Origin of the sequence: Haloplanus sp. GCM10025708, from assembly GCF_042663985.1 — an archaeon.
GTDB lineage: Archaea > Halobacteriota > Halobacteria > Halobacteriales > Haloferacaceae > Salinirarus > Salinirarus marinus.
In genome coordinates this window covers 1,172,577-1,228,188 of sequence record NZ_JBHSZA010000011.1, presented here as the reverse complement: position 1 = coordinate 1,228,188, position 55,612 = coordinate 1,172,577, and the positions used below count along the sequence as shown (strand labels likewise).

Sequence of the window (55,612 nt, the reverse complement as noted above, 5' to 3'; positions counted from 1 at the left end):
ACGAACGCCGACAGGTCGAACATCTGGAGACGGTCCGGGAGGAGCGCGACGACGAAGCGGTGGACGCGGCCCTCGCCGCCGTTCGAGACACCGCTCGCGGCGACGGTAACCTCCTCCCGCCAATCGTCGACGCGGTGAAAGCCTACGCTACTATCGGCGAAATCTCGAACGTCCTCCGCGACGAGTTCGGCGAGTACAAACCCGGCAGCTCGATGTAGCTACCGCGCGCGCAACGGGGTGTTCGCCCGCTCCATCGACCGGACGAGTTCCTCGGTGACGGCGCTCTTTCGATGCTCCACCATCAGGTGCACCTGCAGGTCACGCCGCTCGGCGAACGACGTGGTGCAGAGCGGACACCGGCGCCCCTCCGTATTAGACATGATTATTCATTATATACGACGCACGTCTGACCTGATATAGATTTCGGAACCAGCTACATCGGTGACACGTCCGCGAGGCGGCGGCATTTATGTCCGCTCCGTACGTCGAATCGGCCATGCACTTCGACCACGCGGGCATCGCCACCGACGACGCGAACGAACTCGCGTCGCTGTTCGGCGACCTGTTCGGCCTGCCCGTCGCCCACGAGGAGGAGTTCGAGGGGATGACCGTCGTCTTCCTCGACGTCGGCGACGGCTACTTCGAGTTGCTCGACCCCGGCGACGGTGGCGCGATCGCGCGCTACCTCGACCGGAACGGCCCCGGCGTTCACCACCTCGCGCTCGCCACCGACGACATCGACGGCGCGCTCGACAGGGCCCGTGCGCACGGCGTCGAACTCGTCGACGAGGAGCCTCGCCCCGGCGCGTGGGACCACGAGGTGGCGTTCCTGCATCCCGAGTCCACCGGCGGCGTCCTCGTCGAGTTCGTCTCGCACTCGTGATCGGGTCGCCGTCACGCGACTGGCTCTCTCACCGGGCCGACGCCTCGCCGGACGCGACGGCGCTGATCGAGGCCGGTTCGGGCGAGACCTGGACCGCCGCCGAACTCGACGCCGCGGTGGCCCGAACCGCCGGCCAACTCGCCGCCCTCGGCGTCGGCGCGGGCGACCACCTCGGCGTCGCCGCGCCGCCCCGCGTCTCGACGGTCCGCCTCGTGTTCGCCGCGATGCGTCTCGGTGCCGTCCTCGTCCCGATCGGTCCGCGACTCACCGGCCGGGAGATCCGACGCAGCGCCGAGACGGCCGACGTGACGACGCTCGTCTGTACGGCCGAGACGGAAACCGCGGCGCTCGACGGCCTGCGCGGCACGTCCGTCCCCGTCGCCGCCGTCGACGACCCCGCCGACGCGGCCGTCACGTCGCTGTCGGCGACGGAGCCGACGCCGTTCGACGCCTACGAGTGGGCCGAATCGGACCGGCTGGCTCTCCTGTTCACCTCGGGGACGACGGGGTCGCCGAAGGCCGTCGACCTGCGGCTTGGCAACTTCCTCGCGAGCGCGACGGCGTCGGCGTTCCGCCTCGGCCTCCGGCGCGACGACCGGTGGCTGGTGACGCTCTCGCTGCACCACGCCGGCGGCCTCGTCCAGATCCAGCGGCTGGCGCTCTACGGAACCGCGGTGGTCCTCCGGGAGTCGTTCGACGCCGCGGGCGTCGTCGCCGACGTCGAGCGCCACGACGTGACCGGCGTCTCGCTGGTGCCGACGATGCTCGACCGACTGCTCGACGCCGCCGACGGGACGCCCGCGTTCGACGACTCCCTGCGCGCTGTGTTGCTCGGGGGCGCGCCCGCGACGGAGGGGCTGATCGAGCGGTGTCGCGCCCGCGACGTTCCGGTTTTCCCCACCTACGGGATGACGGAGGCGGCGTCGCAGATCGCCACGGCGACGCCCGCGGAGGCGTTCGCGCATCCGGGGACCGTCGGCCGACCGCTCTACGGGACGGACCTCACGGTCCGCGACGAGGACGGGACTCGACTGCCCCGCGGCGAGGCGGGCGAACTCGTCGCTTCGGGGCCAACCGTCGCCGCGGGCTACTACGGCGACCCCGAAGCGACCGACGAGGCGTTCGGCCCGGCGGGCCTCCGTACCGGCGACGCCGGCTACCGGGACGACGACGGCCGCGTGTGGGTGTTGAACCGCCTCGACGACCGCATCGTCACCGGCGGGGAGAACGTCGATCCGGGCGAGGTAGCGGCCGTCCTGTGCGAGCATCCGACCGTCGACGACGCCGCCGTGGTCGGCGTCCCGGACGAGGAGTGGGGCGAACGCGTCTCGGCGCTCGTCGTCGCCGAGGGCGTGACCGCCGTCGACCTCCGCGAGCACTGTCGGTCGTCGCTCGCGGACTACAAGGTGCCCCGAGAGTTCGCGTTCGCCGAGGCCCTCCCGCGGACGGCGTCGGGAACGGTCGAACGGCCGGCCGTGCGCGCGCGCTTCGAGGATTAGTCGCTCGAACTGACGGGGACGCTCCCGTTTTCCGCCGATGACAGGCGGCGTTCGAGGGCGAGAAGGCCCAGTGCGATGGCGACGCAGACGGCGACGAGCAGCGGCCAGAGCAGGTGTTGGAGGCCGTAATCGAAGAAGACGCCGCCGACGGCGGCCCCGACGCCCATGCCGAGCCGTTTCGCGATTTCGAGCAGCGAGAGCTGTGAGCCGCGTTCGGCGGCGCGGCCGAGGTCGCTCGCGAGCGACGTCGCGAGCGGCGCGTGAAGGATCTCGGCGGCCGTCCGAACGACGAGAAAGACGCCGACGAGAGCGACGCCGACGAGTCGCGGAACGCCCGGGACGGCCATGATCGCGAGGAAACTCGCGGCCCAGAGCCCGGCGGAGGCGACGAGCCCGCGGGTACGTCGCCAGCGGGTGACGGCGGCGACGAGCGGCATCTGAAAGAGGACGATGACGGCCGGGTTCAGGACGTAGAGCGTGCCGAGCTGGGCCGACGAGAGCGAGAGCGTCTCGGCGGCGACGACGGGCACGGTGGCCTGCATCTGGGCATACATGACCGCGAACCCGACGTTCAGGAGCGCGAGCGCGAGGATGCGCGGGCGAGTGACCGCCCGCCGCCAGGCGTCCACGGAGTCGGCGAGCGACGCCGTGGCCCGCCCGTCGTGGACGCGCGGGAGGACCGCGAGGAGGACGGCGGCGACGACGCCGGAAGTGAGACCGTCGGCGACGAAGATGGCAGTGGAGGCGAACGAGTAGAGGACGCCGCCGACGACGAATCCCGTCCCGAAGCCGGCGTTGCTGGCGACTTTCAGCAGGGCGTAGCCGCGTTCGCGTTCCGCGGCGTCGGTCAGGTCGGCCGTCATGGCCTGACTCGCGGGCGCGTAGAGGCCCACGGTGAGACCGGCGGCCGTCGCCACCGCGACGAACTGGGCGGCGGTAGCGACGAGGGCGTACGCCGACAGCGTCAGCGTCGAGAGCGCCATGCTCCAGACCATGATCGGTCGCCGTCCGTACCGGTCGGCGAGATAGCCGCCGAGCGCCGTCCCCGCCGCCGTCGCGACGTTGTTGGCGAGGAGGCCCAGGCCAACCAGCGAGAGGGGAATGCCGACCTGCAGGTGGAAGTGAACGCTGGCGAACGGGTAGACCAGCCCGGATCCGAAGACGTTGACGAGGCGGCCGATGGCGATTGCGTACACGGGCCGTCTGAAGCCACGGAACGCGTCGAGTGAGCGACCGAACACGACCGTCCGTCGGTCACGGAGCCACCTGAACGGTTCGTTCCGCGACGGCGAGTCCCCGTCCGCTCGAAGCGCCACGCGCGGCCGCAGTAGTCGTGGGAGTTTTGCACAATGTATACAAACTATTTTGAAGGGCGGCCGCGTACGCTCTCGCGGAATGCCGGATTCGATGGCCGAATACCTCCAGGCCGATATGGAGTGTGAAGGGTTGCTGGAGTGTCTCCACGGCCTCAAGGGACTCGACAGGGAGTGTTACAAGGTGCTCGTGGACGCCGACGAACCGCTGACGGTCGACGAAGTCGCGGCGGAGGTCGATCGCGAACGGTCGACGGCGTACCGCGCTATCCAGCGGTTGCTCCAGACGGGGTTCGTCCGGAAAGACCAGGTCAACTACGAACAGGGCGGCTACTACCACGTCTATCGGCCCACCGAGCCGGACGAAGTCGCCGACGACATGCAGCGGCTGCTCAACGAGTGGTACGCGAAGATGGGCCAGTTGATCCAGGAGTTCCGGAACAAATACGACGAGGCCGACGCCGTCGCGTCGACGGACGACTGAGCCCCTCGACCGACCAACAGTATAAGCCCCCGCCGTGAATGCGTTCGGTATGCGGCTCGAGGACTACTGGGGAGTCGGCCCGAAGACGGCCGCGCAGTTGCGCGAGACGATCGGCGAGGAGGCCGCCATCGAGGCCATCGACTCGGCGAACGTGCGGCGGCTCGCGGATGCGGGCGTCGCGAGCGGTCGCGTGATCCGTATCCTGCGGCGCGCGAACGCCGGCGCGGCCATCGATCTGCTGGCGACGACCGACGCCCGCGACGTCTACGACGACATCCTCTCTCTCGCGAGCGACTACGCCCTCACGCGACACGCGGCCGACAGGATCCGCGTGTTGACGCCGCTGTCGAACCGTGACGCCATCGAGGACCGACTCGACGAGGTGGTCGCGGCTCGCGACCTCTGGGACGGCCTCGACGCGGACGAACGCACGGCCCTCGTGGCGGCGTTCGACGCCTACGACGAGGCGAACGAGACGGAGCGATCGGCGGTCGAGACGGCGCTGACGCTCCGCGAGATGGGGCTCACGGGCGGGCCGTTCGACGTCCTCGCGGACGTCGACGCCGAGGACCTTCGCGAGGCGAGCGAGGCGCTCCAGTACGTGACCGACGACGGCGTCGCCGACGGGGCCGACGAGGAACTGGACCGGCTCCGGGCGGACCTCGCCGACGCCCGCGAACTCGAACACGACGCGTTCGGGGTGTTGGATCGGGTCCGCGAGGGCGGGGTGTACGACCTCGAAGATTTCAAACGCGCGTTCGTCGACCACGTCGTCACCGAGACGTCGCTGTCGGCGGCGACGGTTCGAGCCGCCACGCCCGACCGCGCACAGGACGCTGCCGACTACGTCAGCACGACGCTCCGGGCTCTGGTCGCCGACCTCGAATCCGCGGTCGAGCGCCGGGAGGCGACGGTCCGCGCGGAGCTCCGCGGGGCCGTCGACGACGCGCGCGAGGATGTCGACGCCGCCGTCGCCGCCGTCGACGATGCCGCGTTCACGCTCTCGCTGGCGCGTTTCGCCGCCGAATACGGCCTCACCCGCCCCTCGCTGGATACGGACGGCCTCGCTGTCGCGAACGCCCGCAACCTCTTCGTCGAGGGCGAGGTGCAGCCGGTCACCTACGCCGTCGGCGACCACGACCTGCCGTCCCCCGACGAACCACCGTCGGGCGACCGCGTGGCGATCCTGACCGGGGCGAACAGCGGCGGGAAGACGACGCTTCTGGAGACGCTGTGTTCGGTCGTCCTCCTGGCGTCGATGGGGCTCCCCGTCCCGGCCGAGCGCGCGGAGGTCGGCCGGTTCGAGGCGCTCGTCTTCCACCGACGCCACGCCAGTTTCAACGCCGGGGTACTGGAGTCGACGCTCAAGAACATCGTCCCGCCGCTGGCCGACGATCGGCGGACGCTCGTCCTCGTCGACGAGTTCGAGGCCATCACCGAACCGGGGCGGGCGGCCGACCTCCTCGACGGCCTCGTGGATCTGACCGTCGACCGGGACGCGCTCGGCGTCTACGTGACCCACCTCGCGGAAGATCTCGCCCCTCGTTCGGACGAGGTTCGCGTCGACGGCATCTTCGCCCGGGGGCTCACGCCCGACCTGGAACTGGAGGTGGACTACCAGCCGCGCTTCGGGACGCTCGGTAAATCCACGCCGGAGTTCATCGTCTCTCGGCTCGTCGCCGACGCTACCGACCGCACCGAACGGCGGGGGTTCGAATCCCTCGCGGCCGCCGTCGGCGAAGAGGCCGTCCAGCGGACGCTCTCGGACGCGCGCTGGGACGCCTGACCACCGCGGAGCTAACTGTGTTGGGAGGTGTTTTTTCCGACGGGTGGCTGACGAATTATCCGTGTCTCCCGCCGGCACGCCCCTACTCGGTGAGGTAAACGCCACGGACGCCCACGAGACCCGTGTTAACTTCACTCAAGATAATAATATAACCTTCCGGTCGTTAGAGGCGATTGCTCATGAAGAAGCAGGAACTCATCCACCTGCACGGCCTGCTCGCAGAGGTACACGAACAGTGTGAAATGTGGGAGGGAGAGGAACTCGATCTCACAGCGTACGACGAACTCGGAGTCCGACCGACGTCGATCCACAAATCGAAGACGGATCACAAAGCAGCCGTCTTCAAACTGGCGACGGGTATCACGTCCGGTCTCGAAGCCCCCGAACAGGAACGCGTCGCGCCCCACGCCGACTGATCGACACGCTGTACTCCTCCCGACCTCGCCGACACGTAGCGACTGCTGTTCTCGCGGTCAGGAGTCGTCGACCAGTTCCTCGAATTCGGGTAGCAGTTCGTCGTCTTCGCCGTCTTCGTCGTCTTCGTCGGTCGACTCGTCGGCGTTCGAGTCCGATTCTGCCTCCGTCTCGACGATCTCCTCGACTTCGAGGACCTTCAGCGGGACGTTCTCGAGTCGCTGGCCGATCTCCTTGCGGGCGATTCGGGAGGCGTGTTCCTCCTGTTCGACGTTGAAGACGGTCATCTCGAGCTCGAGGGCGACCAGCGCTTCGTCCGCCGCGATGAACGCGGGCGGCAACTCCTCGCCCGATGGCGACGTCCGTGACCCCATGTCGATCTCGACGTAGTTGAGATCCGGGTTGAGCATCTCGCCGGTTTTGGCGATGGCGATGCGAATCGCCTCGTCGGGGGTCTCTACGTCGTACACCGGAACTGCGGCTTCGACGACAACTCTACAATCCATACCACACAGTACTTGTGAATCCAGCGTCATGAATTTTCGCCCCCGGCGTCTCCGTGGCTGAACGGCGGCGGGCGGGCGTCAGAATCGTCCTCGACTCAGCGGGGTGGCGACGCGGCGAACCAGGAGGTCACTCGCCGCCCGAGCGGAGGTAGTGAAAGACGTACGTCTGGGCGTAGCCCGCGTACGTGCCGCCGAATCGTTCACGAATGGCCCGCGAGGTTTCGGCGTAGCCACCCCGGTCGCAGTCGGGGTAGTGGTCGGCGATAGCCGACCGAATCCACGTATCGAGCGGGACGGCCTCCAGAAATCCGAGCGAGAACAGGAGGACGCAGTCGGCCACTTTCTCGCCGACGCCGACGAACCGGGTGAGGGAGTCGCGGGCCGCCTCGTACTCCATGTCGCGCGCGTCGGCCGGGTCCGCCTCGCCGTTCGCGACCATCCCCGCCGTCCGCTGGACGTACGGCGCGCGGTAGCCGAGGCTGAGGTCACGTAGTTCGTCCTCGCTCGCGGCGGCCAGTCGCTCCGGCGTCGGGAAGGCGTGATAGCGCTCCCCGTCGACGGAGAGCGTCTCGCCGAACTCGCGGGCGAGGGCCATCTGCATCCCGTGGATGCGCGCGACGCGCATCTGCGCGGAGCAGATAAACGAGACCAGACAGGAAAACGGCGAGTCGCGCACGAGGCGCATCCCGGGATAGGCGTCGAACGCCCGTTCGACGAGGGGGTCGTCCGGCGTCGCCGCCCGAATCGCGTCGAGGTCGTCGTCGAGGCGGAGCAGGTGGGTGAGGAGGGGGACGGCGTCGGTCGTGGACTCCCACTCCAGCCGATTTTCGGTCTGTCGAACTCGGACGACGGCCCGTTCGTCGGAGACGCCGTCGAGCGGCGGGACGACCGTCTCGTACCACGCGTCGCCGCCGTGGGCGTCGAGTCGGTCGTACATCTCTCCGTCCGTTCGGTCCCAGAGGTAGCTCTGTCCGCTTTCGAGCGTCGACTGCAGGTCGAACGGTCCGTCGACGTCCGCGAGTGGAACGGTACCCGTCTCCATCGACGGGAAGTGGACGCGGGCGGGTTTGCGCCTTTCGATTACTCCTCGTAGGCCGCGGCGATGGCGGGGAGGTCGACCCCCGCGGCTTCCCGGTAGTCGGCGGCGACGGCGAACGCCGCCACCCCGAGCGTCTCCCACACGAGCAGCGCCGGGAGGACGCTCCGCGCGGGATCGGACGGGAGGCGGTCGATCGGGGCCGACGAGAGCGCGGGCGACCACCGGGTCCACCGCAGGACGAATCCCGGATCGACCGTCAGCGTCTGTCGGAGGAGCGCGCCGGCGACGACGACGCCGACGACGCCGACGAGCGCGAGGACGGCCGGCCGTGGGCGAACGCGGCATCGCTCGTACAGCGCCGGTCGGACGACGGGGAGCGCCGCCGCCGTCGCCGCGACGCCGACGTACTGGACGGCGAGCCCCGCGACCGAGAGGTAGAGCGCGTACGCGAGGCCGTCGGCGAGGACGACGCCGCCGGCGGCCACACCCACCAGCCCCAGCGAGAGGTCGGGTGCGCCGAACCGGTTCCGTCGCGCGAGCGACGGGAGCAACTCGTCGAGGCCGGCGAGCAAACGAGGGGGCCCACGTCAACGCGAGAAGCGCCGAGGCCGTCGCGAGGACGGTTCCCGGACCGAGCAGGCGCGCGACGTCGACGCCGAGGGCGGAGGCCGCGGCGTCCGCGAAGGGCGCGCGTGCGTAGAGGAGTTGCCACCACGGAACGACGCCGAAGGCGACGAACGCGGCGGCGGCCGAGAGGACGCCCGCGCCGCCGACGCCGACGAACAGGGCGCGGGGGCCGCTTCGTCGCGGGTCGCGCGCCGCCCCGGCGGCGGTGACGACGACGTCGAAACCGACGAAGCCGAACAGGGAAACGGTCGTCGCCGCCGACAGCGACGCGACGGGCGCGTCCCGGAGCGACGGCGTCGGTAGGAGGGGGACGAAGTTCGAGAGATTGACCGCGGTGGCGGCGACGACGACGAACGCGAGGAGGGCCGCGGCGAGGAGGCCGGTGAGGCCCAGTTGCGCGCGCCCGACGGCGGCGGGGCCGAGCGCGTGGACGCCGACGACTCCGGCGATGACGAAGAGCCCACCGCCTGTGGCGGACAGGGGAGAGACGACGGCAGCGAGTACTCCGCCGAGAGCGGACGCGAGAAGCGCCAGCAGGGCGACGTAGGCGCCGACGGCGGGCCAGACGAGGAGGAAGCCGACCGGTCGGGAGTGCCACGTCCGCGAGAGAAAGAGATACGCACCGCCGTCCGTCTCGGCCAGCGGACTCGACAGGAAGACGGCGTAGGCGGCGGCGAGGGCGCAGGCGGCGGCCGTGGCGGCGACGTAGGCGAGGGGCGTCGCGGGGCCCGCGAGATTCTCGACGTGGTCGGGGACGTAGAGGACGCCCGCGCCGAGGAGCGACCCGAGCGCGACGGCGACGAGGTGGCGGTCGGTGAGCGGCCCCGGATCGCGTCTCATGCCACCGAATACCGTGGGGGCGCGTAAACCCGTGTCGGGCGAGAGACCGACCGCGACGCCGTCTCAACAACACTTATTCCGTTCGTCCGATTTGATGCCGTTATGAGTGACATCGTAGTTACGCTCCCGGACGGGTCGGAACTCACCGTCGAGGAGGGCTCTACCGTCGAGGACGTCGCCTACGAAATCGGACCGGGTCTGGGTGCCGACACCGTGGCCGGCGTCGTCGACGGTGACCTCGTGGACAAGCGGACCGAACTCCACGACGACGTCGAACTCGTCATCGTCACCGAGGGGAGTGACGAGTATCTCGACGTGCTTCGCCACTCGGCGGCCCACGTCTTCGCACAGGCCCTCCAGCGGCTCTACCCCGAGGCGAAACTCGCCATCGGACCCTGGACCGACGACGGCTTCTACTACGACGTCGCGGGCGTCGACCTCGACAGCGACGACCTCGACGCCATCGAGGAGGAGGCCGAAGACATCATCGAGTCCGACATCCCCATCGAGCGGAAACTCGTCCCCCGCGAGGAGGCCTTCGAGAAGTACGCGGACAACCCGTTCAAGCGGGAGATTCTCGAAGAGGAAGCGGCGGGCGAGGACCCCGTCTCCTTCTACGAACAGGCGGAGTTCGAGGACCTCTGTAAGGGGCCACACGTCGACTCGACGGGCGAGATCGGCGCGTTCGAACTGCTGAACATCTCCTCTGCCTACTGGCGCGGCGACGAGGACAACGAGATGCTCACCCGCGTCTACGGCACGGCCTTCGAGAGCGAGGCGGACCTGGAACGATTCCTCGAACGCCGCCGCGAGGCCGAAGAGCGCGACCACCGCAAACTCGGCCAGGAACTCGACATCTTCTCTATCCCCGACGTCACGGGGCCGGGACTGCCGCTCTATCATCCCAACGGCAAGCGCGTCCTCGACGAACTCGCGGCGTACGCCCGCCAGCTCAATCTCGATGCGGGCTACGAACCCGTCGAGACGCCACACCTGTTCCGGACGGAGCTGTGGAAGAAGTCGGGTCACTACGAGAACTACGTCGACGACATGTTCCTGCTGGACGTCAACGACGAGGAGTACGGCCTGAAGCCGATGAACTGTCCGGGCCACGCGACCATCTTCGACGGCAAGTCGTGGAGCTACCGCGACCTGCCGGTCCGGTATTTCGAGGACGGCAAGGTGTACCGCAAGGAGCAGCGCGGCGAACTCTCCGGGCTCTCGCGGGTGTGGGCGTTCACCATCGACGACGGCCACGTCTTCGTCCGCCCGGACCAGATCGAAGCCGAGGTCAATCTGGTGATGGACAACATCTTCACCGTCTTCGAGACGTTCGGCCTCGACTACGAGGTGGCGCTGGCGACCCGCCCCGAAAAGAGCGTCGGCAGCGACGAAATCTGGGAGCAGGCCCAGTCCCAGCTTCGAGCCGTCCTCGACTCGCAGGACATCGAGTACGAACTGGAGTCGGGAGACGGCGCGTTCTACGGCCCGAAAATCGACTTCGCCTTCGAGGACGCCCTCGGGCGCAAGTGGGACGGCCCGACGGTCCAGCTCGATTTCAACATGCCCGAGCGGTTCGAGTTGACCTACACGGGCGAGGACAACGAGGACCACCGTCCGGTGATGATCCACCGCGCGCTCTACGGTAGTTACGAGCGGTTCCTGATGGTCCTCATCGAACATTTCAACGGGAAGTTCCCGCCGTGGCTCGCGCCGGAACAGGTGCGCGTTCTGCCCATCAGCGACGACCAGCTCGACTACGCCGAGGAGATCGCGGCCGAACTCGACGAGTTCCGCGTCGACGTCGAGACCCGGTCGTGGACGCTCGGACGCAAGATCCGGGAGGCACAGACCGATCGCGTTCCGTACATGCTCGTCGTCGGCGACGACGAGGAGCGCGCGGGCACCGTCGCCGTCCGCGACCGGAAGGAACGCGAGACGAAAGACGTCGATCCCGAAACGTTCCGGGCGCACCTCGAGCGCGAAGTGGCCCAGAAGCGACTCGAACCCACGTTCGTCGGCTGAGTCGCGGGTCGTCGCGTTCTCGGTAGTATCGCCGGTCGCCTCGGTCGGCGTCGTCCCTGTCGAGGGGTCGCTGCGGTCGACCGAGACGGTCCGAGCGGCCAACGGCCCCGTTCCCGGACCGCGAGGGGCGTCGCTGCCACGGCGCACCGGAACGGTAGTTTCGTTTGGACAACATTATTTGCCGGTGCAGCACGTACGTTCGCCACGTATGGCTCACACACCGACGCGGACCGGTCGGCCTCTCGCCCGGCGTCTACCGCTCGCGCTGCGTCCACACCGGCGGGTCGGCGAGTCGCTCCGTCCCCGATGACCCGCGTCGACCCCGAACTCGTCGAGTACCACCTTCGCCGTCTCGACGCCGCGTCGTGCCGAGCGCTCGTCGCGGATCTGTGGTCCGCGCGGGGTTTCGAGACGACGCGGAAAGGCGACTGCGTCGTCGCCGACCGCCACGGCGAGTCCCGGGTGATTCGCGTCCTCGCTCCCCGCTCCGGGACGCCGAACCGACCGGTCGACGTGGTCGTCGCGTTCGGGAGACGGGTACCGGACGTTCCGGACGGCGTGCGCGTCCTCGACGCGGCCGATCTCTGTGAGATGCTGTTGTACGCCGTCGACCGACCCGTCGCCGTCGATCTCTGTACGCGTCATCTCGGTGCGCCGCCGGACGGGCTCACGTCCCCGTTGTCGACCCGGCTCCGAAGCCGGGCCGCCACCGCCGCGTCGGCGACCCGGTCGACGTCGCTGGGCCTCGTGCTCGTCGCCTGTTTCATCGTCCTCGCGGGCGCGATGTACGCCCCGCAGTCCGCCGCTGGCGACGCCGACTCCGTCATCGACGCCAACACCGAGGCAGCATCGACGCCGACTCCGACGCCGTCGACAGCTATCGAACGCCCGGATCGACGACGGAGTCGTCGACCCCGGTCGCCCGGTTGTCCCCGCACTCGGGCCAGTACGCCGACTCGGAGATCGGCGTCAGTCTGTCGGGCGTCACGAACCTCAGCGCGCTGGCGGACGCCCACAGTCGCGTGCTCGAAAACCGCTCGTACACCGTCTGGCTGGACTACTCTCACCCCCGGGAGTGGGAGCCGAACGGGACGCGAGTCCAGCGTGACACCGACGTCGCCGTCGACGGCGAGCGATACCACAGCGTGACGTCGCTCGAAGGGACGGTGACGACGACGCCGTTACAGGAGACCTACTACGACGGGAGCGACTGGTACGTCGCCGACGTGAGCGACAACGAGACCCGATACCGGCAGATTCACTCGGTCGAGGGGACGCCCGCTCTCTACGCGGCCCCCGACGCTGCGAGATACGCTGGTCACCGACTATCTCTCGACGCCGGAGACGACGGTGACCGAACAGGTCGAACGTCGCGGACACCGGGTCTTTCGCGTCGTCGGCCGGGGCCAACCCACCGGCTTCGACGTCTACCGCGTCGAGAACTACACCGTCGTCGCGCACGTCGATTCGCGGGGCTTCGTCCGCAACCTGACCGCGCGCTATCTGCGTCGGACGGACGACGGTCCCATCCGGGTCGTCGTCGAGGTGACGTACGGACGCGTCGGAACGACGACGGTGACGTCGCCGCCGTGGTACGAACGCGAGTTCGGCAACGAGACGGACGGTGGCGAGCGGGGTGCGAGGGCCGACTGACGGCGTTCGTCTCCGTGTGGTGTCGGTTGCGAGGGTCGAATCCGATTCGAGACGCGCTCCGCTCGCGGATTTCTCACGGGCCGGGAGGGAGTTGAACCCCCGACCGACGGATTAAGAGTCCGTCGCTCTACCTGACTGAGCTACCGGCCCTCGGCCAATCGTATCCGTGGTGTACTCAAAGGCGTTTCCCTTTCAGGTGCGGAATGGTGGATGTTAAGTGCCCGCCTCCGATACACCCGACACTATGAGCAACGCGGCGACGATGTCTTCGATGTCCAAATACGCGATCCTCGGCTGTGGGAGCGTCGGTCACGCCGTCGCCGAGGAACTTGCCGAGGAGGGGAAAGACGTCCTCATCCTCGACAAGGACGAGAGCCGCGTCGAGGCCCTCCGTGACCAGGATCTCGACGCTCGCACGACGGACATCAGAAACGAGGAAGTCGCTGACGCGGTCGCCGACCGGGGCGTCGTCCTCATTCTCGCGTCGGACGTCGAAGCGAACAAGGCCGCCGTCCGGACGATCCGCGACCGCGGCGGCGACCAGTTCATCATCGTCCGCGCGTCCGACCCCGTCTCCGAGGACGAACTCACCGAGGCGGGCGCGGACGTCGTCATCAACCCTTCGAAGGTCATCGCCGAATCCGCGCTCCGGGCGCTGGAGACGGGCGAACTCGAACACAAGGCCCAGCAGTTGGCCGACGTCCTCGCCGACACCGACGGCAGCCTGGCCATCCTCACTCACGACAATCCCGATCCGGACTCCATCGCCAGCGCCGTCGCCCTCCAGGCCATCGCGGAAGAGCACGACGTCGACGCCGACATCCTCTATCACGGCGACATCGGCCATCAGGAGAACCGCGCGTTCGTGAACCTCCTCGGCATCGAACTCGTCTCGCGGGACGAGGCACCCCCGCTCTCGGAGTACGGGGCCGTCGCCCTGGTCGACCACATGAAGTCCGGCGAACTCGACGTCGACGTCGACGTCGACATCTTCATCGACCACTACGAACCCGAAGTCGAGTACGGCGCTCGCTTCATCGACGTGCGCCCGAACGTCTCGTCTACGTCGACGATCCTCACGAAGTACATCCAGGAGTTCGATCTGAGCCCGAGCGAAGCGGTGGCGACGGCGCTCCTCTACGGCATTCGCGCGGAGACGATGGACTTCAAACGCGACACCACGCCCGCGGACCTCACCGCCGCCGCCTACCTCTATCCGTTCGCCAACCACGACACCCTCGAACAGGTCGAATCGCCGTCGATGTCGCCCGAAACGCTCGACGTCCTCGCCGAGGCCATCCAGAACCGGCAGGTCCAGGGGAGCCATCTGGTCTCGAACGCCGGCTTCATCCGCGACCGGGACGCCCTCTCGCAGGCCGCCCAGCACCTCCTGAATCTGGAGGGCATCACGACGACGGCGGTGTTCGGCATCGCCGACAACACCATCTACCTCGCCGCCCGGTCGAAGGACATCCGCATCAACATCGGGAACGTCCTGCAGGACGCCTTCGAGGACATCGGCGAGGTCGGCGGCCACTCCACGCAGGGGAGCGTCGAGATCCCGCTCGGACTGTTCACGGGTATCGAGACGAGCGAAGACAACCGCGACACGCTCCTCTCGCTGACCGAGGAGGCGGTACGGAAGAAGCTGTTCGACGCTATGGGCGTCGAGAGCAGTAGCGAGAGCAGTAACGGGAGCTGGCGACGACTTCTTCCTCCTCTTCGTCTTCGAGGCGTTCGACCACGTCGTTGATGAGGATGACGTCGCCCACCGCTCGCACCCACCGGTACGGAATCATCACGCCCTTCCCGGGCTCGATGTTGCCGTCGAACAGCTCCCCGCTGAGTTCGCCGAGCGCGAGTCCGGTGACCGACTCGCGATCGAGGTCGAGGCGCACGTCCTCCACCTCGCCGACGAACACTCCGTTGTTCGAGTACACTTCACGACCGACCAGTGACGTGATCTCCTGTGGCGTACCGTCCATACCTGTTCTCTTGCAGTCCCGGGTCTTAATAGTTCGCGGCCCGAGTCAGGGCGCGACGAGTTCGATGGGGTGTGTCGTCGGCCGCGAGAGCAGCGAGTCGAGCTGCTCCAGACAGGAGGTGCCGCTGGCGACGACGGTCCGGTCGCGCGTCTCGTCCGTCGTGAACTGCCCCGCCAGGTCCTCGCCGACCTCCACGCTCAGTTCGTAGTAGTCGGACTTGTAGCCGAAGGAGCCGGCCATCCCGCAACACTCCACGTCGGAGGTGACCACGTCGTAATCGAGGTCCTCCAGCACGGCGACGGTGTGGCCTTCGAGGCCGAGCGTCCGCTGCTGGCAGTGGCTGTGGTAGGCGACGCCCGGGTCGTCGGCCGGGGCGCGGCGCAGTCGCTCGCTGTCGCCCCCGTTCTGCAGGAGGCCGTAGACGTACTCCATGACCTCGTAGCTGTTGTCGCGGAGGCGTTCGAACGACCGTTCGGGGAGGAACTTCTCGTACTCCCGTTCGAACATGGCGAGGTCGCTCGGCTCGACGACCACGACGTCGCGGCCGGCGTCGACGTGTTCCGCGAGCGCCCCGTAGACGTCGTGGGCGTGGGACTCGGCCGTCGCGATCATCCCCTGTGAGAGCGGTGCGCGCCCGCTGCTCGCCACCTCCGGGACGTGGACGCGGACGCCGAGAGCCTCCAGCGTGCGGACGGCCGCCTTCCCGCGTTCGACCTGGACGTGGTTCGTGTACACGTCCGGGTAGAGCACCACCTCCCGGGTCGGGTCGTCGATGGCCGTCTCCCGTCGCTCGAACCACGAACGGAGCGTCTCGCGCTGAAACGTCGGCAGCTCGCGGCGCTTGTCGATGCCGAGGAGGCGGTCCATCGCCCACCGCGACGGGGCGGCGTCGGCGAGCCAGTTCGACACCGGTGCCGTCGCGCTCCCGAGTTTGGCGACGGTCGAGAAGTTGCCGAAAAAGCGCTTCTGGAGGGGACGCCGCCGGGTTCCGCGTCGGGCGTCAGGCCCTCGACGAGCCAGTCGAACTCTTCGTCGGTCCCGCGGTTCACCCGGTCGCGCACGACCGTGTTGATCCACGGAATGTCGATTTTCACCGGACAGGCGTTGACACACCGCGAACAGCCGGTACAGAGGTCGTTGAACTCGCCGGCGACGTCCAGCCCTTCGATGCCGGCCTCCCAGCCGGTGCCGATGCCGCCGGAGTAGGTCTCGCCGCCGAAGGCGTGGCCACCGACCTGCTGGAAGTTGGCACAGGAGTTCGAACACGCCGAACACCGGATGCAGTAGAGCGTCTCGCGAAGTTGGTCGTCCTCGCGCATGGCCATTCGGCCGTTGTCGACGAGGACGAGGTGGAACTCGCGGTCGGATCCGCGCTCCGAGAGCGGCGTCTCGTCGTCGTCGAAGTCGACCGTCGGCGACTCGACCGGCGGGGTCAGCAGCGAGACGTAGGAGGTGATGTCCTGTCCCGTCCCCGACCGGGCGATGAGTTCGACGAACGGCTGGAGGTCCTCGACGGACGGGACGACTTTCTCCACCCCGGCGACGGCGACGTGCGTGTCGGGAACGACGGCCGACTTCCGGGCGTTGCCTTCGCTGGTGACGAGCGCCATCGTCCCGGTGTCGGCGGTGATGAAGTTCGCGCCCGTCATGCCGACGTCGGCGTCCCGAATCTGCTCGCCGAGTCGCTCCCGCGCGAACTGCGTGAGTTCCGCCGCCGTCTCGAGCGGTTCGTCGGGATCGAACGTCTCGTTGAACAGTTCGGCGATGTCCTCGCGGGAGCGGTGGATCGCGGGCGCGATGAGGTGGGAGGGCGCTTCGTCGGCCAACTGGATCACCCACTCGCCGAGGTCCGTCTCGACGACGTCGACGCCGTCCCGCTCCAGTGCGTCGTTGACCTCGAGTTCCTCGGTGGTCATCGACTTGCTCTTGACGACGCGGTCGCCGTCGTTGTCGGCGACGACGTCGCGAACGTAGCGGTTGGCGTCCGCGGCGTCGTCGGCGACGTAGAGCGTCCCGCCGTTCTCCTCGACGGCGTCGCGCAGCTGGTCTATGAGCTCGGGCAGGCGGGCGATGGCGTCCTCTTTGATCTCGCGCGCCCGGTCTTTCAGTTCCTCGTAGTTCTCCAGCTCCGAGACGGAGTCGTACCGGCCGGCGTTGAACCCCTTGGTGTTTTGCTCGACGGCGTCGCCCTCCGCGAGCATCAGCCGGCGAATCTCGGCGGCTTTGTCGCTCTTACTCATCGAGAATCACCACGTGAACCTCCTTCGGGCCGTGTGCGCCAAACACCAGGTCGCCCATGTCGGCCGTCGCGCTCGGCCCCGTCGCGATGATCGAACTGCTCCGGTGCTCCCGTATCTCCGACCCGAAGCGATCGAACGCCTCCGGCATCCCCGGGACCACGTCGTCGGCCCGGACGACGGGGACGTGCAGTTCGGGGTAGAGACTCACCGGTTCCGCCCCGCCGGGCGTCGACGCCAACACGACGCTCCCGTACTCGGCGACGCCGAACGAGGCGGGCGTCACGCTGGTTCGTGCCGGCTCGAGCGCCGCCGCCGTCGGATCGACCGTCACTGCGTCGGGGAGCGACGCGCCGTCGAACGGGAGGAGACGCCGACGGCGGGCTCCTCGATCAGCGACGCGACGGTCGCTTCGAAGCCGTCGGACGTCGTGTGCGTCCACTCGACGTCCAACTGTCCGAGGAGTCTTCGAACGTCGCAACTGTCTCGGTGACCATGAGTACACCTTGCCCCACTCCCGGTATGTCTCTTTGGCTTTCTAGGCGAACGGCTGATCGGCTTCGTCGGCCCCAGGGACCGTCCCGTCGGCGCGGTATTTCCCGAGAATCGACTTCGTGACGACGTACAGTTCGACGGCGACGAAGGCCGCCCAGAGGACGTAGCCACCCGTGCCGCTCCCGAGGACGCCGACGGTCGTCTCGAAAGCGGGGACGCCCGCCGCGACGAGCGTGTCTCCGACGAGCAACACGCTGAAGAAGCCGTAGAACCCCGACGCCCACCACATCGCGACGACGCGCGCCCAGCCGGGCTGGAGGTGTTCGGGCAGGCGCGTCGTGTTCATCACGAGCGTCAGGGCGGCGTAGGGCCACATGATGACGCCCGAGAGCGCCGCGCCGACGACGAGGAAGAAGAAGGGACCGCGGTTCTCGAACGGCGCGGTAAAGAGGAGGATGATGAGGACGCCCCACGCGGTAAACGCCGTCAGCAGTCGCCAGAAGAGCTGCGAGAGGTCCCACCCGGCGTCGCGCCCGTAGGCCTCGTACACCGCGTCGGCGCTGTTGCGGACGAACGACTCGACGATGGCGTACTCGGTGGTAAAGAGGGCGACGAACAACACGAGAAAGACGAGGAGCGCACCGACGCCGCCGAGGGCGGGCGCGACGTCCGTGAGCCACATGGCGAGGGCGTCCGCGGACGCGTTCGGGGCGTGTCTGGCGGCGACGCTCATCATGATCGTCGCCACGAACAGGAGACCGAAGACGAACGTCAGGAAATGTTCGACCTGGATGACGCGCCACCAGCCGCGCCAGCGGCGGAGGTTGAGTCGCGTCGGCCGGAACGTAAAGCCCTCCCGCCGGACGGGTTCGGGCTCGTCGCCGACGAGGGGGTTGCGAACGCGGCCCTGGTAGTTGCCCATCGCGTACCCCTTCTCCCGCGCCCAGAGGCTCTGGGAGAGGTTGAGGTAGCCGCCCGCGCCGGCGAACGCGAGGCCGCCGAGGAAGACGGCGACGTCCATCTCCGGCGGGAGCGTGCCGACGTTCAGCGCACCCGCCGGCAACCCGCCGAGTTCGGGGAGCGACCCGCTGACGAGCGCCAGCGTGACGGCACCCGCGATGGCGACGAACAGCAGTCCGACCTGGATCGCTTCGACGGCGTTGTACATGACCGACGAGAGCTGATACGACGACCAGATGATCACCATCAGCGCGACGGCCAGCAGTTTCCACGACGCGAGTTCGAGGCCGACGAACTGGACGGCGGTGCCGTCGAGGCCGAACGCCGTCGCGGCGACTTTCGCCGCGCCCGCCGCCCATCCGGGCCAGCCGAGACTCGCCAGGCCGCCCACGAGAAAAACCCACGGCCAGAACCGCCGGACCCTGAGGAACGCCCGGAAGATGCTCTCACCGGTCGCCAGCGTCCAGCGCTGGAGTTCCGTGTTGATGACGAACTGCGTCAGGACGCCGATCCAGAACGCCCAGTAGAGTCCCCACCCGTGCCGGGCGACGAGCCCCGGCCAGAACAGCGTCTCGCCGCTGCCGAGCGACGCGCCGAGCATGATGGCGCTCGGGCCGACGACGTGTTTCACGCGCGGGACGCGCGGGACGCTCGCCAGCCGAAACGCGCCGCCGGTCCCGCGATCGGGATACGACGCCGACTCCGGCGCTTCGTCCAGGTCGTCGTACGGGAGCGGACAGTACCACGTGCTCCGGTACTGGCGACCCTCGGCCTCCGACGCGTAGACCTCGTCCCGCGCGGGAGACTCGTCTGCCTCCCCGCTTCGGCGTCCGTGCCGTCCGCGTCGTCCGGTCTACGCGACGCCATGGCCTCGTCTCGCGGGCAGGGAGACCGGTGGACGCGGTGTCGACTCTCCGATCATCGGCTGGAAGCGTCTCGCCGCGCCCGGGGCAAAAAGCCACCTACTTCGGCGTCAGTCGCCGCCGAGGAAGTGCCAGATGTGGCCGCGTTCCTCCGGCGGATCGACGCCCGGCAGTTCCTTCAGCGCGGGCTGGATCGCGTTCCACCACCCCTCGGCGGATTCGTATCCCGCCGGGTGGTCGTGGTAGACGTCGCGAAGGAAATCCGCCTTCTTGGCTTCGGGGTGTTCGGTGAGGTAGTCGTACGCCGCCGAGAGGGCTTCGCGCCGGGCTTCGAGCGTCGGCCCCGTTCCGGGGAGACTGGCGTCGTCGATGGCGTTCGACACGGCGAGCGGTCGCTCCTCGCCCGTGGCGTCGTCGGCCGTTCGCGGTATCGGGATCCACCACACCCGACTGCGCGCACCGACCTTGCGCGTCTCGAGTGTCCCGCGGTCGACGAGTTCGCCGAGTTTGTTGTGTGCCGTCCGGCGCGAGCAGTCGAGGGCCTCCATGACGTCGCTCGCGGTCAGCGGGCGCGCCCGGTCGTCGCGGTCCTCGAACACTGATAGCACCGCTTCCGGCGGGATGCGGTCGGCGTACTGTCCGCTCTCGTTCCGTTCGCGATCGCTCCCCGAGTGGCCCATGGTATCGCCTCACTACGTGCGGGCATAAGCCTTTGCACACGTATGTGACCCCACTACACTCGTGTGAACGTCCAATCAACACGTATGAACCCACCAATACATTCGTGTAATCTGGATCTTCGGAGCTGCCGATCTCGATCGGGCCTCATTCGGGAAATTCATCTACACAGCTTGAAACCCTCGAATAATCGTGTACATACGAATACATACGGGGCGAAGGTCGTTGTAGAGGCCGGTCGAAGTCTATCACGAAAAGCGACTAACGATAGATATTTATCATCGGAGTCCCGGACGTGAACCCATGCCACGAACGGTTGAGAACGAATCTGGAACGGGGCGTTACGAAACGTCCGACGTGAGCGAGCCGACGGAGGGCCGGTATGCCAGCGCGGCCGACGCCCTCGTCGCACTACTGCCGCTGCTGACGATCGCGTATCTGATGGTCGGTCGGTACTGGCCCGCGACGAAGGCGATGCCCGTCGCGTGGGTCGTCGCCATCGGGACCGGCGTCGTCGCGTGGGGGATGACGCCGCGGTGGATCGCCGCCGCGACCATCAACGGCTTCATCACCGCGACGAACATCCTCTGGATCGTCTTCGGGGCGATTCTGTTGCTGTACACGCTCAAGCGCACCGGCGCGTTCGACGCCATCAATCACGGCTTCGCATCCATCAGCGAGGACCGGCGGGTCCAGGTGGTCCTGCTGGTGTTCCTGATGGGGTCGTTCATCGAGGGCGCGGCCGGCTTCGGGACGCCTGCCGCCATCGTCGGTCCGCTTCTGGTCGGCCTCGGGTTCCCGCCGCTGGCGGCCGTCGTGGTCGCGCTGACCGGTAACCTGATGGCCATCACCTTCGGTGCCGTCGGGACGCCGCTCATCATCGGGATGATCGACATCTTCGGCGACGTCGAGACGATCAGCTCCGCCGTGACCGCACAGGGGATGACCATCTCCGAGTGGGTCGGTCAGATCGCCGTCTGGGCGGCCTCCTTCCACGTCATCACGGGGATGTTGCTTCCCTTCATCAGCGTGGCGATGATGACGCGTTTCTTCGGTGAGAAACGCTCGATCAAGCCCGCGCTCGAAGTCTTCCCGCTCACGCTGTTCGCGTGGGCCTCCTTCGCCGTCCCCTACTGGGCGACTGCCTACTTCCTCGGGCCGGAGTTCCCGGGGCTCATCGGCGCGATGGTCGGTCTGTTGATCACGGTCGCCGCGCTCAAGGCCGGCTTCTTCCACCCCGACGAGGAGTGGGACTTCGCCGATCGCTCGGCGTGGCCGGATCACTGGGTCGGCGAGATCGAACCCGGCGAATCCAGCGATCGCGGCGGTGCCGTCGCCGCCGACGGCGGTCTCACCCACCGGATGCCCTCTGGAAGGCGTGGACGCCGTACGCCCTCGTCGCCGTCCTCCTGGTCGTCACTCGCGTCGTCGACCCGGTGACGGCGTTCCTCCAGTCGCCGCTGTTCGTCTTCGAGTGGTCGAACATCCTCGGGACCGGCCTGAGTTCGGATTTCGCCCTGCTCTACCTGCCCGGGGCCGTCTTCGTCGCCGTCCACCTCCTGACGATCCCCATCCACGGGATGAGCGGGCGCGAGATCAGGGATTCGTGGTCCGAGACGATAGAGAAGGTGACGCCCGCCGTCGTCGCCCTCCTCTTTGCCGTCGCGACGGTCCAGATCATGCTCCAGTCGGGCGAGGCGGCGAACACCGAGAGCATGCTCATCGTCCTGTCGAACACGATGGCCGCCGTCGCCGGCCAGACCTACCCGTTCTTCGCGGCGTTGGTGGGTGCCTTCGGCGCGTTCCTCGCCGGGTCGAACACCGTCTCGGACATCCTGTTCGGGACGTTCCAGTACGGCGTCGCCGAACAGATCGGCGCTCCGCGAACCATCCTGCTCGGCGCGCAGGCCGTCGGCGGGGCCATCGGCAACCTCATCGCCGTCCACAACGTCGTCGCGGCGCTCGCCGTCGTCGGCCTCGTCGGCGAGGAGGGGCGCGTCATCCGCTACGAACTCATCCCCCTCGCGTACTACGCGACGGTGACGGGCGTCCTGGCGCTCCTGTTCAGCTACGTGCTGTTCCCGGGCGTCTTCGCCCCTCGCATCGTCCGCCGGCCGTTTCCTCGCGTTCGCGCCGCGCCGGCGAATCGGAAATGCCCTGTTTTATACCGCCGTACTCCAACCCTCGGATAATGGCATCAGCCCGTCGCCCCTCTCGGACCCGTCGCTCGACGGCAACTACGACTACCAGAGCGACGACGTGGACCGACCGGGACTCGTCTCGGACCTCGAATCGCTCGTCGACGGCGACGTCCGTTTCGACAGCTACACGCGGCAGTTGTACGCGACGGACGCCAGCGCGTACGAAGTGACGCCCGTCGGCGTCGTCTTCCCCACCTCCACGGACGACGTCGCGGCCGTCGTCTCCTACTGTGCCGACCGGGAGATTCCGGTGCTCCCGCGCGGCGGCGGCACCAGCCTCGCCGGCCAGACGGTCAACGAAGCCGTCGTCCTCGACTTCCAACAGGAGATGGACGCGCTTCTCGACGTCGACCCGGACGCGGCCGTCGCCCGCGCCGAGGCCGGCGTTCGACTGGGCGACCTCAACCGCGAACTCGAACCGCACGGCCTGAAGTTCGCTCCCGACCCGGCGTGGGGCGACAAGAGCGCCCTCGGCGGCGCTATCGGCAACAACTCCACCGGCGCGCACTCGCTCGTCTACGGCAAGACCGACTACTACGTCGAGGAGGTCGAAGCCGTCCTCGCGGACGGGACGGTGACGCGATTCGGCGAAGTGAGCCTGGACGAACTCCGCGAGGGCGCGGACGAGGACGGCGACGTCGAGGAGCGCATCTACGCCGAAGTCCTGCACATCCTCGAGGAGGAGAGCGAGGAGATCGAGAAGCGATACCCCGACATGACGCGGAACGTCTCGGGCTACAACCTCGACGTCCTCGTCGACGAGGCCGAGTCGGGGTCGGTCAACCTCGCGAAACTGCTCGCGGGAAGCGAGGGAACCCTCGCCATCGTCACGGAGGCGACGGTGTCGCTCGAACCGATTCCGGAGACGAAATCCGTCGCCCTCCTCACCTACGACACCCTGCTGGACGCGATGGAGGACGTCGCTCCCATCCTCGAACACGGCCCCGCGGCCGTCGAGGTGATGGACGACGTCCTCCTCGATCTGGCGCGTGAGACGGCCGAATTCGAGGACGTGGTCGGCCTCCTCCCCGAGGGAACCGACTCCGTTCTCCTCGTCGAGTTCTACGCCGACAGCGACGACGACGGAAAACAGAAGGTGGCGGACCTGGTCGCCGACCGGGTACCCGGCGTCGACACCGAATTCGAACCCAGCGACGGCGCGGCGTCGATAACCGACAAAGAACGCTTCGCGGCCACGGCGATGGAGGCACACGACGCCGAGACGCGGGCGAAGTTCTGGAAGATGCGAAAGTCCGGCCTGCCGATTCTCCTCGGGCGAACGACGGACGAGAAACATATCGCCTACATCGAGGACACGGCCGTCCCCGCCGAGAATCTCCCCGACTACGTCGCCGACTTTCAGGAGATGCTCGAGCAGTACGACACCTTCGCTAGCTACTACGCCCACGCCGGCCCCGGCGTCCTCCACATCCGTCCGCTGGTCAACACCAAGACGGTGGCGGGCATCGAACAGATGGAGTCGATCGCGGACGCCGCGACGGACCTCGTCGTGAAATACGGCGGCTCGGTCTCGGGCGAGCACGGCGATGGGCGCGCCCGAACCCAGTGGAACCGGAAACTCTACGGCGACCATCTCTGGCAGACGTTCCGCGACCTGAAATCCGCTTACGACCCCGACTGGATTCTCAACCCCGGGCAGGTCTGTGGCGACGTCGACATGACCGAGAACCTCCGGTTCGGTACGGAGTACGAGTTCGACGCGGGGTTCGACCCGGCGCTGAACTGGGAGAACGAGAACGGTTTCCAGGGAATGGTCGAACTCTGTCACGGCTGTGGCGGCTGTCGCGGGCCCCAGGAGACGACGGGCGGGGTGATGTGTCCGACCTATCGCGCGGCCGAAGAGGAGATTCAGGCGACGCGCGGTCGGGCGAACATGCTCCGGCAGGCCATGAGCGGCGACCTCTCGGACGAGGAGCAGTTCGACGTGGAGTTCATGCGGGAGGTGTTGGATCTGTGTATCGGCTGTAAGGGCTGTTCGAAGGATTGCCCCAGCGAGGTCGATCTCGCGAAGATGAAAGTCGAGGTGGCGAACGAATACCACGACCGCCACGGGTCGTCGCTGCGCGACAAGATATTCGCCAACATCGATCGGTTGAACGCGCTCGGGTCGGCGCTCGCGCCCGTCTCGAACTGGGCGGCCAAGGTGCCGGGTGCGCGCACCGTACTGGAGAAGACGCTCGGCATCGCGCGCGAGCGGTCGCTCCCCGAGTTCGAGCGCGAATCGCTGGTCGATTGGTTCGACGCCCGCGGCGGCGCGCAGGTGAGCGCGGGCGACGCCGACCGCAAGGTGTTGCTCTTTCCGGACACGTACACGACGTACAACGCGCCGGAGGCGGGAAAGCGGCCGTCGAAGTGCTGGAGGCGGCGAACGTCCACGTCGAGATTCCACGAGACGTCGCGGGCAGTGGCCGGCCGCCGTATTCGAAGGGATTCGTCGAGAAAGCGCGCTCGCAGGCGCAAACGAACGTCGAGGCGCTGGCACCGAAGGTCCGTAACGGGTGGGACGTCGTGGTGGTCGAACCCTCCGACGCGGTGATGTTCCAGCCGGATTATCTCGACTTGCTCTCGGGCGAGGACGCGGCGACGGTGGCGTCCGGCACGTACGGCGTCCTCGAATACGTCGACGCGTTCCGCTTGGACGAGCAGTTCGACGCTGAGGCCGTCGGATCGCTCACGTACCACGGTCACTGCCACCAGAAGGCGACGAGAAAGGACCACCACGCGGTGGGCGTTCTCCGCCGGGCGGGCTACGAGGTGGACCCGCTGGACTCGGGCTGTTGTGGGATGGCCGGCTCTTTCGGCTACGAGGCCGAACACTTCTCGATGAGCAAGGCCGTCGGACGCATCCTGTTCGGCCAGGTCGACGACAGCCCCGGCGAGGAAGTCGTCGCCCCCGGAGCCTCCTGCCGGACGCAACTCGGCGACCACTACGCGGAGAAACCGCCCCACCCCGTCCGGAAACTCGCCGACGCCCTCGCGTAGGCCGTCAGTCGACTTCGAACGAGATCGGTTCGCCTCGATCCCAGACGTCGGTCACCGTCTCCCACGCCCACGCGATGGCGTCGGGGGTGTCGTTGCCGACGAACGCCCGGGCACTGCTGTCGGCGTACAGCACCATTCCCATCTCCGCGCCGTCGGGCGTATCGGCGACGACGAGGCCGAACGGGAGCGCTTCGTCGACCCGTCGCATCTCGACGGAGCCGGTCGCGAGCGACTCGCGGAGCGCGTCGGCGTGTGAGGCGACCAGCAACTCGACGACCTCGTCCGTGAGAACGAATTCGGCGGAGAGCCCCTCCTCGACGATCCGCTCCCGGTAGGTGTCGACATGTTTGGGGACGAGCGCCGATGCGAACGCCCGCACGTGCGTCGCGCGGTCGACGATGTCGGCGACGTGTGCGGCAGGGCGGTACGGAGCGTGTTTATCCGCCGTGACGACGGTTGCCGCGTCGAGGACCGCCGTCTGCAGTGGAACGTCCGGGGCGAGCAACGAGAGCACGTGGACGTTACCGACGACGCCGTCTATTCGGCGGCGAAACCGCCGATACTCGTCGAAGACGAGGCGGCCGGCGAGCGTCAACCGATAGCCGCTCGCTCCGCGTTCGACGAGTCCGTGCCGAGTGAGATCCTGTACCCCCGGTCGACGGTCGACCGGGACACGTCGAGTCGGTCGACGAGGTCTTCCTTTCTCGCTTCGCCGGACTCCAACGCCCCGAGGACGCCACGCCGTCGACGCACGAGTTCGATGACGTCCGCCGGGTCCCCCTCCGACATCGCATTGGTACATCGAGTCAGGCGTATAACCGTTAGGGAGCCGAATCTATATAAATAGGAAATACATTTATGTATGATAATTCACGGTCCGGCGAATATTGCAGAACGTAGCTTAATGATACAAGCGCTCGTTTGTGTGGTTGCCGGGGTGCCTCTGACATCCGGCATTGGGTCGCCGACTTTGCCCGGGTCGGCGTGCCCCACACTCGGTCGGCTTTGCCCGGGCCGACCGATTTCGAGGGAACTCCCTCGTCGAACGATTTTCTACACACCCGTGTCAACCGGTCGAGCGGCGTTTCTCGAACCGCGCGTGGACGGATTCGACCGCCGTGCGCAGGTCCGCCGCCGATTCGGCGTATCCGAGGTGTGAGCGACAGGCGCAGTCGGACGCGCCGAACCCCGGGACCGGCCCGCACGGAAGCGCGTCGGCGACGGCACACTCGGCGTCGACGCCCGCAGTCGCGACTACCTCGACGAGCGACGTCTCCGGGTGGCCGGTCAGGTAATCCACGTGCCAGTGGCGAACGTCGTGGTCGCCCGCGGCGACGCGCCGGTGACGGTCCACGCGGGCGAAGCCACCAGCGCCCAGCGCACTCCCGGTGTAGGCGTACGCGCCGGCGGGAAAGTCGAACGCGCCGAGCGCCCCGACGTCGACGACCGTCGGCCGCGGCAGCTCGACGACGAGCGTGTACGTCCCTCCGTCGTCGGCCATGTCGGGGGTTCGGTCGTCGCGGGACAAAACCGTGACGACCACCCGTCTCTCCCCGCGCGCGGACGTCACTCGGGTGGTTCTGTTACGAGAGAAGATCGTCGACTGTCGACGCCCCTCCGGACGGGACCCCGACCTCGTCGACGTGATCCGGAATCCCGCACCGATCGGTTTCTACGAACCGACAGGTATATATGATTTAGGTCAACCTAAATATATGTACGGAAAGAGGCGATGCCGGCACCGACCACGTCGTCTCCGATTCGGCGACGCCCGTCTGCCGCTCACAAGACGATGTCAAACAGCACGACACACACCACGGACGCGACACCGGTCGACGCCGACGCCGACCCGGTGCTCGAACTGGACGGCGTCAGCAAACGGTACGGTTCGGAACGGGTCATCTCCGACCTCGAACTGACCGTCCGTGACGGCGAGATTCTGACGCTGCTCGGTCCGTCGGGGTGTGGGAAGACGACGACCCTCAGACTCATCTCCGGTCTCGAACGCCCCGACGGCGGCGAGGTCCGTCTCAACGAGACCGCCGTCGCCGGCCCCGGGACGTTCGTCTCGCCCGAACGGCGCGGCATCGGGGTCGTCTTCCAGGAGTTCGCGCTCTTCCCGCATCTGACCGCCGCCGAGAACGTCGCCTTCGGACTCGACGGGTGGTCGGAGCGCCAACGCGAGGCGCGAGTCGAGGAACTGCTCTCGCTCGTCGGGCTCGAGGCCCAGGGTGACTCCTATCCGGACGAACTCTCCGGCGGCCAGCAACAGCGCGTCGCCCTCGCCCGGTCGCTCGCGCCCGAACCCGAAGTGCTGTTGCTGGACGAACCCTTCTCGAACCTCGACGTCGACCTCCGCGTCCAGATGCGCGAGGAAGTCCGACGCATCCTCAAGGAGACGGGCGTCACTGCAGTCTCAGTCACGCACGATCAGGAGGAGGCGATGTCGATCAGCGACCGGGTGGCCGTGATGAACGACGGGAAGATCGAACAGGTGGGAACTCCCGAACGGGTGTTTCAGCAGCCCAAATCGCGCTTCGTCGCCGGCTTCCTCGGCCACGCGAGTTTCCTCCCCGGCTACGTCCACGGCGACGAGGTGTCGACCGGGCTGGGTCCCGTCCCCCGCGACCAGATTCACGGCCTCGCGGGGTCGTACGACCGCACCCGCATCGATGTCCTCGTGCGTCCCGACGACCTGACGGCGATCCCGACGGACGGCGAGGCCGACGGCCGCGTCGTCGCTCGTCGCTACCTCGGTCCGACCATCCTCTACGAGGTCAGACTCGACGACGACACCACCGTCCAGTGTATGCACAACCACGACGAAACCATCTCGCTCGACGAACCCGTCCGCATCGACCTCTCGGCGGACCACGAACTCGCGTGGTTCCCGGTGGAACAGCGGCCGGACGCCGCTGCCGCGGACGACGACTGATCGGGCCCGCCGCTCGCGCCCCCGCTCAGACCGTCTCGAAGACGTGAATCGGCCAGTCCTGTTCGTGTGAGAGCGCGATCTCCCGTTCGGCCTCCGTCGGATCTCGCACCCGGAGTTCGACGTCGTCGCCGATAGCGACGGCGTCGTAGTCGGCGTCGACCCGGCCGAGCAGCCGCGCGCCGGAGTCGAGTTCGACCACTGCCACGGTGTAGGGTGCGTCGTCCTCGAACGCCGGCGGTGCCGTTCGGACTTCGGTGTAGGAGTAGATCTCGCCCGTTCGCGGCTGGTCTTCGAGTTCGAGATCGCGGCCCCCGCAGGCGTAACAGGCCGTTCGCGGCGGGACGAGCACCTCGCCACAGGAGCAGACGGCGGCGACGAGTCGGCCGTCCGAGAGGGCGTCGAAGAAGCCGGGGAGCGTGAACGGGCTGTCGGGAGTGAGCTCTTCCGGCGTCATGTTTCCACCACGTGCGAGACGGTCACGGCGTCGGCGACGCCGCCCTCGTTCATCAGCAGTGCGGTGTCGGCACCGTCGACCTGTCGGTCGCCGGCCTGCCCGGTCAGCTGTTCGTACGCCTCGATGGCCTGGAGGATTCCCGTCGCGCCGATGGGGTGGCCGCGCGCCTTGAGGCCGCCGCTGGTGCTCATCCGGACGTCGGTCCAGCCGGCGGAGCGCTCCGTGGGGGTGAGCGCCGACTCGACGCCGCGGCCGCGGGGGCGAATCCGGCCGCTTCGGCGAGCAACGCCTCGCAGATGGTGAAGGCGTCGTGGACCTCCGCGACGTCCACGTCGACGGGGTCGATCCCGGCCTGATCGTAGGCGCGCTCGGCGGCGACGTTCGCACCCTCGGGGAAGGTCATGTTCCGCTCGGCGACCGAGAGGTTGTTCGCGGCCGACCCCGCGCCCGTCACGCGAACCCGGTCGTCGGACGAGCGCAGGTCGTCGGCGACGTCGGGTGTCGCGACGAGGACGGTCGCCGCCGCGTCGCCGACGGGCGCGCAGTCGAACAGTTTGAGCGGCGGCGCGACGTAGTCCGAGCCGAGGACGGTGTCGACGTCCACCGCCGACTGGAACTGCGCGCGCGGGTTCGACGCCGCGTTGGCGTGGTTCTTGACTGCGATGCGGGCCAGGTCCTCCTCCGTCGCCTCGTACTCGTGGAGATATCGCTGCGCGAGGAGGGCGTACTGGCTCGGGGCGGTGACGCCCGACCGCTGTTCGAGCGCGCGGTCGAACGCCGCCGAGAGGGCGTCCGTCGCGCCGCCGGTGCCGCCGGCGGTCATCTTCTCGACGCCGCAGGCGAGGACGGCGTCGTGGGTCCCTCGGCGGACGTCCTCGACGGCGTGTTTCAGCGCGAGGGCCCCCGCCGCGGCACACCCCTCGACGCGTTCGGCGGGGACGTTTCGCAGGCCGGCCCACTCGGCCATCAGCGTCCCCTGCATGATCTGGTGCTCGTACGTTTCGGACTGGTTGCCGACGTAGAGCGCTTCGACGACCTCGGCGGGTGCGGGGAGGTCCTCGAACGCCTCCCCGAGCGCGACCGAGAACAGGTCGCGCCCGGTCAGCTCCGACCGTCCGACGGGCGACGACCCGACCGATACGATGACTGGGTCCGTCATGTGTGACACGTCCTCACTCGCCGTGCTTAGTTCTTTGCCGCCGACTCGACGAAATCGGACGTTCCGAGCGGTGAAGCGGTGGGCGTGAACGACGGCGCGAATCGGCGCTGGACACCGCGCTTAGAAGGTAAGCGTCGTCTCGTGGCCAGCGGCGACGCGGGACACTGCGCTCTCCGCGTCCATCGACGCCCAGTCGGCCAGGTCCGCTTCGCGAATTCCGCGGGCCGAACAGCAGTCGCGCAACGCGACGGCGTCGGTGAGCGCGTCCGCTTCGCGGAGTCGCTCTACGACGTGTCCGACCGTCGGGAGGCCGGAGGCATCGAGGGCGTGTAGGTCGGTTTCGTCGGTCAGGAGGCGGACGGCGTCGGCCATGGCGACGATAGCGACGTCGTCGCCGTCTTCCAGTGCGCCCTTCGCGGCGACGAAGGGGAGCGCGGACGACGGGTCGTCCGGTCCCGCGGTTAGCAACAGGAACATAGCTCCGTTTCGCCAGTCGGCCGTTTATTTCCGTCGTGTTCCAGTCGGTCGAGGTGAGACGTCGAACGCGGGCGATTTCGCCTTCACGGAACGCCCCCGGGCCGGTGACGCCGATTAGCCCGCGGCGAGGACGTTCAGTTCGGGGAAGACGAAAAACAGGATCAGGATCGAGGTCAACACGAAGAAATACGGGAGGGCTGCGCGGGCGATCTTCATGTAGTCGATGCCGGTGATACTGCTCATGATGTAGAGGTTCAGGCCGTACGGCGGGGTGATGAAGCCGATGGCGTCGCTGATCATGAAGATGACGCCCCACATGATCGGTGAGATACCGAGGGCGAACGCCGCGGGTGCGAGCAGCGGCGCGGTGAGGATCATGTTCGGGATCGACGCCAGCACCGACCCGCTCAACAGCATGACCACGAGCAGCGCGACGCCGACGAGGAGCGGCGAGTCGAGGGCGAGAATCGCGTTCGAGACGATGTCCTGTAGATTGAGAAAGGAGAGGCTCTGCTGTATCATGATCGACGTGATCAACACCGGGATGATGATGCCGACGAGATAGATGGTGAGCGACACCGACTCCGTCACGAAGTCGAAACTGTCGATGTGTCCGGAGAGTAACTCGGCAGTGACGACGACGAGGATGGCGATGGACGCCGACTCCGACGGTGTGAACACGCCCGTGAAGATGCCGCCGAGGAGGACGACGATGGCGAGCAGGGAGTTCCGCGCCCGGAATATCGACCGGGCGATGGACGTGAGGCTGAAGCCGTACTCGGTCGTGCCGTAGTCACGTCGGTAGGAGATGAGCGTCGACGTGACGACGAGCCCGCTCAGCATCAGGACACCGGGCAGGATGCCGGCGACGAACAGCTCCGACACGGGGAGGTTGAACGTGACGCCGTAGAGGATAAAGAGGACGCTGGGCGGGATGATGATGCCGAGCGTTCCGCCGGCGGCGATGGTGGCCGCGCTGAACACCGGGTCGTACCCTTCCTCGTCGAGTTCGTCGGTGAAGGCTTCGCCGACCGACGCCGTCGTCGCGGCGTTCGAGCCGGTAATGGCCGAGAAGACGCCGGCGGTGACGAGCGCCGTGTTCGCCGAACTGCCGGGGAGCCACCCCGCGACGGCCCGTGACAGGCCGATGATGTCGCGGGCGATCCGCAGTTGATTGATCAGCGCACCGACGAGGATGAACAGCGGAACCGCCGTGAGCGGGAACGTCCAGAGCTGATAGTACGAGACCAGCGCCATGTTCCGCAGGCTGAACACGGGGAAGATGACGGAGAAGCCGATCGCCCACGTCGAGAACACCAGCAGGATGGGAACGCCCACGATGAAGAGGAAGACGGCGAACGCGGTGAGGAGCGCGAGCGCGACTCCGGGGTCGAGGCCAGCGACCGCCGCCTGCAGCGCCAGCAGGCCGACGTGGTCGACGACCTGCAGTGCCAGCCCGGTCATTCGCCGACCACCTCGTCGGAGGCGTAGCGTATGTCGTCACCGCGGTAGTACGCGTACGTCACCCAGGCGACCTGCTCTGCGACGCGAAAGAGGACGAGCCCGACGCCGACCGTCACCGCCAGATAGGTGACGGCGTCCGGAACGGCCGTTCCCGTAATCGTTCCGCCGCGACTGAGGAAGCCGCCGAACACGGGAATCGAGTAGACGAACACGACGCCCGCGAAGGCGATCCAGCAGAGCCACTCGATCCAGTAGACGAGATACCGACCGGTGTTCGATAGCTCCGAGAGGACCATCGTAAAGCGCAGGTGGTCCTCGTTACGAATCACGTACGCCACGGAGAGCCAGGCGACCCAGACGAACATCCCGATCGCGCTCTCCTGTGCCCAGAGTGCCTGCTCGCCGGTCGCGGTTCGCTGGATCACCGCAAACCCGATTACCAGTCCGTAGACGACGAGAAGCGCCCCGCCGAGATACAGTTCGAGATTCCGCTCGAGGGCCGACGCGCGTCTCGTGGAGGCGGTCGGGGTCGAGAAGCGTTCGCATATAGCGCGAGAGTGTGCTCGACATTTACTGCGAGTTATATCCGGTCCAGATAGTCGTCCCACCAGGCATCGAGCGTGAAGTTCTCCGAGTCGTCGGGCACTCCGCTCTCCCGAGCCAGGTCGTACAGTCGGTCGAAGAACCCGTCGGTGAACTCATCGTGGACTCGGTCGATAGTGTCGCTGTAGAGATCGCGGTTGTCGGCGGGGTTGACGGGATTTTTCCACTCGTCGAGCTGGTCCTCGCTCAGCCAGTTGACGCGAACCGGCTCGCCGTCGGGGCCCTCGGTGTAGAAGTTCGACCCCTCGACCGGCGCGTCGGGGCTCAGCCCCTGGAAGCGCTCGTACGTCCGGTCGGTGCGCTGGATGCTCTGCTCGGCGAGGTCGGCGGTGACCTCCGCGAAGGCCGTCCGTTCCGCGTCGGAGAGTCCCTTGAGGAAGTCGACGTGACACCAGATGGGGTCGAGACCGGGGCCCACTGCGTGAGCGTCACCTGGGCGGTGATCGACGTGATCTGAGCCGCGACGGCGTAGGGCGGGATGATCTCAGGCCGTCGACGACGCCCGACTTCATCCCCTGCAGCGTGTCGGCGAACGAGATGGTAATCGGGTTCATCCCGAGTTCGTCGAACGCGGTGGAGATGACTTCGCTCTGGGTCGTCCGGATCTTCCGGCCTTCGAAATCCGCCGGTGACGTCACCGGCTCCCCGGGTCGCTCCCGATACCGGTGAGGTGGGCACGGTATCCCGGCGGGTCGAACCCGATCGGCACTACGTTGTACTTCTTGGCGAAGGGGACCCAGTACTCCTCCCAGGTGGTCGGGTGGACGAAGCTGTACCCAATCGAGGCGCGCTGGTGGACCGGGAACGTGTACGGGATGCTCCAGATCTCGTTTTCCGGCCAGATTTTCGCGGAGTTGGCGACGGAGCTGCTGCCGAGCTGGATCACGCGCGAGTCTAGTTTCGACATACAGGACTGCTCACTGCAGAGCTCCTGGCTTCCCACGAGGGTGAGATCGGGCGCGGATTCCCGCTCGTCGAGGCGACGTTCGAGTTCGAAGATGGGGTAGACCAGCCCGACCCCGTCCGGCCCTTCGGGCAGTTCGGCGTCGAAATCCCACCCCGTCGTGTCGGGGTTCTGCGTGCCGGCCCATCGGGCCGTCGTGCTACTGCTACTCTCGCCCGTGGTTTCGGTACCGCCCTCGTCTCCGGTGGTTCCTACGCCCCCAGACAGCCCGCAAAGCCTCCGGCGAGGACGCCGAGGGAGGCCGTCTTGAGGAACTCCCGTCTGGAGCGGTTCGTCGATGCTACGCGTTCGTCGGTGTGTCTGTCTGTCGTCATCGTTGGGTGCGTCGTCTCGTCTGCCCGTCGGCCACGCCCGGTTTACGTCAGTAGAGGCGAACCGAGATGACCGTCGAACGAGCGTCGATTCTCTCGCTACGATCACGTACGGGCCGTGGGGTGATTCCTCTGTCCTCCTCGTCATCATTTTCCGAGAGTCGTGACGCCTCGGACGTCTCCTCTCGAAGACACGACCCACATAATAGCCGGTTACAGTTCCGTGATCGGGTGTTTCGGTGTCGAATCGGAGCGTATCGTCGAAACTTCCGTCCGTTTCTCAACTTCTCCCCGCGACCGGTGGCGGGTCCGAATCTTACAGGAACGGGCAAAAATTGCTCTCTACGGTCGAACGGCCACGACGTGGCCGATCGGCGTCTCTCCGGGCGGACGACGCGTCTCGGGACAAAAGAGGCTCGAAACGGCCCTCAGTCGTCTGCCCGGTCGCCGTCGTCGGGCAGTAGGTCGTCGGGCCGCCGCAGGTACGCCGGTTTGGCCAAGTAGTTCCGGATTCGCTCGCGGTCGTCGTCGGTGATTCCTCCCGAAGACATCACTCGCCAGTAATGTGTTTCCGAAGTTGAATCTCTCCCTTCGCATACGAAGGTGACTATACTTGTGTTGTTTCGGACGGGACGCAACAGTCGGCCCCCACAGTATATCTCCGTTCGGCCACTGGAACGCACATGGCCGTCTACGAGCGCCGAACTCGCGTGTCCGCTCCGCTCGAAGCCGTCTGGGACTTTCACTCCCGGCCGAGCGGGCTGGAGGCGTTGACTCCCGAGTGGCTGCATCTCCGCGTGGAGGCGGTCCGCGCCCCCGACGGCGACACGGATCCGAACGTGCTGGTCGCCGGGTCGCGGATTCGAGTCTCCGTTCGACCCTTCGGCGTCGGCCCCCGACGGCGTTGGGTGTCGGTCATCACCGACCGGGAACGAACGGACGGAGCCGCGCACTTCCGCGACGAGATGGCGGAGGGGCCGTTCGCACGCTGGGTCCACACACACCGATTTTTCGCCGACGGCGACGAGACGGTAGTGGCGGACCGCGTCGACTACCGGCTGCCGGGGGGACGCGTCGGTGGCGCGCTCTCCCCGCTCGCTCGCGTCGGCTTCGACCCCGTGTTTCGCTACCGGCACCGGAAGACTCGGGAACTGCTGGAGTGACCCTTTTGGCGGCGTGGGCCGAGAGGCAGGTATGGACATCGACGTCGTGGACGTAGACCACGTGGCACTGCGCGTGAGCGACGTGGACCGGGCGCTGGCGTTCTATCACGACCTGCTCGGCCTGCCGATCCGTGACCGGGAGCGCTTCGAGAGCGGCGAGGTGCCGTACGTCGCCGTCGCCGCCGGCGGCCGGCACCTCCACCTCGTCCCGACCGACGACCCGTTCGACGTCGGCGGCGAACACGTCTGTCTGCTCGTCCGCTCCGACGAGATAGCGACCCGCGAGCAGTTGACTCGCCTCCTCGACGAGTTGCGCGAGGCCGGCGTCACCGTCGAGGCGGGCGAACCGCGGAAGCGATACGGGGCCTACGGGCGCGACTGGGCGGCCTACGTCCGCGATCCGGACGGCCGCCGGGTCGAGCTCAAACTTCACTGAGGCGTGGCGGTCACGACGATGCCGACGAGGACGACGACGCCGCCGATCAGCGTCCAGACGGCGGGCACCTCACCGAGGAAGACGAGCGCGAGGAGCGTGCTGCCGACGGGTTCGCCGAGCAACGAGACGCTGACCACGCTCGACTCCAGATGCGCGAGCGCCCAGTTGACGACGGTGTGACCGAACAGCCCCGGGCCGACGGCCATCGCGAGAAAGAGCGTCCACTCGCGGGACGGATAGTCGAACAGCGGATACCCCGTGCGGACGACGACAGCGAGCAACCCCGCCGCGCAGACGAGGTAGACGATCAGCACGTACGGCAGGAGGGGGAGCCGCTGGCGGAGCGACCGGCCGGCGAGGACGTACCCCGGCCGCCGCCGCACCGACGAGTGCCAGCGCGTTGCCGTAGGCCTGTCCGACGCCGGCGACGAGCGCGTCGCCGATAGACATCGTCGCCGCGCCCGCGAGCGCGACGACGATGCCGACGACGGTCCGGGGCGTGACGCGTTCGTCGAGTACCGCCCACGCGCCGGCAGCGACGAACGCGGGCTGGGTCTGGACGAGTGTGACGCTCGCCGCGATCGTCGTGTGGTTCAGACTCTCGAACCAGGCTCCGAAGTGGACGGCGAGCGCCAGCCCCGAGGCGGCGGCGAACCCGACGTCCCGCCGTCGGAGCCCGGCGAACGCCCGCCGGTGACGAGTGAGGGCGACCGGCGCGAGCAACGCCGCGGTGAAGACGACGCGGTAGAGCGCCTTCACGAGGCTGGGCGCGTCGCTCCACCGAACCAGCACGGCGCTGGTGCTGACGGCGAGGACCGCCACGACGAGGGCGGCCCGCGGCGGGACGAGGGCATCGACGTTTGCCATCGGGTCGACGTCGGACGGCAGCGAGTTACCCGTTTCGCCGCGCCGAGTCCGTCAGGCTTCGATGTGTATCGTCCCCAGACGCGTCAGATCGTGGTAGTCGTTGAGCCGAACCGCCGCCGGATACACCCCGCCGCCGGGGTTCGTCACGGCGTCGTAGACGACGATCACCCGGTCTCCGCCGTCGAGGTTGTAGTTGCCGCCGAGTTCGATGCGGAGGAGATCTCCCCCTCGCGAACGTCGACGCCGCCGTTGCTCGGGTCTTCGACGTCGCTGTAGACGTCCGTGTCGATCTTGCCGTCGCCGTCGTTGTCGATGCCGATGCGCTTGATGTCCGAGCGTTCGTCCTGCGCGAGCGCCACGCTCCCGTTGAGATACTCGATCTCGACGCTGTTGAGCGAGTCGCCGTCGAGAGACGAGCCGGGCGGGATCGGAAATTCGGCGCGGTGACGAACGGACGACTTCTCGGGGCTGTCGTCGAGCGCGTAGATGAGGCCGCTGCCGGTGTCCGACTCGGTGTCCGAGGCGAACGACGGCATCTCGAAGTCGGTGTCCAGAAACATCAGCCCAGTCGTGAGTATCGACGCGAGGAGGATGACCAGGGCGACGAGCAGAATCGTCGCGACGACGGGGCTCACGGCGCGGGACCTGTCGGTTGGCACTGACCTGACGTTCGCGAACGGGAGCGAAAAGCGACACCCCTAACTGGTTCAGATGCGCCCGTCGCTGTCGAGATACGGGGCGCTCACGCCGAACCAACGTCGGGTCGAGGAGTCTTTCACACTCGTCGCCGCTCGCGGGCGACGAGGTCCAGTCCGCTCTCCCCGATTTGAACGGGGGCAAGCCGATCTACAGTCGGCTGCTCTACCAGGCTGAGCTAAGAGCGGTCTACCTAGATCCAGGCGCTCCACCGGCCTTAAGAATTCTCATTCAGCGCGTCCCACCGACCGCAGAACGACCGACGGGACTTTTGCGCTCGCGGCGACACCGACCCCACATGGACGGAGAGCGACAGGCGACGTTCGGTCCCGACGGGGAGCTGGAGACCGACACTCCGCCGGAGGTGACGGGCGAAAACGACGTCGGCGAGGAGAAAGGTCCGAACGAGACCGACGGCGGCTACAACCGCTACGCGGTGGCGAGCCTCCTCCAGAAAGCCGTCCGTCGCTCCGACGAGGAAGTCGCCGCGTGGGCGGCGTGGGAACTCGCTCGCTCGGGCTTTGGCTGGAACCTCTGGGACCGACTCAACATGTTCGTTATCGAGGACCTGCGGGCGGACGAACGCACGGCGCTCCTCGTCGCCCGCTACGAGGAACTGGCGACCGAGCGCTGGTCGCCCGAATCGAGCGAGGGGCGACGCTGTGCGATTCAGGCCGCTCTCGCGGCGGCGCGGGCGACGTCCTCGCGCGAGGCCACGCACGCGAACAACTACTTCGACAGGGTCGCCGAACTCCGCGCCGAGGCGGCCGACCGCGGCGAGGACCCCGACGCCGACTTCCCCGTCGAGGACGTCGACGTCGGCGGGACGTACGACGTCGCCCTCGACGGCCACACGGGCGAGGGGAGTCGTGCCGGCCGGGGGTCGGAGTTCTTCCGCGTCCACGGCGGGCGCGTCGGCCCGGAGGCCGAATCCGGCCTGAGCGCTCGCTGGAAGCGACTACGGATGGAACTCGACGAAAACGACTACACCGACGAGCAGCTCGCCCACGCGCTGTCGCCCGTCGATCCGGACGACCCGTGGGACGAACCCGACTTCTCCGGGAGCGGGTGAGTTCACTCCGCGTCGTCGAGGACGGTTTCGAGGGCGTCCATCGCCTCGTCGACTTTCGTCACGTCGGCGTTGTAGCCCATGTGTCCGACCCGGAGGACGTCGTTCGACAGGTCGCCGAGCCCCGTCGCGAGCGTCACGTCCCGTTCGGCGTCGAGCCGTTCCTGGAGGGCCTCGGCGCGCCCCGGGACGTGGAAGGCCGTGACCGTCGGCGAACTCCGCTCGACGTCGGGGTAGACGTCGAGTCCGAGTTCGCGCCCGCGCTCGCGACACCGAGAGGCCGCTTCGAGGTGGCGGGCGTACACCGTCTCGACGCCCTCGTCGACGACGAGCGAGAGCGCTTCGTCGAGGGCGACCACCAGCGTCGTCAGATGCGTGTAGGGGAACAGGTCGCCGATTTCGCGCCACGGGAGGAGGTTCGTGTAGAGCGAGTCGGGGTCGACGGCTTCGATGCGTTCCCACGCCGCGTCGCTGACCGAGACGGGCGCGAGGCCGGGCGGGGCGCTGAAGCATTTCTGCGATCCGCCGATGCCGACGTCGATGTACTCGGTGGGGACGGGGACGCCGCCGAGCGACGAGACGGCGTCGACGATGGTCAACGCGCCGTGGTCCTGCAGGCGCTTCAGCGCGGGTTCGACGTCGTTGAGCATCCCCGTGGGCGTCTCGCAGTGGACCATCGTCGCCACCTCGAAGTCGCCGTCGGCGAGGACGGAATCGAGGGCGTCGAGATCGAGCGGTTCGTCGTAGGGGCTTCGACGAGCGTGGGGTCGCCGCCGTAGTTCTCCACGAAGTCGGCGAAGCCGTCGCCGTAGAGACCGTTCGACAGACAGAGCACGTCGTCCCCGGGTTCGACGGTGGAGGCGACGGCGGCTTCGAGGCCGAGAATCCCTTCGCCGCCGAGGACGACGACGTCGTCGTCGGTGTCGTAGACGCGGGCGAGTTTCCCGGTCAGGTCGTCGTAGATCTCTCGGAACTCGGGGTCGACGTCGGGGTTGACGAGTTCGCGGCTCATCGACTCTCTGACCGACGGCGGGAGCGCCGTCGGCCCGGGGGTCAGCAGCATACGTCGGCGTTCGCCCGCCGGATGCATATACTATCCGGCGCCGGACGGGAAGGAACAAGGCGGTTCGCACGCAAGCGGGGCGCATGACCGGAAAGCTCACTCCGGCGATGCTGGAAGAACTCGTCTTCTCGCGGACGGGCGCGCCGAACGAGGACGTCCTCTACGGGCCGGCGTTCGGCGAGGACGCCGCGGCCCTCCGCGTCGGCGACGAGACGCTGGTCGTGAGCAGCGACCCCATCTCGCTGGCGGCCGAGCGCATCGGAACGCTCGGCGTCGCCATCGCCTCGAACGACGTCGCTGCCTGCGGGGGCGTCCCCGAATTTCTCCTCCCGACCGTCCTCCTCCCTCGCGAGGAGTACGAACTGGTCGACACCATCTCCGCGCAACTGGACGCGGAGGCGACCCGCCTCGGCATGAGCATCGTCGGCGGCCACAGCGAAACCGTCGCCGGACTCGACCGGCCGCTCCTCTCGCTCACCTGCATGGGCGCGGCCGACCGCTACGTCCCCACCTCGGGGGCGACCCCCGGCGACCGGGTGCTTCTCACGAAGGGGGCGGGCATCGAGGCGACGGCCGTTCTCGCGACGGACTTCCGTGACGAGGTGGACCTGTCTGCCGACCTCCTCGACCGCGCGGCCGGCTTCTTCGACGACCTGAGCGTTCTCGTGGAGTCGACCGTCCTCGCGCCCGTCGCCTCGGCCATGCACGATCCGACGGAGGGCGGGGTTCTGGAGGGCCTCCTCGAAGTCGCGCTCGCGTCGGAGGCGTCGCTCGTCGTCGACGACGTTCCCGTCCGCGAGGAGACGCGGGCGCTCTGTGACGCGGTGGGCGTCGACCCGCTCCGGACGCTCGGATCGGGGGCGTTGCTCGCGACGGTGCCCGAACCGGAGACGGAGAGCGTGCTCGGCGAACTCGACGCCGAGGGCGTCGAAGCGTGGGACGTCGGCGTCGTCGAGGCGGGCGACCCGGGCGTGACCCTCGACGGCGACCGCTACACCGACCCCGTTCAGGACGACATCTACGAACTCTGGGAGTGAGCGTCTGCTTCGCGAACGCGAATCCCCTTCTCCGCGAGGTGGCGCATCCGCCGCTGGGCGAAATCCTCCTCTCTGGTGCCGCGAGTGGCGAGGACGTAGACGCGGGCGCTCCCGGCGGGGCGCATCGTCCGTCCGGCGCGCTGGGCACCTTGGCGGCGCGACCCGCCCAGCCCCGAGGCGACGACGGCCAGTCCCGCGTTCGGCAGGTCGATGCCCTCGTCGCCGACGCGGGAGACGACGAGCGTCCGTAACTCGCCTCGCTTGAACTGCTCGAACAGGCGTTCGCGTTCGTAATGGGGCGTCTCGCCGCTGACGAAGGGTGCGTCGAGCGCGTCGGCGAGGGTCCGTCCCTGATCCAGCCAGTCGACGAACACCAGTGCCTTCTCGTCGCGATGTTCCGCGAGCAGGCGGCGTATCTCGTCCGCTTTCGCCGGGTTCGTCGCCGCGAGTCGGCGTCGGTCGCGACCGTCGGCGCTGGCGTACTCGTTCCGGGTGACGTCGTCGGTCCAGGGGACGTAGCGGATCTCGACTTCGGGCTCCTGAACGTAGCCGTGATCGAAGAGCGCATCCCAGTCGGTGCCGATGGGCGGGCCGACGAGCGTGAAAATCTCCGTCTCCCTGTCGTCTTCGCGCACTGGCGTCGCCGAGAGTCCGAGGCGGTGTCGGCTCTGGAGGTCCGCGCTCCGACGGTAGACCTCGCTGGGGATGTGATGGACCTCGTCGTAGACGATCAGGCCCCACTCGCGGGAGTCGAACAGCGACCGGTGGCGGTCCATGCCGGCGACCTGGTAGGTGGCGACGGTGACCGGACGAATCTCCTTCTGTCCGCCGTGGTACTCGCCGACCTGTTCCGCCGAGAGCGAGGTGTGTTCGAGGAGTTCGGTGCGCCACTGGCCGGCGAGTTCGCGACTCGGGACGAGAATCAGCGTCTCGCCGCCGACGGCCGCGAGGACGCCGATCGCGGCGACGGTCTTGCCGCTCCCCGACGGACCGACGAAGACGCCCGCTCGCTGGTCGAGAAATCGGTCGATCCAGTCGCGCTGGTACTCCCGGAGATCGGTGTGGAGTTCGACGTCGAGCGGATCGCCCGTCTCGAGGTCACGTTCGTCGACGACGGGGTAGCCCGCCTCGTAGAGGACTCGCTTGATGGCCGCTTCGGAGCCCTCGACGACCCAACTTTCCGTATCAGAGATCGGCGCGTGGAGCTGTTCCTCGTCGAGTTTCTGGCGTGCGACGTTGCCCATGAGGCTCTCGCTCGCCGCTTCGAGGACCGTGTAGCCGTCGTCGTGGGTGTAGAGAGTGAACTGCCGGGCGCGATTCCACTGGGTTTCGAGCCACTCTTCGAGGTGGGGAGAGCGCCGCGGTAGCACCGACCGGACGGTAGCGCGGAGCGACTCGAAGTCGTCGAAGGGGGCGGCCCAGACGTCCTCCTGCCGTATCTCGTAGAGATAGCCACCGTCGCCCGTCGTGTCGACGAGGTGGGCGAACTGCGAGAGTTGCGCGCGGGTGTACTGGGTCGGCTGGTCGACGACGAGTTCGCGCCGGTCCGGGAAGACGACGACGCGCTCCCGGTCGGCGAGGCGACCCCATTCAGTCGGATACCAGACCACGGGGTCGGCTTCGACGTCGAGGCGTTCGACGCCGCCTTCCTCGGCGAGGGCGTCGAGGGCGTCGCGAGCGCTCGCCTGCGAACAGTCGAGACGACGGGCTATCTGTTGGGCCGTGGCGACGGGGCGGCCCTCCGTCTGCAGCGCGTCGTAGAACGAATCCAGCGTGACGTCGTCGGTCATCGGTCGCCGTACGTGCGCGAGCGAGAAACGAGTTGTGACCTCACCGTCGCGTGCCGGTCCGCTGTGGGGCCATCCGCCGGAACGCCCGCGTTACGTCGGACTCGACCGTCAGAAAGTCGGGGAACTCCTCCGGCGATCGAACGCCGTGCAGTCGACGAACTCGGTGCCGCGACGCCAGCGCGACTCCCCGTCTCCGGCCCGCGAGAGTTCCCACTCCGGGGGTCGTCGTCCGTCGATGCGTCGACACCGGGAACGCAGTCGACGAGTCGGCCGAGGGGAGACGGGAGCCAAGTCCCGAGCGTACGGAGTCCGTTTCGCACGCGCCCGATCACGGAGTCACGCATCGATCTCCGGTTGGGGCTGCAGATAATTGGCTCTATTGAAAGCTCTGTCAGCTGATACGTCTCGCGTCGACGACTCGGTGTGTCTCGTTGGATCGGACCGGACGCCACTAACCCGGAAGTGACGCCCGCCGCGTGCCGCGCCCTCGGCGTGTGGCTCACCCCAGCAGTCCGAGTTCGTCGATGCGTTCGACGATCTTCTCGACGGCTTCGGTGGCGTCTTCGGGGCGCTTGCCGCCCGTGATGACGATCTTCCCGCTCCCGAACAGCAGGATGACGACTTTGGGGTCGTCCATCCGGTAGACGAGACCGGGGAACTGTTCGGGTTCGTACTCGACGTCTTCGAGCCCGAGGCCGATCGCGAGCGCGTTCAGGTTGAGGCTGTGGCCGAGGTCAGCGCTGGAGACGATGTTCTGGACCGTGATTTCGGGGTTCTCCTCGACGGGAATGCTCAACTCGCGGAGCTTCTCGAAGATGATGTCGAGCGCCTCGTGGACGTCGTCGATGCTTTTTGCGCCCGTACAGACGATCTTGCCCGAACGGAAGATGAGCGCGGCCGCCTTGGGCTCCTGTGTCCGATAGACGAGGCCGGGGAAGTTGTCCGGGTTGAAGTCCGCCCCCGGGAGGTCCTCGGCGAGCGCCTCCAGGTCGAGTTCCTGTCCGATGCCGGTCGATGCCACCACGTTCTGAATCTCTATCGAATCTGCCGGGTCACTCATCGTTTCGCTCGTGTTTCGTACCTCCTATCTTATAAACCGATACGGAATGTGTTTGGCTTCTGCCGGTAGACTCACACGAGCGTCAATTTTGGTCTTGTCAATCTAATCGGTTGATAATTAGAACCACGTTACGGGATGACACGTATATGGCAACGTTTTTTGAACATCTCGGGGAAATCAGTGCTATTAAGTAATACAACCCCTTCGATATGGATGCGAAGAAGCGGGCGAGGCGGGGCGATTCCGTCTCGCGGGTTCGGATACCAGTCCGAGGGAATCAACGGGTTTATACTCGTCCCTCGCGTTGGTTGAAATCCGAACGAAAACGTGAGGATTCCACCCCTGCGGTCCGCCGTACAGAGGGAATCTGATGTGAGCCTTGATAGTTCGGTGTCACTCGGGTGTGTCCCGGTGGCGTCGAACTCTGGACCTTAGATTGATGGAGGTGCTCTTCACAGAGCATCCCGCCATACCCCCTCCTTTGGAGGGGACACTCCGGTTGATCCTGCCGGAGGTCATTGCTATTGGGGTCCGATTTAGCCATGCTAGTTGTGCGAGTTCAGCCTCGCAGCAAATAGCTCCGTAACACGTGGCCAAACTACCCTACGGAGGAGGATAACCTCGGGAAACTGAGGCTAATACTCCACACCGTACTCACGCTGGAACGCCGAGTACACCAAACGCTCCGGCGCCGTAGGATGTGGCTGCGGCCGATTAGGTAGACGGTGGGGTAACGGCCCACCGTGCCGATAATCGGTACGGGTTGTGAGAGCAAGAGCCCGGAGATGGATTCTGAGACAAGAATCCAGGCCCTACGGGCGCAGCAGGCGCGAAACCTTTACACTGCACGCAAGTGCGATAAGGGGACCCCAAGTGCGAGGGCATACAGTCCTCGCTTTTCTGTACCGTAAGGTGGTACAGGAATAAGTGCTGGGCAAGACCGGTGCCAGCCGCCGCGGTAATACCGGCAGCACGAGTGATGACCGATATTATTGGGCCTAAAGCGTCCGTAGCCGGCCACGCAAGTCCGTCGGGAAATCCACCAGCCCAACTGGTGGGCGTCCGGCGGAAACTGCCTGGCTTGGGACCGGAAGACTCGAGGGGTACGTCCAGGGTAGGAGTGAAATCCCGTAATCCTGGACGGACCGCCGATGGCGAAAGCACCTCGAGAAGACGGATCCGACGGTGAGGGACGAAAGCTCGGGTCTCGAACCGGATTAGATACCCGGGTAGTCCGAGCCGTAAACGATGTCTGCTAGGTGTGACTCCCACTACGAGTGGGTGTTGGGCCGTAGGGAAGCCGCTAAGCAGACCGCCTGGGAAGTACGTCCGCAAGGATGAAACTTAAAGGAATTGGCGGGGGAGCACTACAACCGGAGGAGCCTGCGGTTTAATTGGACTCAACGCCGGACATCTCACCAGCACCGACAGTGGGAATGAAGCTCAGTGTGATGAGCTTAGCAGACCCACTGAGAGGAGGTGCATGGCCGCCGTCAGCTCGTACCGTGAGGCGTCCTGTTAAGTCAGGCAACGAGCGAGACCCGCACCCCTAATTGCCAGCAACACGTTCGCGTGGTTGGGTACATTAGGAGGACTGCCGTGGCCAACACGGAGGAAGGAACGGGCAACGGTAGGTCAGTATGCCCCGAATGTGCTGGGCTACACGCGGGCTACAATGGTCGAGACAATGGGTTCCTACCTCGAAAGAGGACGGTAATCTCGTAAACTCGATCGTAGTTCGGATTGAGGGCTGAAACCCGCCCTCATGAAGCTGGATTCGGTAGTAATCGCGTTTCAACAAAGCGCGGTGAATACGTCCCTGCTCCTTGCACACACCGCCCGTCAAAGCACCCGAGTGGGGTCCGGATGAGGCCTGCTCAGCAGGTCGAATCTGGGCTCCGCAAGGGGCTTAAGTCGTAACAAGGTAGCCGTAGGGGAATCTGCGGCTGGATCACCTCCTACAGACCGGGACCTCCCACCAGGGAGGCCCACACCACTCATAAAGGTCCACCCGACCCACCCGGACACGCCCGAGCACCCAAGAACTATCAAGGCTCACACTCTCGCCCCCCATCCAAGGGGTGGGCCCGTAGCTCAGCGGCAGAGCACCTCCTTTGCAAGGAGGAAGCCCTGGGTTCAAATCCCAGCGGGTCCATGCAAGCCCATCCCACCGACCGCCCGAACCGCACGCCTTAAGTGCACGACGGCGCGACGATGTGATGGCACTAACCGATGCACCACTCCGGGCAACCGCGAGTGGGAAGGGTCGAACGCACGACCGCTTACCACCCGGCGTGCGTGATGAAACTGTGTGTACGTGCAATCCAGGCGTCCACTGGACCCGACTCGCAAGAGTCACCGACTTATAGTCGAACCGGGTCAGTGCAACGCAATCCAACAACAACTGGCTACTTTGCCAGCTGGTGAATAGCTCGGCTCGAGAGCCGACGACGGACGTGCCAAGCTGCGATAAGCCTCAGGGACCCGCATGGAGGGAAAGAACTGAGGATCTCCGAATGGGAATCCCCACCGCAATTGCTTCGCGCAATGGGGAACGCTCTGAATTGAAACATCTCAGTAAGAGCAGGAACAGAACGCAACAGCGATGTCGTCAGTAACGGCGAGTGAACGCGACACAGTCCAAACCGAAGCCTTCGGGCAATGTGGTGTTCGGACTGACACTCATCACTCGACCAGTCTCGCGAAGTCTCCTGAAACGGAGCGCGACACAGGGTGACAGCCCCGTACCGAGACCCAGTAGAGTGTGCGTCAGTACCAGAGTAGCGAGGACCGGATATTCCTCGTGAACACAGCAGGCATCGACTGCTAAGACTAAATACTCCTCGAGACCGATAGCGAACAAGTAGCGTGAGCGAACGCTGAAAAGCACCCCGAGAAGGGCAGTGCAATAGGGCTTGAAATCAGTTGGCGATAGAGCGACGGGGCATACAAGGTCCCACGAGAAACGACCGGCGAGCGATCGCCCAGTAGGAATCGTGGGAAGCCGGTGTTCCGTCGTACGTTTTGAAAAACGAACCAGGGAGTGTACTTGTTTGGCAAGTCTAACCCGCGAATCGGGGAGGCACAGGGAAACCGACATGGCCGCAGTCTTCACAGACCAGGGCCGCCGTCTTCAAGGGCGGGGAGCCAACCGAGTACGACCCGAAACCGGGTGATCTACGCGTGGGCAAGGTGAAGCGTGGCGAAAGCCACGTGGAGGCCTGTTAGGGATGGTGTCCTACAATACCCTCCCGTGACCTATGCGTAGGGGTGAAAGGCCCATCGAACCCGGCAACAGCTGGTTCCAGCCGAAACATGTCGAAGCATGACCTCTGCAGAGGTAGTCCGTGGGGTAGAGCTACCGATTGGATGACCCGCCTCCGAGAGGAGTCGGCCATCCTGTCGAACTCCGAACCTACGGACGCCGTGGAAGCAGGGAGTCCGGTATGCGGGGTAAGCCTGTGTACCGTGAGGGAGACAACCCAGAGTGAGGTTAAGGACCCAAAATGTGGACTAAGTGCGATCGAAGGTGGTCCCGAGCCCCAGACAGCCGGGAGGTGAGCTTAGAAGCAGCTACCCTCTAAGAAAAGCGTAACAGCTTACCGGCCGAGGTTCGGGGCGCCGAAAATGATCGGGGCTCAAGTCCACTTCCGAGACCTGACGACACTCGTCAAAGAGTGATTCCGTAGGCTGGCATTCCGGTCGGGTGGAAGTACGGACGAGAGTTCGTATGGACCGACCGGTAACGAAAATCCTGGTCATAGTAGCAGCGAAAGTCGGGTGTGAACCCCGACGGCCTCAAGAGCAAGGGTTCCTCGGCACTGCCAATCAGCCGAGGGTTAGCCGATCCTAAGGCCTACCGTCAGTCGAGTAGGTCGAACGGGAAACTGGTTAATATTCCAGTGCTATCATACGTTGAAAGTCGACGCTTCAGGAAACATCGAGCCGGGCCTTCGCCCGGTCGAACCGAGGAAACGCGTGGAAGCCGTAACGGCAGGAAGCGTGTGAAACTCGGGACAGGGAAACTCGATGGTACCCGGAGCCCGTGAAAAGACGAGTATGATATTCGTACCGAGATCCGACACAGGTGCTCAGGCAGCGAAAGCCAAGGCCCGTCGGGAGCAACCGGCGTTAGGGAATTCGGCAAGTTAGTCCCGTACGTTCGCAATAAGGGATGCCTGCCCCGGAATGGGGCAGGTCGCAGTGACTCGGGCGCTCCGACTGTCTAGTAACAACATAGGTGACCGCAAATCCGCAAGGACTCGTACGGTCACTGAATCCTGCCCAGTGCGGGTATCTGAACACCGCGTACAAGCGGACGAAGGACCCGTCAACGGCGGGGGTAACTATGACCCTCTTAAGGTAGCGTAGTACCTTGCCGCTTCAGTAGCGGCTTGCATGAATGGATCAACGAGAGCGCCACTGTCCCAACGCTGGGCCCGGTGAACTGTACGTTCCAGTGCGGAGTCTGGAGACCCCCAAGGGGAAGCGAAGACCCTATAGAGCTTTACTGCAGGCTGTCGCTGGGACGTGGTCGCTGATGTGCAGAGTAGGTAGGAGTCGTTACAGAGGTGCGCGCGCCAGCGCGTCGCCCAGACACACATGAAACACTACCCGTCAGTGACTGCGACCCTCACTCCGGGAGGAGGACACCGGTAGCCGGGCAGTTTGACTGGGGCGGTACGCGCTCGAAAAGATATCGAGCGCGCCCTATGGTCATCTCACTCGAGTCGGGAACTCGAGGAAGAGCGCAAGAGCAAAAGATGGCCTGACAGTGACATTCCCAACGAGTGTCGCTGACGCGAAAGCGTGGTCAGCGAACCTACGACGGTCCTCAATGGGCCGCGTAGATGACAGAAAAGCTACCTTAGGGATAACAGAGTCGTCACCGGCAAGAGCACATATCGACCCGGTGGCTTGCTACCTCGATGTCGGTTCCCTCCATCCTGCCTGTGCAGAAGCAGGCAAGGGTGAGGTTGTTCGCCTATTAAAGGAGGTCGTGAGCTGGGTTTAGACCGTCGTGAGACAGGTCGGCTGCTATCTATTGGGGGTGTTACGGTTCCTGACAGGAACGTCCGTATAGTACGAGAGGAACTACGGATGGGTGCCACTGGTGTACCGGTTGTCTGAGAAGGCAGTTGCCGGGCAGCCACGCACCACGGGGTAAGAGCTGAACGCATCTAAGCTCGAAACCCACCTGGAAAAGAGGGACCACCGAGGCCACTCGTAGAAGACGAGTTCGATAGACTCGGGGTGTACGCGTCAAGGCAACGAGACGTTCAGCCCGCGAGCACTAACAGGCCAAGCCACAGTCATACGCATTGTACTGATCCGACTCGTTCGAGTCGGGTCCAGGCGCAAACTGGATTGCACGAACACACACAGACAGACCGATACTGGCGTATCGTGGTTCGATTCCACGGATCGGCATAGAGGCGGCCAGAGCGGCACGGCCACACCCGTACCCATCCCGAACACGGAAGTTAAGCGTGCCAGCGTATCAGCAAGTACTGGAGTGGGCGACCCTCTGGGAACACTGATTCGCCGCCTCACCACTCATACTCTCTTTCGACGAGCGGACCGCTCGTCGACCCACACTCAACACACGCAGAGTGGCAACACTCGCCCCACACCCGGACCGCGTGCCGGAGGCGACGCCTCGCCGTCGTGCGCCCCCGACAGCGACCAACTGGACGGCACTCCCCGCGATTAAACCCGATTAAATCGGGACTAACCCGCCCAAATCCGGATTTACGGAGTTCCCGATTTAACCCGGTAGCGACGCGTGGTTCGAGCGTAATGAAGACGAAACTGACCACGATGCTGGTCGTGACCGCGATGCTCCTAACAGCGGCGGCACCACCTGCCTTCGCCGCCACGGGCTCGTCGAGTCTGGATCTCGACGTAACCCAGGACGCAGACGGTACGGCCACAGTCACCGTGACGAGAAACGGCACCGCAGTCGAGAACGCGTCGGTGATCGTCACCGCCGACGAGACGTACGCGGGGACGGGCAACTACACGACGGACGCGAACGGCACCGTCTCCTCCCCGAGCCCGGCACTGCGGTGAACGTCACCGTCGCGGCGACCGATAGCAACGAGACTGCGGCGACGACGACCGAACTGACGCCCGTCGCCGAATTCGAAGTCGGTGTGGATCGGAACGACGACGGATCGGCGACGGTCACCGTCACCCGGAACGACACGGCCGTCGAGAACGCGTCGGTGACCGTCACCGCCGACGACGCGTACGCGGGGACGGGCAACTACACGACGGACTCGAACGGCACCGTCACGATAGCCGAACCGGAATCGACGGTGACGGTCACCGTCGAGGCGACTGACGCGAACGACACCGCGACGGCGACGGCCGAACTGACGCCCGCCGACGGCCTCGCCGTCGACGTGACCCAGAACGCGGACGGCGCGGCGACGGTGACGGTCACGCGGAACGGCGACGCCGTGGAGAACGCGTCGGTGAACGTCACCGCCGACGGCGATTACGCGGGCGTCGGGACGTACGCGACGGACGCGAACGGCACCGTCTCCTCCCCGCGCCGACGACGAACGTGACCGTCACGGTGACGGCCACCCACGACGGCGACGAGGCGACGGCGACGGCCGACCTCACCGTGGAGCCGGTGCAGAACTTCGGGTTGCTGGTGAAGCGGTTCGTTCACGACCTGAAGTCGACGGGCGTCAGCGGCCCGCTGGGACAGCAGGTGTCCGAGTTCGTCACCGAGAACAACCCCTCGAACGAGAACGCGAAGGGACCGGCAGAGCAGTCGACCGGGCCGCCGGAACACGCGGCCGTGAACGACGGTAGCGGCGACAGCGACGACGGCACGACGAACGCGTCCGGGACGGACGATGCTCCGGGCAACTCGGAGCATGCACCGGGACGGCAGAACGCCGACGAGGAACACGGCCCCGAAAACGAGGAGGCGAATGACGAGCAGAACGGCAACGCGAACGGTCACGACGGGAACGCGGACGAGGCCGAATCGTCGGACGATCCGTCGAGCGCCGACAGTTCGTCGAACGACGATTCGGACGACAGCGACGACTCGGACGACGACCGCGGTAACGGCAACGGCGGCGGTCCTCCGGACCACGCCAACAACGACTGATCCGATCTCGACGGTCGGTTAGCGAACGCGACGCAGACGCCACGTCTTTTTCGCGTCGGTCACGCCTCCTCGGGCGGCGAGAGCGACGCCTCGACGACGGTCCCGTCGGGGTCGAGCGTCACGGTGCCGAGCGAGGCCGTTTCGCCCGCGGGCGTCGACTGCGCGATCGCGCCGAGAACGGACTCCTTGTCGAGTCGTTCCCAGACGACGCGTTCGACGAGGGTTTGAAACTCGTCGGGATCGGTCCACCCCGAGTCGATGTCCGAGGGGACGTGGACGACGAACCGAAGCGTGTCGTCGGTGACCTGGATGCCGACGCCGAACGTGTCGCTCATACGTCCGCTCGTCGGCCATGGCACATAGGCCCTCCGACCGCGAGCGATTCTCACACACCCCTGACGGTGATAGGACGGCTTTTGAGGACCGGCCGACCAGAACGGATATGAGCTACAAGATCGGGCTGGTGGGCAAGCCCTCCGTCGGGAAGTCGTCGTTTTTCAACGCGGCGACGATGAACGACGTCCCGGAGGGGGCCTACCCGTTCACGACCATCGATCCGAGCGTCGGCGAGGCGTACGTCCGGGTCGAGTGTGCGGCACCGGAGTTCGACGAGACGTGTACGCCCAGCGTCGGCTACTGCGACGACGGGACGCGGTTCGTCCCCGTCCAGTTGGTAGACGTCGCGGGGCTCATCCCGGGCGCACACGAGGGGAAGGGCCTCGGCAACCAGTTCCTCTCCGATCTCAACGAGGCGGACGTCCTCGTCCACGTCGTCGACTTCTCGGGCGAAACGGACGCCGAGGGCGAGGCGACGGAGGGCCACGACCCCCGTGAGGACATCGACTTCCTCGAAGCGGAACTCGAGATGTGGTATCTCGAGATCTTAGAGAAAGGTATCGAGCGCTACCACTCGGGCTATCACGGCGACGAGGGTGACATCGAAGCGGAGTTGGCGACGCAGATGGACGCCTTCCGGACGAACGCCGACGAGATAAAGCAGGTCGTCCTCTCGCAAGGTCTCGACCTCGACCCCGACATGTGGACGGACGAGGACAAGGCGTCGCTGGCCCGCGAGATACGCAAGCGGACGAAGCCGATCGTCGTCGCGGCGAACAAGATGGACAAGCCCGCGGCCCGGGAGAACTACGACGAGATAACGTCGGATCCGGAGTACGACCACCTCACCGTCGTGCCCGTGAGCGCACACGCCGAGAAGGCACTGAAGCAGGCCGACGAGGCGGGCGTCGTCGAGTACCGCCCCGGCGACGCCGACTTCGACCTCGTCGGCGACGTCGCCGGAACCCGGGACGGTCCGGCCCCCTCAGGAGACGCGTCGCGTCTCGTGAACGTCTCCGAGGAACAGGTCGAGGGCCTCGAACGGATTCGGGAGTTCACCGCGGCGTTCGAGGGAACGGGTGTCCAGCGGGCGCTGGAGACGGCCCTGTTCGACGAACTCGGCGTCGTCGCCGTCTTCCCAGGGAGCGCGAACGGGTCGGCGTCTGAGAAAGGCGTCTTCCGCGACTGCTTTCTCCTCCCCGACGGGTCGACGACGGAGGATTTCGCCTATCACATCCACTCCGACATCGGTGACGGTCTCCTCCACGGCATCGACTGTCGCGCGGAGCGACAGATCGGCGGCGATCACGAACTCTCGGACCGCGACGTCGTCGAACTGATCACGACGAGCTGACGCGGCTACGACGGGCCGACGTCGTCGACGGCGTCGCGGACGTCCCGGAGCACCTGTTTCGCGCTCGCTTCTTTCACGTCCCGGCGGTCGCCGTCGAAGACGTAGCGTTCGGCCGCCGTGAACGACTCCTCGGTCCCCCACTCGCCGGCGTAGGCGACGCCGACGAAGACGAGGCCGACCGGTTTCTCCTCGGTGCCGCCGGTGGGCCCGGCGATGCCGGTCGTCGAGACGCCCCACGTCGTTCTGGCGACGTCGCGGATGCCCTGGGCCATCTCGCGAGCGACGGGTGCAGAGACCGCGCCGTGTTCGTCCAGCGACTCCCGGGAGACGGCGAGTTCGGACTGTTTGGCGTCGTTCGAGTAGGTGACGAGGCTCCGGTCGAAGTAGTCCGAGGAGCCGGGCACGTCGGTCAACAGCGATCCGACGAGGCCGCCGGTGAGCGACTCCGCGACGGCGATCGTGTGCGTCGCCGCGTCGAGAATCTCGCCGAGTTCCGCTTCGATGTCGTCGGCCATGTCTCGACGGTCGGGCCGCGTCCCCATCAACGCCGGGGACGGAGTCCGCGCATTCATATAGCCGGACGAGAGACAGTCGAAATATGATCGACGGGGGCCGAGGAACGTCCAGGCACTCGGCGGGGCGATCGAACTCGCCGAACTCTTTCCCGACGAGTGGATGGCCGAACACACGGACTTGGGGAGCATCGAGGAGTTCATCGACGTCGACGACGCCACGATCCCGGCGGACGCCACCGTGAGCGACCTCTCGACGCGGCAGTGGGACGACCACGTCGCGACGACCACCGACTTCGACTCCTGGAGCGAGATGGTGTCGCGGGCGCTCGAATCGTACGTCGAGTGAGTGCCGGGGTTCGCTGTCGGCCACCGGCCGGCGTGGGCGTCGTTTCGACCGCGTCGCTGGCGAACAGTCCGCCGAGCAGTTCCGACTCCCGGCAATCGATTCGGCCGACGGTGGGATTTATGCGAAGTCGGGTGTGTCACCCACTATGACAGACGAGACGATCGGATTCGTCGGACTCGGAATCATGGGCGCACCGATGGCGAAAAACCTCCTCGACGCGGGCTATACGGTGGTCGGTCACAACCGCTCGCAGGAACCCGTCGACGAACACGTCGCGGCGGGCGGCGAGGCGGCGGCGACGCCGAAGGAAGCGGCCGAACGGGCGGACGTGGTCATCATGTGTCTGCCCGACTCCGACGTCGTTACCGAGGTCATGCGCGCCGACGACGGCGTCCTCGCGGGGCTGAGCGGCGGCGAAATCGTCGTCGACAACTCCACCATCTCGCCGACGGTGACCGAGGAGCTGGCCGAGGAGGTCCGCGAACGCGGCGCGAACATGCTCGACGCACCGATCAGCGGCGGCGAGACGGGCGCGATCGAGGGGACTCTCTCCATCATGGTCGGCGGCGACGAGGGCGTACTGGCGGAGGTCCGCCCGATCCTCTCGGCGATGGGCGAGACCGTCACTCACTGCGGCGGCAACGGGGCCGGACAGGTCACCAAGGCCTGTAACCAGATCGTCGTCGCGGGGTCGATGGTCGCCATCAGCGAAGCGCTGGTGTTCGCCCACAAGGCCGACGCAGACTTACAGGCCGTCGTCGACGCCATCAGCGGCGGTGCGGCGGGCTGTTGGGCGCTCGACAACCGCGCGCCGGACATGATCCGCGGCGACTTCGACCCCGGCTTCTTCGCCTCCTACCAGTACAAAGACCTCCGCATCGCCACCGACGCCGGCGAGGCCTACGGGTCGCCGATGCCCCAGACCGAACTCGCCCACGAACTGTACAAGGCGATGGAGCAGACGGGGCGGGGCATGGACGACAACTCCGGCGTGATGCAGATCATCGAGGACCTCGCCGGCACCGAAGCGCGGGTCGACGAGTAGGCGCACTCGCCGCGGACGCGACGTGCGCGGAGTCGGGGCGGCGGCCGTCCCGATCACGCCCGGGCCGAATCAATCGAGGACGACGTTTCGGAGTTCCTCGCCCGAATCGAGCGCGCGGACGTTGTGCGCGACGATGTCGGCCAGTCGCTCCCAGTGTTTCGGCGTGTGACCGGCGGTGTGGGGCGTGAGAAGCACGTTCTCCAGCGTCCAGAGCGGATGGTCCTCGGGGAGCGGTTCGGGATCGGTCACGTCGAGGGCCGCCCCGCGGATGCTCTCGCTCCGGAGGGCGGCCACGAGGGCGTCGGTGTCGACGACGCCGCCGCGGGCGACGTTGACGACGACGGCCTCGGGCGGGAGGGTCGCCAGCGCCTCCTCGTCGACGAGGTGGCGCGTCTCGTCGGTCAGCGGACACGCGACGACGAGGTAGTCGGTGCGTGCGAGGGCGTCGTGCACCGCGTCGTCGTCGAGGCCGACCACCTCGTCCGTGGGCCCGCCCTTGGAGGGCGTGTAACGCGCGCCGATCGTGTCGACGCCGAACCCTTCCAGTCGCTCGACGACCGCGGTCCCGATGGACCCGAGGCCGACGACGGTGACCGTCCGGTCGGTGAGTTCTCGCGCCTTGTAATGCCGCCACTCGCGGTTGCCCTGCCGCCGCCACCCCTCGTGGAGGTTCCGCGAAAACGCGAGGACGTGGCCGACGACCTGTTCGGCGATGCCGGGCGCGTGGATGCCGGAGGCGTTCGTCACGACGACGCCCGCTTCCGAGAATCGGGACAGCGGCAGGTGGTCGTAGCCGGCGTACGCACACGCGAACAGGTCGAGATTCTCGGCGGCGTCGAGCAGTTCCCCGTCCATCGCGTTGCCCGTCACGACCTGGGCGTCCCGGACGAGTCGCCGCTCTTCCGCCGGCGTTCGCGCGCGTTCGACAGCGTGGTTCGGCAGCCGCTCCCGAAGCTCGTCGGCGTAGGGCCGCGTCGACAGCCCTTCCGTTCCCTCTCTGAGAACGAGCACGTCCGTCTCGTCTGTCATAAGTTCCATCGCAGGCGCGGGCCTCCTAACTCTCCCGATTCGGTCCGACGCGACTCGCGGTTCCGCCTCCGGTGGGACTAATACCGGCCACCGCGAGAGGCCGCACATGGATTTCGGCATCGACGGCAACGCGGCGCTCGTAACGGCATCGAGTAGCGGACTCGGCAAGGCGGCGGCGGCGTCGCTGGCGGCCGAGGGGGTAAACGTCGTCGTCAACGGACGCGACGAGGAGCGCCTCGAAGCGGCCGCCGAAGACGTCCGCGAGGTGGCGACCGGCGACGTCGTCGCCCACCCCGGCGATCTGACGGATCCCGACGACACGACGGCGATGGTCGAACGGACCGTCGAGGAGTTCGGCGCTCTCGACCACCTCGTCACCAGCGCCGGCGGCCCGCCGAGCGGCCCGTTTCTCGACACCACCGACGAGGACTGGTACGACGCCTTCGACCTCCTGGTGATGAGCGTCGTCCGTCTGGTCCGCGAGGCCGCCCCCATCTCCGCGAGGACGGCGGCACTATCGTCACCATCACCTCCCGGAGCGTCAAGGAAGCCATCGACTCGCTCGTCCTCTCGAACTCGGTTCGGATGAGCGTCATCGGCCTCGAAAAGACGCTCTCGAAGGAGTTCGCGCCGGAAGTGCGCGCCAACGCCGTTCTCCCCGGCCCGCACGAGACGTCGCGCATCGAGGAACTCGTCGAACAGGCCGTCGACCGCGGCGACTACGACGACTACGAGTCCGGCCTCGCGGACTGGGCGTCCGACATCCCGCTCGAACGCGTCGGCCAGCCCGAGGAACTCGGCGACGTCGTCGCCTTC

50 protein-coding genes, 3 tRNA genes, 3 rRNA genes and 9 pseudogenes (2 of these 65 only partly in view) are annotated in these 55,612 nt (G+C 66.7%); 27 read left to right on the top strand and 38 right to left on the bottom strand.

The genetic code is table 11. The features are described 5' to 3' along the window. Nucleotides 1-218, top strand: the end of a protein-coding gene (locus ACFQJD_RS09860) for an acyl-CoA mutase large subunit family protein (RefSeq protein WP_379797919.1). The gene continues 1,465 nt to the left of window position 1, outside the view; the window shows 218 of its 1,683 coding nt (coding positions 1,466-1,683); its start codon lies beyond the left edge, outside the window; the stop codon is at nt 216-218. Here ACFQJD_RS09860 and ACFQJD_RS09855 read toward each other — a convergent pair whose 3' ends face one another. After that, complete coding sequence (locus ACFQJD_RS09855; RefSeq protein WP_379797917.1) at nt 219-380, bottom strand: hypothetical protein; 162 nt, start codon at nt 378-380, stop codon at nt 219-221. Nucleotides 381-496: 116 nt separating this feature from the next. On the opposite strand from ACFQJD_RS09855, the gene mce reads away from it, so the two are divergent. Together mce and ACFQJD_RS09845 are read left to right on the top strand one after the other, a co-directional pair. After that, a complete protein-coding gene (gene mce, locus ACFQJD_RS09850) occupies nt 497-883 on the top strand; it encodes a methylmalonyl-CoA epimerase (protein ID WP_379797915.1) in 387 nt (128 codons plus the stop codon). Beyond that, nucleotides 880-2,370: pseudogene (locus tag ACFQJD_RS09845) on the top strand (class I adenylate-forming enzyme family protein); the annotation flags it as partial. The gene mce and the pseudogene ACFQJD_RS09845, both read left to right, overlap by 4 nt. Nucleotides 2,371-2,378: 8 nt before the next feature. Here ACFQJD_RS09845 and ACFQJD_RS09840 read toward each other — a convergent pair. Next, on the bottom strand, nt 2,379-3,698 hold the full coding sequence (locus ACFQJD_RS09840; protein ID WP_379797913.1) for an MFS transporter: 1,320 nt from the start codon (nt 3,696-3,698) through the stop codon (nt 2,379-2,381). A 79-nt stretch (nt 3,699-3,777) separates the two neighbouring features. Here ACFQJD_RS09840 and ACFQJD_RS09835 point away from each other — a divergent pair, with 79 nt between their 5' ends. From ACFQJD_RS09835 to ACFQJD_RS09825, 3 genes are all read left to right on the top strand, one after another. Continuing rightward, nucleotides 3,778-4,179, top strand: coding sequence for a helix-turn-helix domain-containing protein (locus ACFQJD_RS09835; RefSeq protein WP_379797910.1), 402 nt, complete (start codon nt 3,778-3,780; stop codon nt 4,177-4,179). A 49-nt stretch (nt 4,180-4,228) separates the two neighbouring features. Next, nucleotides 4,229-5,965: a DNA mismatch repair protein gene (locus ACFQJD_RS09830; protein WP_379797908.1), complete on the top strand. Its 1,737-nt coding sequence runs from the start codon at nt 4,229-4,231 to the stop codon at nt 5,963-5,965. 179 nt (nt 5,966-6,144) lie between these two features. Then, entirely contained in the window at nt 6,145-6,381 is a 237-nt protein-coding gene (locus tag ACFQJD_RS09825) for a UPF0058 family protein (RefSeq protein WP_379797906.1), read from the top strand. A gap of 57 nt (nt 6,382-6,438) precedes the next feature. Here ACFQJD_RS09825 and ACFQJD_RS09820 read toward each other — a convergent pair whose 3' ends face one another. The 4 genes and pseudogenes from ACFQJD_RS09820 to ACFQJD_RS09805 all read right to left on the bottom strand — a co-directional run. Continuing rightward, nucleotides 6,439-6,885 (bottom strand): DUF555 domain-containing protein, encoded by a 447-nt coding sequence (locus ACFQJD_RS09820; protein ID WP_379797904.1) that lies wholly within the window; start codon nt 6,883-6,885, stop codon nt 6,439-6,441. A 127-nt stretch (nt 6,886-7,012) separates the two neighbouring features. Continuing rightward, nucleotides 7,013-7,927, bottom strand: coding sequence for a DNA-3-methyladenine glycosylase family protein (locus ACFQJD_RS09815; protein WP_379800467.1), 915 nt, complete (start codon nt 7,925-7,927; stop codon nt 7,013-7,015). Nucleotides 7,928-7,965: 38 nt separating this feature from the next. Beyond that, nucleotides 7,966-8,496, bottom strand: coding sequence for a hypothetical protein (locus ACFQJD_RS09810; RefSeq protein WP_379800599.1), 531 nt, complete (start codon nt 8,494-8,496; stop codon nt 7,966-7,968). A gap of 58 nt (nt 8,497-8,554) precedes the next feature. Beyond that, nucleotides 8,555-9,391: pseudogene (locus ACFQJD_RS09805) on the bottom strand (amino acid permease); the annotation flags it as partial. Nucleotides 9,392-9,493: 102 nt separating this feature from the next. Here ACFQJD_RS09805 and thrS point away from each other — a divergent pair. After that, the gene (gene thrS / locus ACFQJD_RS09800; RefSeq protein ID WP_379797903.1) at nt 9,494-11,416 is read left to right on the top strand and encodes a threonine--tRNA ligase; all 1,923 of its coding nucleotides are present in this window, start codon (nt 9,494-9,496) and stop codon (nt 11,414-11,416) included. 213 nt (nt 11,417-11,629) lie between these two features. Here the strand turns inward: thrS and ACFQJD_RS09795 are convergent, their stop codons facing one another. Both ACFQJD_RS09795 and ACFQJD_RS09790 read right to left on the bottom strand, forming a co-directional pair. Further along, complete coding sequence (locus ACFQJD_RS09795) at nt 11,630-12,061, bottom strand: hypothetical protein (protein ID WP_379797901.1); 432 nt, start codon at nt 12,059-12,061, stop codon at nt 11,630-11,632. After that, nucleotides 12,058-12,354, bottom strand: a complete 297-nt coding sequence (locus tag ACFQJD_RS09790; RefSeq protein WP_379797899.1) for a hypothetical protein — start codon at nt 12,352-12,354, stop codon at nt 12,058-12,060. The genes ACFQJD_RS09795 and ACFQJD_RS09790 overlap by 4 nt, the downstream gene beginning before the upstream one ends. A 412-nt stretch (nt 12,355-12,766) precedes the next feature. Between ACFQJD_RS09790 and ACFQJD_RS09785 the strand changes: the two genes are divergently transcribed. Beyond that, the gene (locus tag ACFQJD_RS09785) at nt 12,767-13,069 is read left to right on the top strand and encodes a hypothetical protein (protein ID WP_379797897.1); all 303 of its coding nucleotides are present in this window, start codon (nt 12,767-12,769) and stop codon (nt 13,067-13,069) included. A 76-nt stretch (nt 13,070-13,145) separates the two neighbouring features. On the opposite strand, the gene ACFQJD_RS09780 is transcribed toward ACFQJD_RS09785, so the two are convergent. Next, nucleotides 13,146-13,219: transfer RNA gene (locus tag ACFQJD_RS09780), tRNA-Lys, on the bottom strand. A gap of 94 nt (nt 13,220-13,313) precedes the next feature. Here ACFQJD_RS09780 and ACFQJD_RS09775 point away from each other — a divergent pair. Continuing rightward, nucleotides 13,314-14,822: a DHH family phosphoesterase gene (locus ACFQJD_RS09775; RefSeq protein WP_379797895.1), complete on the top strand. Its 1,509-nt coding sequence runs from the start codon at nt 13,314-13,316 to the stop codon at nt 14,820-14,822. On the opposite strand, the gene ACFQJD_RS09770 is transcribed toward ACFQJD_RS09775, so the two are convergent. The 5 genes and pseudogenes from ACFQJD_RS09770 to ACFQJD_RS09750 all read right to left on the bottom strand — a co-directional run bounded on the left by ACFQJD_RS09770 (nt 14,728) and on the right by ACFQJD_RS09750 (nt 20,289). Then, complete coding sequence (locus ACFQJD_RS09770; protein WP_379797893.1) at nt 14,728-15,054, bottom strand: PRC-barrel domain-containing protein; 327 nt, start codon at nt 15,052-15,054, stop codon at nt 14,728-14,730. The genes ACFQJD_RS09775 and ACFQJD_RS09770 overlap by 95 nt on opposite strands. A 45-nt stretch (nt 15,055-15,099) precedes the next feature. Beyond that, nucleotides 15,100-17,294 (bottom strand): annotated as a pseudogene (locus ACFQJD_RS09765) (LUD domain-containing protein). Then, nucleotides 17,287-17,788 (bottom strand): annotated as a pseudogene (locus tag ACFQJD_RS09760) (LutC/YkgG family protein). The pseudogenes ACFQJD_RS09765 and ACFQJD_RS09760 overlap by 8 nt, the downstream one beginning before the upstream one ends. A 41-nt stretch (nt 17,789-17,829) precedes the next feature. Continuing rightward, entirely contained in the window at nt 17,830-19,377 is a 1,548-nt protein-coding gene (locus ACFQJD_RS09755) for an Nramp family divalent metal transporter (protein ID WP_379797891.1), read from the bottom strand. Between the two features lie 342 nt (nt 19,378-19,719). Further along, nucleotides 19,720-20,289 carry an ArsR family transcriptional regulator gene (locus ACFQJD_RS09750; protein ID WP_379797890.1) on the bottom strand — a complete coding sequence of 190 codons (570 nt, stop codon included), beginning with the start codon at nt 20,287-20,289 and terminating at the stop codon, nt 19,720-19,722. A 439-nt stretch (nt 20,290-20,728) separates the two neighbouring features. On the opposite strand from ACFQJD_RS09750, the pseudogene ACFQJD_RS09745 reads away from it, so the two are divergent. Beyond that, nucleotides 20,729-22,380: pseudogene (locus ACFQJD_RS09745) on the top strand (L-lactate permease); the annotation flags it as partial. Between the two features lie 103 nt (nt 22,381-22,483). Further along, nucleotides 22,484-25,491 (top strand): annotated as a pseudogene (locus ACFQJD_RS09740) (FAD-binding and (Fe-S)-binding domain-containing protein). 4 nt (nt 25,492-25,495) lie between these two features. Here the strand turns inward: ACFQJD_RS09740 and ACFQJD_RS09735 are convergent. The 3 genes from ACFQJD_RS09735 to ACFQJD_RS09725 form a co-directional block, all read right to left on the bottom strand. Continuing rightward, nucleotides 25,496-26,086, bottom strand: a complete 591-nt coding sequence (locus tag ACFQJD_RS09735; protein WP_379797888.1) for a helix-turn-helix transcriptional regulator — start codon at nt 26,084-26,086, stop codon at nt 25,496-25,498. Beyond that, nucleotides 26,083-26,280, bottom strand: coding sequence for a hypothetical protein (locus ACFQJD_RS09730; RefSeq protein WP_379797886.1), 198 nt, complete (start codon nt 26,278-26,280; stop codon nt 26,083-26,085). The genes ACFQJD_RS09735 and ACFQJD_RS09730 overlap by 4 nt, the downstream gene beginning before the upstream one ends. Before the next feature lie 277 nt (nt 26,281-26,557). Beyond that, the gene (locus tag ACFQJD_RS09725) at nt 26,558-26,992 is read right to left on the bottom strand and encodes a GIY-YIG nuclease family protein (RefSeq protein ID WP_379797884.1); all 435 of its coding nucleotides are present in this window, start codon (nt 26,990-26,992) and stop codon (nt 26,558-26,560) included. A 291-nt stretch (nt 26,993-27,283) separates the two neighbouring features. Between ACFQJD_RS09725 and ACFQJD_RS09720 the strand changes: the two genes are divergently transcribed. Then, nucleotides 27,284-28,426, top strand: coding sequence for an ABC transporter ATP-binding protein (locus ACFQJD_RS09720; protein WP_379797883.1), 1,143 nt, complete (start codon nt 27,284-27,286; stop codon nt 28,424-28,426). A 25-nt stretch (nt 28,427-28,451) separates the two neighbouring features. Here ACFQJD_RS09720 and ACFQJD_RS09715 read toward each other — a convergent pair whose 3' ends face one another. From ACFQJD_RS09715 to ACFQJD_RS09665, 11 genes are all read right to left on the bottom strand, one after another. Continuing rightward, nucleotides 28,452-28,880, bottom strand: coding sequence for a Zn-ribbon domain-containing OB-fold protein (locus tag ACFQJD_RS09715; RefSeq protein ID WP_379797881.1), 429 nt, complete (start codon nt 28,878-28,880; stop codon nt 28,452-28,454). Continuing rightward, nucleotides 28,877-29,071 carry a thiolase C-terminal domain-containing protein gene (locus ACFQJD_RS09710; protein ID WP_379797879.1) on the bottom strand — a complete coding sequence of 65 codons (195 nt, stop codon included), beginning with the start codon at nt 29,069-29,071 and terminating at the stop codon, nt 28,877-28,879. Before ACFQJD_RS09710 ends, ACFQJD_RS09715 begins: the two co-directional genes overlap by 4 nt. After that, nucleotides 29,068-30,039, bottom strand: coding sequence for a thiolase C-terminal domain-containing protein (locus ACFQJD_RS09705; protein WP_379797877.1), 972 nt, complete (start codon nt 30,037-30,039; stop codon nt 29,068-29,070). The genes ACFQJD_RS09710 and ACFQJD_RS09705 overlap by 4 nt, the downstream gene beginning before the upstream one ends. A gap of 120 nt (nt 30,040-30,159) precedes the next feature. Then, nucleotides 30,160-30,516: a DsrE family protein gene (locus ACFQJD_RS09700; RefSeq protein ID WP_379797875.1), complete on the bottom strand. Its 357-nt coding sequence runs from the start codon at nt 30,514-30,516 to the stop codon at nt 30,160-30,162. Between the two features lie 114 nt (nt 30,517-30,630). Beyond that, nucleotides 30,631-31,980 carry a TRAP transporter large permease gene (locus ACFQJD_RS09695; RefSeq protein WP_379797873.1) on the bottom strand — a complete coding sequence of 450 codons (1,350 nt, stop codon included), beginning with the start codon at nt 31,978-31,980 and terminating at the stop codon, nt 30,631-30,633. Further along, a complete protein-coding gene (locus ACFQJD_RS09690; protein ID WP_379797871.1) occupies nt 31,977-32,588 on the bottom strand; it encodes a TRAP transporter small permease in 612 nt (203 codons plus the stop codon). The genes ACFQJD_RS09695 and ACFQJD_RS09690 overlap by 4 nt, the downstream gene beginning before the upstream one ends. Next, nucleotides 32,561-33,001: a hypothetical protein gene (locus tag ACFQJD_RS09685; RefSeq protein ID WP_379797869.1), complete on the bottom strand. Its 441-nt coding sequence runs from the start codon at nt 32,999-33,001 to the stop codon at nt 32,561-32,563. Before ACFQJD_RS09685 ends, ACFQJD_RS09690 begins: the two co-directional genes overlap by 28 nt. A 10-nt stretch (nt 33,002-33,011) precedes the next feature. Then, nucleotides 33,012-33,221 (bottom strand): hypothetical protein, encoded by a 210-nt coding sequence (locus ACFQJD_RS09680; RefSeq protein ID WP_379797867.1) that lies wholly within the window; start codon nt 33,219-33,221, stop codon nt 33,012-33,014. Continuing rightward, on the bottom strand, nt 33,218-33,469 hold the full coding sequence (locus tag ACFQJD_RS09675) for a hypothetical protein (RefSeq protein WP_379797865.1): 252 nt from the start codon (nt 33,467-33,469) through the stop codon (nt 33,218-33,220). Before ACFQJD_RS09675 ends, ACFQJD_RS09680 begins: the two co-directional genes overlap by 4 nt. Before the next feature lie 269 nt (nt 33,470-33,738). Next, on the bottom strand, nt 33,739-33,861 hold the full coding sequence (locus tag ACFQJD_RS09670) for a twin-arginine translocation signal domain-containing protein (protein WP_379797863.1): 123 nt from the start codon (nt 33,859-33,861) through the stop codon (nt 33,739-33,741). Nucleotides 33,862-34,286: 425 nt separating this feature from the next. Further along, nucleotides 34,287-34,409, bottom strand: a complete 123-nt coding sequence (locus ACFQJD_RS09665; protein ID WP_379797861.1) for a hypothetical protein — start codon at nt 34,407-34,409, stop codon at nt 34,287-34,289. 132 nt (nt 34,410-34,541) lie between these two features. Here ACFQJD_RS09665 and ACFQJD_RS09660 point away from each other — a divergent pair, with 132 nt between their 5' ends. Continuing rightward, complete coding sequence (locus ACFQJD_RS09660; protein ID WP_379797859.1) at nt 34,542-35,021, top strand: SRPBCC family protein; 480 nt, start codon at nt 34,542-34,544, stop codon at nt 35,019-35,021. A 31-nt stretch (nt 35,022-35,052) separates the two neighbouring features. After that, on the top strand, nt 35,053-35,457 hold the full coding sequence (locus tag ACFQJD_RS09655; protein ID WP_379797857.1) for a VOC family protein: 405 nt from the start codon (nt 35,053-35,055) through the stop codon (nt 35,455-35,457). Here the strand turns inward: ACFQJD_RS09655 and ACFQJD_RS09650 are convergent. From ACFQJD_RS09650 to ACFQJD_RS09640, 3 genes and pseudogenes are all read right to left on the bottom strand, one after another. Next, nucleotides 35,451-36,324 (bottom strand): annotated as a pseudogene (locus ACFQJD_RS09650) (DMT family transporter). The gene ACFQJD_RS09655 and the pseudogene ACFQJD_RS09650 overlap by 7 nt on opposite strands. Nucleotides 36,325-36,488: 164 nt before the next feature. After that, the gene (locus ACFQJD_RS09645; protein ID WP_379797855.1) at nt 36,489-36,959 is read right to left on the bottom strand and encodes a hypothetical protein; all 471 of its coding nucleotides are present in this window, start codon (nt 36,957-36,959) and stop codon (nt 36,489-36,491) included. A gap of 176 nt (nt 36,960-37,135) precedes the next feature. Next, nucleotides 37,136-37,208 (bottom strand) — tRNA-Tyr (locus ACFQJD_RS09640). Nucleotides 37,209-37,318: 110 nt separating this feature from the next. On the opposite strand from ACFQJD_RS09640, the gene ACFQJD_RS09635 reads away from it, so the two are divergent. Beyond that, nucleotides 37,319-38,092, top strand: a complete 774-nt coding sequence (locus ACFQJD_RS09635; RefSeq protein WP_379797853.1) for a hypothetical protein — start codon at nt 37,319-37,321, stop codon at nt 38,090-38,092. A 2-nt stretch (nt 38,093-38,094) separates the two neighbouring features. Here the strand turns inward: ACFQJD_RS09635 and ACFQJD_RS09630 are convergent. Further along, nucleotides 38,095-39,152, bottom strand: a pseudogene (locus ACFQJD_RS09630) (pyridoxal-phosphate-dependent aminotransferase family protein). Between the two features lie 83 nt (nt 39,153-39,235). On the opposite strand from ACFQJD_RS09630, the gene ACFQJD_RS09625 reads away from it, so the two are divergent. Continuing rightward, complete coding sequence (locus ACFQJD_RS09625; RefSeq protein WP_379797851.1) at nt 39,236-40,189, top strand: AIR synthase family protein; 954 nt, start codon at nt 39,236-39,238, stop codon at nt 40,187-40,189. Here ACFQJD_RS09625 and ACFQJD_RS09620 read toward each other — a convergent pair. The 3 genes from ACFQJD_RS09620 to ACFQJD_RS09610 form a co-directional block, all read right to left on the bottom strand. After that, nucleotides 40,171-41,979: a DEAD/DEAH box helicase gene (locus tag ACFQJD_RS09620; protein ID WP_379797850.1), complete on the bottom strand. Its 1,809-nt coding sequence runs from the start codon at nt 41,977-41,979 to the stop codon at nt 40,171-40,173. The genes ACFQJD_RS09625 and ACFQJD_RS09620 overlap by 19 nt on opposite strands. A gap of 40 nt (nt 41,980-42,019) precedes the next feature. Further along, complete coding sequence (locus tag ACFQJD_RS09615) at nt 42,020-42,193, bottom strand: hypothetical protein (protein ID WP_379797848.1); 174 nt, start codon at nt 42,191-42,193, stop codon at nt 42,020-42,022. A 285-nt stretch (nt 42,194-42,478) separates the two neighbouring features. Beyond that, nucleotides 42,479-43,039, bottom strand: a complete 561-nt coding sequence (locus ACFQJD_RS09610) for a TATA-box-binding protein (RefSeq protein WP_379797846.1) — start codon at nt 43,037-43,039, stop codon at nt 42,479-42,481. A 492-nt stretch (nt 43,040-43,531) separates the two neighbouring features. Between ACFQJD_RS09610 and ACFQJD_RS09605 the strand changes: the two genes are divergently transcribed. From ACFQJD_RS09605 to ACFQJD_RS09575, 7 genes are all read left to right on the top strand, one after another. After that, a 16S ribosomal RNA gene (locus ACFQJD_RS09605) occupies nt 43,532-44,999 on the top strand. A gap of 123 nt (nt 45,000-45,122) precedes the next feature. After that, nucleotides 45,123-45,194, top strand: a tRNA-Ala gene (locus tag ACFQJD_RS09600). Nucleotides 45,195-45,438: 244 nt separating this feature from the next. Beyond that, nucleotides 45,439-48,356: ribosomal RNA gene (locus ACFQJD_RS09595) — 23S ribosomal RNA — on the top strand. A gap of 114 nt (nt 48,357-48,470) precedes the next feature. Continuing rightward, nucleotides 48,471-48,592, top strand: a 5S ribosomal RNA gene (rrf, locus tag ACFQJD_RS09590). Together the 16S, 23S and 5S rRNA genes with 1 tRNA gene alongside form the textbook arrangement of a ribosomal RNA operon. A 246-nt stretch (nt 48,593-48,838) precedes the next feature. Then, nucleotides 48,839-49,111 carry a hypothetical protein gene (locus tag ACFQJD_RS09585; protein ID WP_379797844.1) on the top strand — a complete coding sequence of 91 codons (273 nt, stop codon included), beginning with the start codon at nt 48,839-48,841 and terminating at the stop codon, nt 49,109-49,111. Next, nucleotides 49,108-49,614, top strand: a complete 507-nt coding sequence (locus tag ACFQJD_RS09580) for a hypothetical protein (protein WP_379797843.1) — start codon at nt 49,108-49,110, stop codon at nt 49,612-49,614. Before ACFQJD_RS09585 ends, ACFQJD_RS09580 begins: the two co-directional genes overlap by 4 nt. Next, on the top strand, nt 49,611-50,171 hold the full coding sequence (locus ACFQJD_RS09575) for a hypothetical protein (protein ID WP_379797841.1): 561 nt from the start codon (nt 49,611-49,613) through the stop codon (nt 50,169-50,171). The genes ACFQJD_RS09580 and ACFQJD_RS09575 overlap by 4 nt, the downstream gene beginning before the upstream one ends. Nucleotides 50,172-50,230: 59 nt before the next feature. Here ACFQJD_RS09575 and ACFQJD_RS09570 read toward each other — a convergent pair whose 3' ends face one another. Continuing rightward, nucleotides 50,231-50,506, bottom strand: a complete 276-nt coding sequence (locus ACFQJD_RS09570) for a hypothetical protein (protein ID WP_379797839.1) — start codon at nt 50,504-50,506, stop codon at nt 50,231-50,233. A gap of 107 nt (nt 50,507-50,613) precedes the next feature. Here ACFQJD_RS09570 and ACFQJD_RS09565 point away from each other — a divergent pair, with 107 nt between their 5' ends. Further along, a complete protein-coding gene (locus ACFQJD_RS09565) occupies nt 50,614-51,861 on the top strand; it encodes a redox-regulated ATPase YchF (RefSeq protein WP_379797837.1) in 1,248 nt (415 codons plus the stop codon). Between the two features lie 5 nt (nt 51,862-51,866). Here ACFQJD_RS09565 and ACFQJD_RS09560 read toward each other — a convergent pair whose 3' ends face one another. Then, nucleotides 51,867-52,376, bottom strand: coding sequence for a CinA family protein (locus tag ACFQJD_RS09560; protein WP_379797835.1), 510 nt, complete (start codon nt 52,374-52,376; stop codon nt 51,867-51,869). A gap of 160 nt (nt 52,377-52,536) precedes the next feature. Here ACFQJD_RS09560 and ACFQJD_RS09555 point away from each other — a divergent pair, with 160 nt between their 5' ends. Together ACFQJD_RS09555 and ACFQJD_RS09550 are read left to right on the top strand one after the other, a co-directional pair. After that, a complete protein-coding gene (locus ACFQJD_RS09555; RefSeq protein ID WP_379797833.1) occupies nt 52,537-52,722 on the top strand; it encodes a hypothetical protein in 186 nt (61 codons plus the stop codon). Nucleotides 52,723-52,867: 145 nt separating this feature from the next. Further along, nucleotides 52,868-53,767: an NAD(P)-dependent oxidoreductase gene (locus tag ACFQJD_RS09550; RefSeq protein WP_379797831.1), complete on the top strand. Its 900-nt coding sequence runs from the start codon at nt 52,868-52,870 to the stop codon at nt 53,765-53,767. Nucleotides 53,768-53,836: 69 nt separating this feature from the next. On the opposite strand, the gene ACFQJD_RS09545 is transcribed toward ACFQJD_RS09550, so the two are convergent. Further along, the gene (locus ACFQJD_RS09545; protein ID WP_379797829.1) at nt 53,837-54,796 is read right to left on the bottom strand and encodes a D-2-hydroxyacid dehydrogenase; all 960 of its coding nucleotides are present in this window, start codon (nt 54,794-54,796) and stop codon (nt 53,837-53,839) included. 106 nt (nt 54,797-54,902) lie between these two features. Between ACFQJD_RS09545 and ACFQJD_RS09540 the strand changes: the two are divergent. Then, a pseudogene (locus ACFQJD_RS09540) lies at nt 54,903-55,612 on the top strand (SDR family oxidoreductase); it runs 78 nt beyond the window's last position.

Excerpts from the sequence above, each read along its gene's own strand:
- ACFQJD_RS09855 (WP_379797917.1), bottom strand. The coding sequence starts at position 380 with ATGTCTAATACGGAGGGGCGCCGGTGTCCGCTCTGCACCACGTCGTTC.
- mce (WP_379797915.1), top strand. The coding sequence starts at position 497 with ATGCACTTCGACCACGCGGGCATCGCCACCGACGACGCGAACGAACTC.
- ACFQJD_RS09835 (WP_379797910.1), top strand. The coding sequence starts at position 3,778 with ATGCCGGATTCGATGGCCGAATACCTCCAGGCCGATATGGAGTGTGAA.
- ACFQJD_RS09830 (WP_379797908.1), top strand. The coding sequence starts at position 4,229 with ATGCGGCTCGAGGACTACTGGGGAGTCGGCCCGAAGACGGCCGCGCAG.
- ACFQJD_RS09825 (WP_379797906.1), top strand. The coding sequence starts at position 6,145 with ATGAAGAAGCAGGAACTCATCCACCTGCACGGCCTGCTCGCAGAGGTA.
- ACFQJD_RS09820 (WP_379797904.1), bottom strand. The coding sequence starts at position 6,885 with ATGGATTGTAGAGTTGTCGTCGAAGCCGCAGTTCCGGTGTACGACGTA.
- ACFQJD_RS09815 (WP_379800467.1), bottom strand. The coding sequence starts at position 7,927 with ATGGAGACGGGTACCGTTCCACTCGCGGACGTCGACGGACCGTTCGAC.
- thrS (WP_379797903.1), top strand. The coding sequence starts at position 9,494 with ATGAGTGACATCGTAGTTACGCTCCCGGACGGGTCGGAACTCACCGTC.
- ACFQJD_RS09795 (WP_379797901.1), bottom strand. The coding sequence starts at position 12,061 with ATGACGCGTACAGAGATCGACGGCGACGGGTCGGTCGACGGCGTACAA.
- ACFQJD_RS09775 (WP_379797895.1), top strand. The coding sequence starts at position 13,314 with ATGAGCAACGCGGCGACGATGTCTTCGATGTCCAAATACGCGATCCTC.
- ACFQJD_RS09770 (WP_379797893.1), bottom strand. The coding sequence starts at position 15,054 with ATGGACGGTACGCCACAGGAGATCACGTCACTGGTCGGTCGTGAAGTG.
- ACFQJD_RS09750 (WP_379797890.1), bottom strand. The coding sequence starts at position 20,289 with ATGGGCCACTCGGGGAGCGATCGCGAACGGAACGAGAGCGGACAGTAC.
- ACFQJD_RS09730 (WP_379797886.1), bottom strand. The coding sequence starts at position 26,280 with ATGTCGGAGGGGGACCCGGCGGACGTCATCGAACTCGTGCGTCGACGG.
- ACFQJD_RS09725 (WP_379797884.1), bottom strand. The coding sequence starts at position 26,992 with ATGGCCGACGACGGAGGGACGTACACGCTCGTCGTCGAGCTGCCGCGG.
- ACFQJD_RS09720 (WP_379797883.1), top strand. The coding sequence starts at position 27,284 with ATGTCAAACAGCACGACACACACCACGGACGCGACACCGGTCGACGCC.
- ACFQJD_RS09715 (WP_379797881.1), bottom strand. The coding sequence starts at position 28,880 with ATGACGCCGGAAGAGCTCACTCCCGACAGCCCGTTCACGCTCCCCGGC.
- ACFQJD_RS09710 (WP_379797879.1), bottom strand. The coding sequence starts at position 29,071 with ATGAGCACCAGCGGCGGCCTCAAGGCGCGCGGCCACCCCATCGGCGCG.
- ACFQJD_RS09705 (WP_379797877.1), bottom strand. The coding sequence starts at position 30,039 with ATGACGGACCCAGTCATCGTATCGGTCGGGTCGTCGCCCGTCGGACGG.
- ACFQJD_RS09700 (WP_379797875.1), bottom strand. The coding sequence starts at position 30,516 with ATGTTCCTGTTGCTAACCGCGGGACCGGACGACCCGTCGTCCGCGCTC.
- ACFQJD_RS09695 (WP_379797873.1), bottom strand. The coding sequence starts at position 31,980 with ATGACCGGGCTGGCACTGCAGGTCGTCGACCACGTCGGCCTGCTGGCG.
- ACFQJD_RS09670 (WP_379797863.1), bottom strand. The coding sequence starts at position 33,861 with ATGACGACAGACAGACACACCGACGAACGCGTAGCATCGACGAACCGC.
- ACFQJD_RS09665 (WP_379797861.1), bottom strand. The coding sequence starts at position 34,409 with ATGTCTTCGGGAGGAATCACCGACGACGACCGCGAGCGAATCCGGAAC.
- ACFQJD_RS09660 (WP_379797859.1), top strand. The coding sequence starts at position 34,542 with ATGGCCGTCTACGAGCGCCGAACTCGCGTGTCCGCTCCGCTCGAAGCC.
- ACFQJD_RS09655 (WP_379797857.1), top strand. The coding sequence starts at position 35,053 with ATGGACATCGACGTCGTGGACGTAGACCACGTGGCACTGCGCGTGAGC.
- ACFQJD_RS09635 (WP_379797853.1), top strand. The coding sequence starts at position 37,319 with ATGGACGGAGAGCGACAGGCGACGTTCGGTCCCGACGGGGAGCTGGAG.
- ACFQJD_RS09625 (WP_379797851.1), top strand. The coding sequence starts at position 39,236 with ATGACCGGAAAGCTCACTCCGGCGATGCTGGAAGAACTCGTCTTCTCG.
- ACFQJD_RS09620 (WP_379797850.1), bottom strand. The coding sequence starts at position 41,979 with ATGACCGACGACGTCACGCTGGATTCGTTCTACGACGCGCTGCAGACG.
- ACFQJD_RS09610 (WP_379797846.1), bottom strand. The coding sequence starts at position 43,039 with ATGAGTGACCCGGCAGATTCGATAGAGATTCAGAACGTGGTGGCATCG.
- ACFQJD_RS09585 (WP_379797844.1), top strand. The coding sequence starts at position 48,839 with ATGAAGACGAAACTGACCACGATGCTGGTCGTGACCGCGATGCTCCTA.
- ACFQJD_RS09570 (WP_379797839.1), bottom strand. The coding sequence starts at position 50,506 with ATGAGCGACACGTTCGGCGTCGGCATCCAGGTCACCGACGACACGCTT.
- ACFQJD_RS09565 (WP_379797837.1), top strand. The coding sequence starts at position 50,614 with ATGAGCTACAAGATCGGGCTGGTGGGCAAGCCCTCCGTCGGGAAGTCG.
- ACFQJD_RS09560 (WP_379797835.1), bottom strand. The coding sequence starts at position 52,376 with ATGGCCGACGACATCGAAGCGGAACTCGGCGAGATTCTCGACGCGGCG.
- ACFQJD_RS09555 (WP_379797833.1), top strand. The coding sequence starts at position 52,537 with ATGGCCGAACACACGGACTTGGGGAGCATCGAGGAGTTCATCGACGTC.
- ACFQJD_RS09550 (WP_379797831.1), top strand. The coding sequence starts at position 52,868 with ATGACAGACGAGACGATCGGATTCGTCGGACTCGGAATCATGGGCGCA.
- ACFQJD_RS09545 (WP_379797829.1), bottom strand. The coding sequence starts at position 54,796 with ATGACAGACGAGACGGACGTGCTCGTTCTCAGAGAGGGAACGGAAGGG.